The organism is Pseudomonas sp. NFPP02 (assembly GCF_900119355.1).
Lineage (GTDB): Bacteria > Pseudomonadota > Gammaproteobacteria > Pseudomonadales > Pseudomonadaceae > Aquipseudomonas > Aquipseudomonas paracarnis.
This window is the reverse complement of record NZ_FPJI01000019.1, coordinates 1-57,671: the sequence shown is the minus strand read 5'-3', so window position 1 is coordinate 57,671 and position 57,671 is coordinate 1. Positions and strand designations below refer to the sequence as shown.

General features: G+C 62.8%; 38 protein-coding genes (1 of these 38 running past the window's edge). 21 read left to right on the top strand and 17 right to left on the bottom strand.

The features are described 5' to 3' along the window. Window positions 1-1,557 carry the start of a DUF6543 domain-containing protein gene (locus tag BT204_RS25230; RefSeq protein WP_139271548.1) on the bottom strand. The gene continues 3,000 nt to the left of window position 1, outside the view, so the window shows 1,557 of its 4,557 coding nt (coding positions 1-1,557); it begins with the start codon at window positions 1,555-1,557; the stop codon falls past the left edge of the window. Between the two features lie 216 nt (window positions 1,558-1,773). On the opposite strand from BT204_RS25230, the gene BT204_RS25225 reads away from it, so the two are divergent. The 3 genes from BT204_RS25225 to BT204_RS25215 are packed head-to-tail and all read left to right on the top strand — an operon-like array spanning window position 1,774 to window position 3,856. Then, on the top strand, window positions 1,774-2,328 hold the full coding sequence (locus tag BT204_RS25225) for a histidine phosphatase family protein (RefSeq protein WP_034127306.1): 555 nt from the start codon (window positions 1,774-1,776) through the stop codon (window positions 2,326-2,328). A 45-nt stretch (window positions 2,329-2,373) separates the two neighbouring features. Then, window positions 2,374-3,129: a precorrin-6A synthase (deacetylating) gene (cobF, locus tag BT204_RS25220; protein ID WP_054898541.1), complete on the top strand. Its 756-nt coding sequence runs from the start codon at window positions 2,374-2,376 to the stop codon at window positions 3,127-3,129. A gap of 10 nt (window positions 3,130-3,139) precedes the next feature. Further along, entirely contained in the window at window positions 3,140-3,856 is a 717-nt protein-coding gene (locus BT204_RS25215; RefSeq protein ID WP_072448644.1) for an alpha/beta hydrolase, read from the top strand. 646 nt (window positions 3,857-4,502) lie between these two features. Here the strand turns inward: BT204_RS25215 and BT204_RS25205 are convergent. Together BT204_RS25205 and BT204_RS25200 are read right to left on the bottom strand one after the other, a co-directional pair. After that, on the bottom strand, window positions 4,503-5,057 hold the full coding sequence (locus BT204_RS25205; RefSeq protein WP_072448643.1) for a DcrB/PsbP domain-containing protein: 555 nt from the start codon (window positions 5,055-5,057) through the stop codon (window positions 4,503-4,505). A 72-nt stretch (window positions 5,058-5,129) separates the two neighbouring features. Beyond that, window positions 5,130-6,941, bottom strand: a complete 1,812-nt coding sequence (locus BT204_RS25200; RefSeq protein WP_054897037.1) for a monovalent cation:proton antiporter-2 (CPA2) family protein — start codon at window positions 6,939-6,941, stop codon at window positions 5,130-5,132. Window positions 6,942-7,368: 427 nt separating this feature from the next. On the opposite strand from BT204_RS25200, the gene BT204_RS25195 reads away from it, so the two are divergent. The 5 genes from BT204_RS25195 (at window position 7,369) to BT204_RS25175 (ending at window position 22,680) form a co-directional block, all read left to right on the top strand. Continuing rightward, on the top strand, window positions 7,369-18,756 hold the full coding sequence (locus BT204_RS25195) for an autotransporter-associated beta strand repeat-containing protein (protein WP_072448641.1): 11,388 nt from the start codon (window positions 7,369-7,371) through the stop codon (window positions 18,754-18,756). A gap of 212 nt (window positions 18,757-18,968) precedes the next feature. Beyond that, window positions 18,969-19,334 carry a type II toxin-antitoxin system RelE/ParE family toxin gene (locus BT204_RS25190; RefSeq protein WP_034127312.1) on the top strand — a complete coding sequence of 122 codons (366 nt, stop codon included), beginning with the start codon at window positions 18,969-18,971 and terminating at the stop codon, window positions 19,332-19,334. Further along, window positions 19,327-19,632: an XRE family transcriptional regulator gene (locus BT204_RS25185; RefSeq protein WP_057977105.1), complete on the top strand. Its 306-nt coding sequence runs from the start codon at window positions 19,327-19,329 to the stop codon at window positions 19,630-19,632. Before BT204_RS25190 ends, BT204_RS25185 begins: the two co-directional genes overlap by 8 nt. A 132-nt stretch (window positions 19,633-19,764) precedes the next feature. Further along, entirely contained in the window at window positions 19,765-21,318 is a 1,554-nt protein-coding gene (locus tag BT204_RS25180) for a DUF726 domain-containing protein (RefSeq protein WP_054897040.1), read from the top strand. 42 nt (window positions 21,319-21,360) lie between these two features. After that, window positions 21,361-22,680, top strand: a complete 1,320-nt coding sequence (locus tag BT204_RS25175; RefSeq protein WP_072448638.1) for an Nramp family divalent metal transporter — start codon at window positions 21,361-21,363, stop codon at window positions 22,678-22,680. A gap of 76 nt (window positions 22,681-22,756) precedes the next feature. Here the strand turns inward: BT204_RS25175 and BT204_RS25170 are convergent, their stop codons facing one another. Next, window positions 22,757-23,689 (bottom strand): LysR family transcriptional regulator, encoded by a 933-nt coding sequence (locus tag BT204_RS25170; RefSeq protein ID WP_054918678.1) that lies wholly within the window; start codon window positions 23,687-23,689, stop codon window positions 22,757-22,759. 119 nt (window positions 23,690-23,808) lie between these two features. Here BT204_RS25170 and BT204_RS25165 point away from each other — a divergent pair, with 119 nt between their 5' ends. The 6 genes from BT204_RS25165 to BT204_RS25140 all read left to right on the top strand — a co-directional run bounded on the left by BT204_RS25165 (window position 23,809) and on the right by BT204_RS25140 (window position 27,138). Continuing rightward, on the top strand, window positions 23,809-24,297 hold the full coding sequence (locus BT204_RS25165) for a DMT family transporter (RefSeq protein ID WP_014718846.1): 489 nt from the start codon (window positions 23,809-23,811) through the stop codon (window positions 24,295-24,297). 4 nt (window positions 24,298-24,301) lie between these two features. Further along, window positions 24,302-24,757, top strand: a complete 456-nt coding sequence (locus BT204_RS25160) for a DMT family transporter (protein ID WP_003191976.1) — start codon at window positions 24,302-24,304, stop codon at window positions 24,755-24,757. A gap of 88 nt (window positions 24,758-24,845) precedes the next feature. Next, window positions 24,846-25,016 carry a putative metallothionein gene (locus BT204_RS25155; RefSeq protein WP_019816816.1) on the top strand — a complete coding sequence of 57 codons (171 nt, stop codon included), beginning with the start codon at window positions 24,846-24,848 and terminating at the stop codon, window positions 25,014-25,016. Between the two features lie 114 nt (window positions 25,017-25,130). Further along, window positions 25,131-25,907 carry an AraC family transcriptional regulator gene (locus tag BT204_RS25150; RefSeq protein ID WP_072448636.1) on the top strand — a complete coding sequence of 259 codons (777 nt, stop codon included), beginning with the start codon at window positions 25,131-25,133 and terminating at the stop codon, window positions 25,905-25,907. A gap of 69 nt (window positions 25,908-25,976) precedes the next feature. After that, entirely contained in the window at window positions 25,977-26,150 is a 174-nt protein-coding gene (locus BT204_RS25145; protein WP_014718843.1) for a DUF1427 family protein, read from the top strand. A gap of 28 nt (window positions 26,151-26,178) precedes the next feature. Then, complete coding sequence (locus BT204_RS25140) at window positions 26,179-27,138, top strand: quinone oxidoreductase family protein (RefSeq protein WP_054918674.1); 960 nt, start codon at window positions 26,179-26,181, stop codon at window positions 27,136-27,138. Window positions 27,139-27,288: 150 nt separating this feature from the next. Here the strand turns inward: BT204_RS25140 and BT204_RS25135 are convergent, their stop codons facing one another. Next, complete coding sequence (locus BT204_RS25135; protein ID WP_034127319.1) at window positions 27,289-28,320, bottom strand: purine-nucleoside phosphorylase; 1,032 nt, start codon at window positions 28,318-28,320, stop codon at window positions 27,289-27,291. A 14-nt stretch (window positions 28,321-28,334) separates the two neighbouring features. After that, a complete protein-coding gene (locus BT204_RS25130; protein ID WP_032872109.1) occupies window positions 28,335-29,285 on the bottom strand; it encodes a nucleoside-specific channel-forming protein Tsx in 951 nt (316 codons plus the stop codon). Window positions 29,286-29,497: 212 nt separating this feature from the next. Between BT204_RS25130 and BT204_RS25125 the strand changes: the two genes are divergently transcribed. Next, entirely contained in the window at window positions 29,498-30,310 is an 813-nt protein-coding gene (locus tag BT204_RS25125; protein ID WP_034127320.1) for an aminoglycoside phosphotransferase family protein, read from the top strand. Here BT204_RS25125 and BT204_RS25120 read toward each other — a convergent pair. Beyond that, entirely contained in the window at window positions 30,292-31,239 is a 948-nt protein-coding gene (locus tag BT204_RS25120; RefSeq protein WP_054918667.1) for an AraC family transcriptional regulator, read from the bottom strand. The two genes, BT204_RS25125 and BT204_RS25120, sit on opposite strands and share 19 nt — an antisense overlap. A 254-nt stretch (window positions 31,240-31,493) precedes the next feature. Here BT204_RS25120 and BT204_RS25115 point away from each other — a divergent pair, with 254 nt between their 5' ends. Further along, the gene (locus BT204_RS25115) at window positions 31,494-32,267 is read left to right on the top strand and encodes an L-iditol 2-dehydrogenase (protein ID WP_054918665.1); all 774 of its coding nucleotides are present in this window, start codon (window positions 31,494-31,496) and stop codon (window positions 32,265-32,267) included. Between the two features lie 222 nt (window positions 32,268-32,489). Next, a complete protein-coding gene (locus tag BT204_RS25110; protein WP_072448634.1) occupies window positions 32,490-33,137 on the top strand; it encodes a nicotinamidase in 648 nt (215 codons plus the stop codon). 3 nt (window positions 33,138-33,140) lie between these two features. Here the strand turns inward: BT204_RS25110 and BT204_RS25105 are convergent, their stop codons facing one another. Genes BT204_RS25105 through BT204_RS25075 form a run of 7 tightly spaced genes read right to left on the bottom strand, consistent with a single transcriptional unit; the run spans window position 33,141 to window position 39,579 of the window. Continuing rightward, window positions 33,141-34,172, bottom strand: a complete 1,032-nt coding sequence (locus BT204_RS25105; protein ID WP_072448632.1) for an ABC transporter substrate-binding protein — start codon at window positions 34,170-34,172, stop codon at window positions 33,141-33,143. 13 nt (window positions 34,173-34,185) lie between these two features. Next, window positions 34,186-35,283, bottom strand: coding sequence for an NAD(P)/FAD-dependent oxidoreductase (locus tag BT204_RS25100; RefSeq protein ID WP_072448630.1), 1,098 nt, complete (start codon window positions 35,281-35,283; stop codon window positions 34,186-34,188). Continuing rightward, a complete protein-coding gene (locus BT204_RS25095; RefSeq protein WP_072448628.1) occupies window positions 35,280-36,623 on the bottom strand; it encodes an FAD-dependent oxidoreductase in 1,344 nt (447 codons plus the stop codon). Before BT204_RS25095 ends, BT204_RS25100 begins: the two co-directional genes overlap by 4 nt. After that, complete coding sequence (locus tag BT204_RS25090; RefSeq protein WP_014718832.1) at window positions 36,620-36,910, bottom strand: (2Fe-2S)-binding protein; 291 nt, start codon at window positions 36,908-36,910, stop codon at window positions 36,620-36,622. Before BT204_RS25090 ends, BT204_RS25095 begins: the two co-directional genes overlap by 4 nt. Then, a complete protein-coding gene (locus tag BT204_RS25085) occupies window positions 36,910-37,704 on the bottom strand; it encodes an ABC transporter permease (protein ID WP_003191953.1) in 795 nt (264 codons plus the stop codon). The genes BT204_RS25090 and BT204_RS25085 overlap by 1 nt, the downstream gene beginning before the upstream one ends. Window positions 37,705-37,708: 4 nt before the next feature. Beyond that, the gene (locus BT204_RS25080) at window positions 37,709-38,554 is read right to left on the bottom strand and encodes an ABC transporter permease (protein WP_034127328.1); all 846 of its coding nucleotides are present in this window, start codon (window positions 38,552-38,554) and stop codon (window positions 37,709-37,711) included. Continuing rightward, on the bottom strand, window positions 38,551-39,579 hold the full coding sequence (locus BT204_RS25075; RefSeq protein WP_034127329.1) for an ABC transporter ATP-binding protein: 1,029 nt from the start codon (window positions 39,577-39,579) through the stop codon (window positions 38,551-38,553). Before BT204_RS25075 ends, BT204_RS25080 begins: the two co-directional genes overlap by 4 nt. A 242-nt stretch (window positions 39,580-39,821) precedes the next feature. On the opposite strand from BT204_RS25075, the gene BT204_RS25070 reads away from it, so the two are divergent. Both BT204_RS25070 and BT204_RS25065 read left to right on the top strand, forming a co-directional pair. Beyond that, a complete protein-coding gene (locus BT204_RS25070) occupies window positions 39,822-40,652 on the top strand; it encodes an IclR family transcriptional regulator (protein ID WP_034127330.1) in 831 nt (276 codons plus the stop codon). Between the two features lie 80 nt (window positions 40,653-40,732). Then, window positions 40,733-42,088, top strand: a complete 1,356-nt coding sequence (locus tag BT204_RS25065; RefSeq protein ID WP_034127331.1) for an MATE family efflux transporter — start codon at window positions 40,733-40,735, stop codon at window positions 42,086-42,088. Here BT204_RS25065 and BT204_RS25060 read toward each other — a convergent pair. After that, complete coding sequence (locus tag BT204_RS25060) at window positions 42,072-42,659, bottom strand: TetR/AcrR family transcriptional regulator (RefSeq protein ID WP_054918657.1); 588 nt, start codon at window positions 42,657-42,659, stop codon at window positions 42,072-42,074. The genes BT204_RS25065 and BT204_RS25060 overlap by 17 nt on opposite strands. A 132-nt stretch (window positions 42,660-42,791) precedes the next feature. Here BT204_RS25060 and BT204_RS25055 point away from each other — a divergent pair, with 132 nt between their 5' ends. Next, entirely contained in the window at window positions 42,792-43,964 is a 1,173-nt protein-coding gene (locus BT204_RS25055) for an MFS transporter (RefSeq protein ID WP_072448625.1), read from the top strand. Here BT204_RS25055 and BT204_RS25050 read toward each other — a convergent pair whose 3' ends face one another. Both BT204_RS25050 and BT204_RS25045 read right to left on the bottom strand, forming a co-directional pair. After that, complete coding sequence (locus BT204_RS25050; protein WP_014718824.1) at window positions 43,965-44,330, bottom strand: type II toxin-antitoxin system HicB family antitoxin; 366 nt, start codon at window positions 44,328-44,330, stop codon at window positions 43,965-43,967. Next, on the bottom strand, window positions 44,327-44,578 hold the full coding sequence (locus tag BT204_RS25045) for a type II toxin-antitoxin system HicA family toxin (protein ID WP_014718823.1): 252 nt from the start codon (window positions 44,576-44,578) through the stop codon (window positions 44,327-44,329). Before BT204_RS25045 ends, BT204_RS25050 begins: the two co-directional genes overlap by 4 nt. Window positions 44,579-44,788: 210 nt before the next feature. Here BT204_RS25045 and BT204_RS25040 point away from each other — a divergent pair. Continuing rightward, a partial coding sequence (locus BT204_RS25040; protein ID WP_072448623.1) for a non-ribosomal peptide synthase/polyketide synthase occupies window positions 44,789-57,671 on the top strand: 12,883 nt, incomplete at its 3' end.

Below are 57,671 nucleotides of genomic sequence, written 5' to 3'. Positions count from 1 at the left end.
GTCGCTCACGGGGCTGGCGACGGGCGGCTTGGCGGTGGTTACCGGCGCAGGCGCTTGAACGACAGTAGGTGTTGGAGGGGGTTTGATGCCTGCAAGTGCTTGTAGGGTTGCCTGCTGCAGTTCGCGAATCCCACGCGAGGTGTCAGCAGAAGGGTTGTTTTTTTTCAAGGAGGGGAAGCCATCGCGGATGAGCCCTGCGACTTGTTCGAGCCACTTCTGCTCTGAGCCGGTTTCCCGAGTCACGCCGTAAAAGTCCAGCATCATAGAGAGATCCAGCGCTTGCTGGGTACGAACGGGCCCCTCGTAGACCGAGCCGCTTCTCCCATATTTGCGGGCCGCGCTTGAAATGTCGGGTTCGAGGGCCGCCCATTGGGGGCAAGTCGACGTGCGCAAAACAATCGATTTACGGCTGCCATCAGGGTTTCGTACGTAGCCTTCCAACTGGCCTGTCGGCAAGTGGATAAACAAGGATGACACCTCGAGATTATGTTCTTTCGCAAACGCCAGGAAAGCGGGGCTGGAGAAGCATTTGCCGAACGCCTCGCGTGTGTGTGCGTAGGTTGAGTCGTCAGGCACATTCAAGAAGGGGAGAAAGGTTAGCGACTGATCATCGATGCGCCTTTGATATCCGATCCTCGTGAGGATTCTGGCACACTCCCGTGCCACTTCCCGATCAGCCGCCTCGACGCGTTCGGCGGGCGTCGGTGTGCGACTGGAGTCGGCAAGTGTACCGCTGCGTTCAAAGGTGGCTTGGGTGATCGTCTCCTTCGCGCTGCGTTGTGCTTGCCTGGCGCGCAAGGTCTGTTGCGAGATGTCCAATGGCAGGGGGCCGTTGGGGATGACCAGAGAGGGGAATGTGTCGGCTTGCTGGAGTGCCGCGATCACGGCCCGCGGATCGCGCGTAAGCTCGGTTCTAGCGATAGCGTAGAAGTCTCCGACCAGGTAACTGGGAGGCGTGTGTTCGCCGGTGTAGCGGAACCAGGTCGTCGACGGGGCGCCTAGCTCTCTGGCCTCTGCGGCGACGTCCGCCGATGCCTGTGACCAGCCAGGGGTGAACTCCGTGAAGCTGTTGGGGGAGTCATTGATCATGCACGTCATGGTTCCCTCTTGAGGGTTCCAGCTGAAATTGGACAGGTCGATGTGATGGGCTTTGGCAAAGGTTGCAAACGGCTCTGCCCTGAGCGCCTGGTTAAAACGTGCCCACGCTTGGCCGAAGCTGGAAAAAGGCGGAACCTGGGTGAGGGTCGGGGCGGTGAGTGACTGTCTGTTGGTTGTGAGCTCCTCAGCGACCTGGCCCATCAATGCCGCGCTGAGCTGCTGTGCCAGCTCGGCATCACTCTTTTCCACCAACGTGCTGACGTGTCCTTGAGTGAGCAGAAATTGAGGCGAACTTGGTGCGCGTCTTGAAACGGGCTCGGATCGACCAGGATTTTCCGGCTGCTGAGCGATGTCATACTTCAGCCTTTCATCCGGGTTGACCGGCCACGCAAAGGTGCCTGTTGGCGTTTGTTGCGAAGATGAGGGTGGAACATGGTTCGTGGCTGCCGGGATCGTCATGGAAGTCTCCGTCTATCGTTATGAAAAGCGCGCCTTCTGTGGCGAATTTTCGTGGCTTTTCTGTACGAAGGTGTTCCGTATCCACTTAATACGAAGGGTTACAGCCGCTGATGCGGGGAGCCGTCATGTGTCACAGTCCTTTGCCTGTTCGTTGTGACAGGTTGAAATACGCCGCCGTTTTCTCCCCGCCGCGTCCCTGAGCAGAGTGAGGTGCCTATGCAAGCAACCCGATTGACTCTCGTATGTCATGCCGTGACCCCCATGCAAAAGCAGGGGCGGTTTCCCGATGACGAGTCGTTACTGATGGATTGGCAGAATGCGCGGCTGTCACTGACGGATCGGTTCCGCAAAAGTGTGCGCCTGATATGCGGGCCCGAAGCGCGGACTCGCCAGACGGCAACGCTGTTCGGTGACCACGCCGTGGTTGAGCCCGCGTTACGCGATGGCGATTTTGGCCATTGGAAGGGGCAGGACACTGCCCAGCTTGATCGCGATGAATTGATGACTTGGCTCACCGACAGCGCCAGTGCCCCCCATGGCGGCGAGTCGGTGGACCACATTTGCGCGCGCGTGGGCGAATGGATGAGGTCACTGGAGTGCCAACCCGGCCATGTGGTGGCCGTTACACATCCCTTGGTCATCCGCGCTGCAATGCTGTACGTCATGCAATTTCCAGTATCGATGTTCTACCTGATCGATGTCGAACCGCTGTCGCGCACCGAGCTGCGTTTCAACGCGGTCTGGCGCCTGCGCCTGGAAACTCACGCCTGATGCGTTGATCATGGCAAAATCCACGCCCCGCACTGAGAGCAACCCATGAAACGCATCCTGATCATCGGCATTGGCGCCGGCAACCCCGACTACATCACGATGCAGGCCGTGAAGGCGCTGAACCGTACCGACGTGTTCTTCCTGATGGACAAGGGCCAGAGCAAGGACAAGCTGATCGACCTGCGCCGGGAAATCTGCGACACCTATATCACCGAGCCCGGCTACCGTTTTGTCGAGGCCGACTGCCCGGAGCGTGTGCGCGGTGAAATCGACTACACCACCGCTGTGCAGGACCTCAACCGCGATAAGCAGCAGACCTTCGAACGCATGATCAACGAAGAAATGGCTGACGGTGAGGTGGGGGCGTTCCTGGCCTGGGGCGACCCGGCGCTGTACGACAGCACCATCCGCATCTTGCAGGCGATTCTTGCCAGTGGTCGCTGTGTCTTCGAGTTTGAAGTGATCCCCGGCATCACCAGCGTGCAAGCCCTGGCGGCGCAGCACAAGGTGGCGCTCAACCGTATTGGCAAGTCCATCGAAATCACCACTGGGCGCCGGTTGGCGGCGGGGCAGGCGAGTGATGCCGATACCCTGGTGGTCATGCTCGACGCCGAAGATTCCTACCGCAGTGTGGCGGATCAGGACCTGGATATTTACTGGGGCGCCTACCTGGGCACCCCGGACGAGATCCTGATCAGCGGTAAAGTGGCGCATGTGGCAGAAGAGATCGAACGGGTACGCAAGGCGGCGCGCCTGGAAAACGGCTGGATCATGGACACCTATTTGTTGCGCAAACCCTGAGGTAAACCCGATGCTCAAACAACTTGCCCTCGCCTTGGCCCTGGTGGCCGGCGCCGCTCATGCCGACTCCGGCTTGCACACCGACTTGCCTTTGTCCTACCTGGAACAGACCCAGGGTGATGCGCGCAACCAGCCGCTGGTGATCTTCCTGCATGGGTTTGGCAGCAACGAGGAAGATCTGTTTGGTATCAAGGACGCGTTGCCGTCCACCTGGACCTACCTGTCGGTGCGCGCGCCGCTGCCGGTGGAGCCGCAAGGTTATCGTTGGTTCACCAAGACCGATGAGCCTGAGTACAACGGCGAGACTGATGAACTGTTCAGCAGCGCCCGGCTGATCAAGGACTTTGTGCTCAAGGCTACCGCCAAGTACCACACCCAAAGTGATCGGGTGTTCCTGGTGGGGTTCAGCCAGGGCGCAATCATGTCTTACGAGGTGGCCTTGCGTGAACCCGAGTTGGTACGCGGTATCGCTGCGCTCAGTGGCAGCGTGCTACCGGTGCTCAGGTCTGCGCTCAAACCTGATGCGTCCATGGGCAAGCTGGCGATCTTTATCGGCCATGGCACCTTGGACCAGGCGCTGCCCTTTAGCTCGGCCACGCAGGCGAACAAGGTGCTGACGGGGTTGGGGCTCAAGCCGGAGTTTCATGAGTACCCGGGAATGAATCACACCATCAGCGCAGTGGAAGTGCAGGACTTGAAAGCCTGGCTAGAGAAAAGCCTGAAGTGAAATGCGCTTGAACATGTGGGAGCTGGCTTGCCTGCGATAGCCATAGGTATCTACACAACTTCGGCACGACGCTAAATTTGTGGCGAGGGAGCTTGCTCCCGTGACGGCCTGGCAGCCGACACAGATATAACTGATGCCCCGCGATCCAATGTGGGAGCTGGCTTGCCTGCGAAGACGGCCTGGCAGTCAACACAGTTGGACCGTGTACATATCCATTCCTGCGGTAACGGCCACTTAGGGTTCCGCCCTTACGGCGGCTCACTTTGCAAACGCGGCAAAGTAAGCAAAACGCTCTTGCCCCACCACTCGGCACCTCGCCTAGGCTCGGTGTGCCCGTAATCCGCCAGTGATTTGGGGGGCCGCCGCCACGCGCCATCCATGGCGCGGGGCGGCTAAACCGGCATCCCTGCCGGTTTAGCCCCCAAATCCCTGTCGGATTCCGGCCAGCGTGGTTTAACGGGGCGCCTAAGATCAAAAGCAGATCAAGAGCGGCTCGCTTCGCATCGTGGTTACCGCTGAGCTTACAGAGTTATGTAGATACCTATGCTGCGATAGCGGTGGCTCAGTAAAAGATTCAGTGACTGACACACCGCCATCGTAGGCAAGCCCGCTCCCACATGGGTTTTGTGTTGGCTGGAAGAGGGGGCTACTTGCCGCCCGTAATCTGCTTCACCAACGCCGCATGCCCCTTCACATCATCCGCCCGGGAAATCGCCTGGATCACCAGCAAATGGTTGCCCGAACCACCCAGGAACGTGGAGTTCAAGGTCTTGCCTCCGCCTTGGGTAGCGCTGCTGTCCACCTGGCGCAGGCCCAGGCCCTTGTAGGTGAGTTTCTTCTCCCCCAGTTTCTTGAAGTCGGGCATGGCGGCGCTCTGGTCTATGACGAAATCAGCCACCGCGCCGTCGAGGAACTTTGGGTCGTTATCCTGGATAGTTGCCCCATCGTTGCGCACGGTTTCGGCGACGATCACCACACTTTTCGTCGTTGAGTTAGCGTACAGGGTGCCTTGGGTGTCAGCGGTGCCGTCTTGCGCCGTGCCGGAGGGCAGGGTGTCGGCGCTGTAGGCTTTGGGCAGTTTGAAGGTGAACTTGCCACCCAAGGTGGAGATTGTCTGTGTGGCGGGCTTGGTGGCAGCGAACACGCTGCCGGCGGTAAGCGCTAGGGCGAGCAGCATTGCGGTTTTGGTGAACGTGGCCATGAAGCACTCCGGGGATGAACGAAATTGCGGCGTATTCTGTCAGAAAATTCGCAATTTCGTTCATCCAGCCCATCACAGCTTGTCGGAGGATTCCTCGTCAAGCCTGTCCATTTCAAACAAGCGCGCCAGTTCCGCACGGGCTTCCTGGGCAGTTTGCATGACCTTGGCCGCGTCGTCGTATACCGCGTGTTGGGCGGCGAGTACCTGCTGGTCGTGGGTCTTGAAGCGGTTGATGCGCGCATCGGCCTGGGCCTGGCTCAAACCGAGGCCGACCAGGGTACGGCGGCTCATTTCCAGGCTGGAGTAGAAGGTTTCGCGCACCGGTGAAGCGTCCAGGTCCACCAGGCGGTGTACGTGCTGGCGGTTACGCGCACGGGCGATGATCTTCATGTGCGGGTAGAGGTTGCGCACCAGCTCGGCGGTCTTGATGTTGATCTCCGGGTCGTCCATGGCGATCACGAAGAACTCCGCTTGATCGACTTTGGCGGCGTGGAGGATTTCCGGGCGTTGGGGGTCGCCGTAGAACACCGGCATGCCGCCGAAACTGCGGGTCAGCTCGATGGTTTCCACCGAGGTGTCGAGGGCGATGAACGAGATGTTCTGCGCGCGCAGGATTCGCGCCACGATCTGGCCCATCCGGCCCATGCCGGCGATGACCACGCGAGGCGCATCGCTTTCGATGGCGCGGTATTCCTCGGGCACTTCCACCGGCTTGGCCTTGGGTTTGAACAGCTTCGGGCACACCAGCAACAGCAGCGGAGTCACGGCCATGGACAGGGTGATGGTGAGCACCAGCACGTCGTACAGCTGCGGTTCGAACAGGCCCTGGTCGCGACCGATCTTGAACACCACGAAGGCGAACTCACCCCCCGCCGCCAGCACCACGCCCAGGCGCAGGGCACTTTCGCGATTGAGGTCGCCCACCATCCGCCCGACGGCGTACAGCAGCGGCAGCTTCAAGCCGATCAGCAGCAGGGTCAGGCCGATCACCACCAGTGGCGTGCTGAGCAGCAAACTGAGGTTGGCGCCCATGCCCACGCTAATGAAAAACAGCCCCAGCAGCAGGCCCTTGAATGGCTCGATCTGGGATTCCAGTTCGTGGCGGTATTCCGAATCCGCCAGCAGCAGGCCGGCGAGGAAGGCCCCCAGGGCCATGGACACGCCCACCAACTCCATCAGCCAGGCGGTGCCGATCACCACCAGCAGCGCGGTGGCGGTGGACACTTCGCGCAGGCCGGTCTTGGCCACAATGCGAAACACCGGGCGCAACAGGTAGCGCCCGCCGATGATCACCACCGCGATGCTGCCGAGGATCTGCAACACATGTTGCAGGCCCTGGGCTTCGGTGGTCGGATGATCGCTGCCGGCCAGCAACGGCACCATGGCGATCAGCGGGATGGCGGCGATGTCCTGGAACAACAGGATGGCAAAGGCCAGACGCCCGTGGGGTTGGTTGAGCTCCTTGCGTTCGGCCAGGCTTTGCAGGCCAAACGCCGTAGACGACAGCGCCAGGCCCAGGCCCAGCACGATGGCGCTGTTCCACGACTGGCCAAACAGCCATAGCGCGACCGCGCCCATCACCACACCGGTGAGCAGGACCTGGGCCAGACCGACGCCGAACACCGCCTTGCGCATCACCCACAAGCGTTTGGGCGACAGCTCCAGGCCGATGATGAACAGCAACAGCACCACGCCCAGTTCAGAGAACTGCGCCACGCTTTGCGGGTTGCCGATCAGGCCGAGAACCGACGGGCCGATGATCACACCGGCAAACAGATAGCCCAGCACCGCGCCCAATTCCAGGCGCTTGGCCAGGGGCACGGCCAGCACGGCGGCGAACAGGAACACCACGGCTGCTTGTAACAGGTTGCCTTCATGGGGCATCACGAACTCCATCGTTTACGTAGATCAACTCGGGGGGCCATTGTGGCGAGGGAGCTTGCTCCCGCTGGGCTGCGAAGCGGCCCCAAAAAACTGCGGGCGCTGCGCACCCGAGCGGGAGCAATCTCTGGCCACAAAATATTCCACAGCAGGGGAAATAGAGCGCTATTAGAGCGCTTTTTCACATTTTGAAACTTGTATTTTTGTCGCGACAGTCAATGGATGTTGGCCCTCATCCCATTCTTACGCCGGTTTTACGAAAGTATTAATACCATTTAATTCAATGGCTTTCGCGCGGGTCTACTAACGTTTCGAAAAACTGGATCAGTAGTCACCACGGTCAGGTGTTTCGAATTCGATGCGTGTGGATCGTTGAAACAAGGCGTGCACGCAGTCACGGATGAAAGGCTTGGACCACAAGGAGTAGAACGTGGATAGAAGACTTGCGACTGCCGCTTTACCTCGTGTTTCTGCACTTTCTCTCGCGATTCGCCTCGGAGTGGCCGGGCTGGTGATGGGCCTGGCAAGCCCGGATGTGTTTGCCGCCTGTAGCCCGGCAAGCCCTACGGTCGGCGCGACGGTGACCTGTACGGGCGTGCCGTCATTGCCATTGTTCCTCAACACTTTCAGCAGCGCGGTCAATAACCTGACGGTCAACGTCAATGCCGGGGCGCAACTCAACGCAACGCTGGGCGGCAAAGCACTGACCCTGACCGGCAACAACGCCACGTTGAACAACTCCGGCACCATTGACCCGGCACTCCTCGGATTGGTTTCAGTGTTGAGCGGTGGTGTGGTGATCGGCAACACGGCAGCCAGCGTGTTGAACATCACCAACAGTGCCACCGGCATCATGCGCGGTACTGGCGCGTTGCTGGGGCTGAACCTGGCCTCGTTGGATGGCATGGCCCTCAACGCCACCAACGGCGCAGGCGGCACCACCACGATCGTCAACAACGGCGTCATTGGTTCTTCCTCCTTGCTCGGCCTGTCGCTGTTCACGTCCGATACCCCGGTGGTAGCCGTGCAGGGTGGCGGGCAGGTCAATATGACCAACAACGGCGCCCTGACCGGGCGCGTGGCGTTCGAGAGCTCCACTACAGGGAACACGTTCCGCAACACCGGCACTATCTCTGGCGGCGTGTCGATGGGGACCGCCAGTACCAACACGTTTACAGCGGTCACGGGGTCGCAGGTGACCAGTGGCGGCGGCCTCGGCTTAAGCCTGGGCGGACTGATCGGCGTGAACCTGACGTTCGCGCCCACCGGCCAGGTGGACGGCGGCGCAGGCGGCAGCAACTCGCTGATCCTTGAAAACACGACGGGTGTCGGTGGTGGCAGTACGGGCACCGGCACGGCTTCAAGCGCCAACTATGTCAACTTCAACAACCTGGCCATCAACAGTGGCACCTGGACGTTGCAGGGGCCGTTGGTCAGCGGCAGCACTACGCTCAATGGGGGTGTGGCGCAATTCAATAACAACGCGACATTTGGCAGCGGTGTGCTCACGTCTAACGGCGGTGCTATCGAGGCCACTGGCAACGGCTTGACGCTGGCTAACCTGATGACCCTCGGAACCGGTGGACTGACGGTGCAGGGGGCTGCTACCGGGCTGACCTTGAGCGGCCTGATCTCGGGCAATACTGGCTTGAACAAAGCCGGGACCGGCGAATTGATCCTCAGCGGCGCCAACACCTTCCAGGGTGGTACTACCTTGAGCGCCGGCACGCTCACGCTGGGCAATGCCACCGCGCTAGGCACCGGTGCCTTGACCGTGGCGGGTGCAGGTACTTTGCAAAGCAATGCTGCGCTGACAACCAGCAATGCGATTACCTTGAACGCGAATCTGACCGTAGACGGCGTGAACCCGCTGACCCTTGGCGGGGTTGTCAGCGGTGGTTCCGGGTTGATCAAGGAGGGCGTATCGAGCCTGGCGCTTACGGGCAACAATACTTACACCGGCGCCACGGCCCTCAACGCCGGTTCGCTGGTGGTTGGCTCCAATACTGCGCTCGGCGCCAGTGTGTTGAACGCCTCGGCGGGTACCACGCTGGATGCCAGTGCAGCAGTGAGCCTGGGCAATAACCTCAACCTGGGCGGTAACCTGACCCTTGGCGGCAGCAACGCGCTGACCCTTGGCGGTGTGGTGGCGGGCCTTGGTGGGTTGATCAAGAACGGCCCGGCGGATCTGATCCTCAATCAAGCGAACACTTACCTGGGCAACACTGCGCTGAACAGCGGTAAGCTGGTAGTTGGCGCCAGTGGTGCCTTGGGCGCGGGTACGTTGAATGCAGCCGGGGGCACGACCCTGGACGCCAGTACCAGTACGACGCTGGCCAACGCGATCAACCTGGCCGGTAACCTTGGAATCGGTGGCAGCGCCAACCTGACCCTGGGCGGCACGGTCAACGGTGCAGGCAGCCTGACCAAAGACGGCGCGGCCGGCCTGACACTCAGCGGCAGCAATAATTTCCTGGGCGGCACTACTCTGAATGCGGGCAGCCTGACCGTCGGCAGCAATACGGCGCTTGGCCTGGGCAACTTGACCGTCGGCGGCGCCGCAACCCTGGACAGCAACTCGGCGGTGGCGCTGGGCAATGGCATTGTCCTCAACGCCGGGCTGACCGTCGGCGGCACCAATGGGCTGACCCTGGGCGGTGTGGTCAGCGGTGCGGGGGCGCTGATCAAGGATGGCCTGGCCAACCTGACCCTTGACGGCACCAACACGTTCACCGGTGGCACCAGCCTCAACGCCGGTACGTTGACTTTGGGCACGGCAGGCGCATTGGGCGCAGGCCCCTTGACGGTCGGCGGTGCGGCAACCCTGGATAACAGCGCGGCTTTGACTCTGGGCAGCGGGGTTGCGCTCAATGGTGACCTGACGCTCGCGGGCAACAATGATCTGAACCTCAGCGGCGTGATCAGCGGCGCCAGTGCGCTGATAAAAAATGGCTTGGCTGACCTGACCTTGAGCGGCAACAACACCTTTACCGGGCCATTGAATATTGTCTCCGGCAGCGTCACCACCGGCAGCACCGGTGCATTGGGCAACACCTCTGGCGTCAATGTCAGCACCGGCGCCGCACTGAACCTGGGCGTCGATTCCAGCCTGGCCGGCCTCAGCGGTGCGGGTGGCGTGGCAGTCGGCGGTGGTTTGGAACTCACCGTGGGTGGCGTGAACACCAGCAGTACTTTTGACGGAGACCTGAGCGGTGCGGGCAGCTTGATCAAGGTGGGTACCGGCACGCTCACGCTCAACGGAATCAATGGCATCACCGGTAACACGGCGATCAACGCGGGCACTCTGGATGTCGATGGTTCCCTGGGCAGCGCGTCGGTCAACGTGAATACCGGCGGCACCCTCACCGGCAGTGGCTCGCTATTGGGTACGGCGAATATCAACAACGGCGGGCACCTGGCGCTGGGCAGTGGCACGACCTTGTCGGCTGGCGGCCTGAACATGAGTGCCGGGGCCAGTCTGGATGTGGCGCTTGGCGCACCGTCGCTGACCTCGCTGATGAATGTCGGTGGCAACGTGAATCTGGCCGGCGACCTTAATGTGAGCGATGCCGGTGGCTTTGGCGCCGGCGTGTATCGCTTGATCAACTACACCGGCGGCTTGACCGGCGCATTGAACGTCAACACGGTGCCGCTGGGTTATGGCCTGGGTGATCTGCTGGTACAGACCTCAGTGGGCAGCCAGGTCAACCTGGTGGTAGCGGCGCCGAATATTCGTTTCTGGGACGGCAGCAACACCCTTGCCAACGGCACTGTCGACGGTGGCAACGGCACCTGGACAGCGGGGGGCACCAACTGGACCTCGGCCGACGGCCTTTCCAACCAGACCTGGGGCGGTGGCTTTGCGGTGTTCCAAGGTGCTGCGGGGACTGTCAGCGTGAATGGCGTACAAACCATCACCGGTCTGCAATTCGTCACCGATGGCTACAGCCTGGTCAATGGCACCGGTGGGCAGTTGAGCACCGGCAGCGGCAACTTCGCCGTGCGCGTCGACCCACTGGCGACTGCCACCCTCGGCGTCGATATCACCGGCGCGGGCGTTCTGAACAAACTCGATACCGGCACGCTGGTGCTCAATGGCGCCAACAGCTACACCGGTGGCACCTTGCTCAATGGCGGTACCTTGGTGGTCGGCAGCAACACCGCGCTGGGTACTGGCGCCCTGACTGCTGCGGCGGGCACCACACTGGACAGCAACGCCTCCGTAACCCTGGGCAATGATGCGGTACTCAGCGGCAGCCTGACGGTCGGCGGCAGCAACGCATTGGCGCTCAATGGCGCCATCAGTGGCATCGGTGGTCTGGTGAAGAACGGCACGGCAGACCTGACACTCGGCGGCACCAATACCTTCCTGGGCCCTGTGGCCTTGAACGCAGGCGGGCTGATCCTGGCCAGCAATACGGCGCTGGGCGCGGGCGTGTTGAACGCCGCCGGCGGCACAACATTGGACGCCAGCACGGCGGTTACCACCACTAACGCGATCAATCTGGCTGGCAACCTGGGCATCGGCGGCACCGCTGACCTGACGCTCGGCGGCGCAATCAACGGTGCGGGCAGCCTGACCAAGGAGGGCACGGCCAATCTGATCCTCAGCGGCGCCAACGCCTACCTGGGTGGCACCACCCTGAACGCCGGTACGCTGACCTTGGGCAGCGCCACCGCCCTTGGTCTGGGCAACCTCACCGTTGGCGGCGCGGCGACCCTGGATAACACGGCAGCGCTGAGTGTGGGCAATGGCGTCGTGCTTGACGCCAACCTCGCCGTCACCGGCAGCAATGACCTGACCCTGGGTGGCCTGGTCACCGGCACGGCTGGCCTGAGCAAAGACGGCGCGGCCAACCTGACCCTCAATGGCGTCAACACCTTCCAGGGCGGCACCACCCTCAACGCCGGCACGCTGACCCTGGGCACGGCAGCGGCCCTGGGTACCGGCGCCTTGAACGTAAACGGCGCGGCCACGCTGGCTAACAGCACGCCGCTGGTATTGGCCAATGCGGTCAACCTCAACGCTGGGCTGACCGTGGGTGCTCTCAACAATAACCTGACCCTGGCCGGCGTGCTGGCCGGCAGCGGTAGCCTGGTCAAAACCGGCACGGCGGATGTGAGCCTGACCGGCACTAACACCTTCAACGGCCTGTTCGATGTGCAATCGGGCAGCCTCACCACGCTGGGCAACGGAGCACTGGGTGTCGGCGCCGGGGTCAACCTGGCGAGCGGTACGTCCTTGAACCTGGGCGGCAGCGCCAGCCTGGGCGCCCTCACGGGTACCGGGCTTGCCACAGTAGGGGCCGGCAGCACCTTGAGCGTCGGCAACAATAACCTCGACAGCACTTTCGACGGCGTCGTGGCAGGCCTCGGCAACCTGACCAAAGACGGCACAGGCGCCTTGACCCTCGGTGGTCTCAGCGTGGTGACCGGGGATGCCCAGGTCAACGCCGGCAGCTTGCTCGTCAATGGCTCACTGGCCAGCGCCAACGTGGCGGTGGGCAGTGGTGCCACCCTCGGTGGTACCGGTACTTTGTTGGGCAACGTGAGCATCGCCGACGGCGGCCACCTGGCCGTCAATTCCGGCGCGACCCTCACCACCGGTTCGCTGCTGCTCAATGCCAACTCCAATCTGGATGCGGGCCTCGGCGCGCCCGCCACGGGCGGCACCGCGCTGGTGCAGGTCAACGGCAACCTGACTCTGGACGGCACCCTCAACGTCACGGATATCGGCGGCTTCGGTGCGGGTATCTACCGCCTGATCGACTACACCGGCGGCCTGACCAACAACGGCCTGCTGCTGGGCAGCCTGCCGGTGAACATCCCGGCCAGCGACCTGGACCTGCAAACCGCTATCGGTAACCAGGTCAACCTGCTGGTCAACGGCAGCACCAACGTGCAGTTCTGGGACGGCAGCCAAACCACGGGCAATGGCACCATCGAAGGCGGCAGCGGCACCTGGAGTGCAGGCGCCAGCCAATGGACCGGCGTCAACGGCGCATTCAATACAGCCTGGACCCCGAACAGCTTTGCCGTGTTCCAAGGCACGGCGGGCACTGTCACGGTTGACGGCGCGCAAGCAATCACTGGGTTGCAGTTCGTCACGGATGGCTACAACCTGGCGGGCGGCACGGCGGGGGCCTTGACCCTCTTCAATGGCACCGGTGGCAACACCGCTGTGCGTGTCGATCCTGGCGTCACCGCCACCCTGGGCGTCGCGCTCAACGGCGGTGGCACCCTGGCCAAGCTCGACACCGGCACCCTGGTGCTCAACGGCGCCAATAGCTACACCGGCGGCACCGCACTCAATGGCGGCACGCTGGTGGTCGGCAATGACAGTGCCCTGGGCAGCGGCGTATTGACCACCGCCAATGGCACCACTTTGGACAGCAACGCTGTGGTCAACCTGGCCAACAATGTGGACGTCAACGGTACGTTGACCGTCGGCGGCAGCAATGCCCTGACCCTGGCCGGCACCGTGGCGGGCACGGGCAGCCTGATCAAAAATGGCATCGCCAACCTGACCCTCAGTGGCAACAACACCTATGCCGGCCCAACCGCACTCAACGCAGGCGGCCTGATCCTGGCCTCCAACACGGCCCTGGGCAGTGGCGCCCTGAACGCGGCCGCCGGCACCACCCTCGACAGCAGCACGGCGGTCGCCCTGGCCAATACGGTCAATCTGGCCGGCAACCTGGGCATTCTAGGCACCGCCGACCTGAGCCTGAACGGCCTGGTCAGCGGTACCGGTGGGCTGACCAAAACCGGCGCGGGCGACCTCACGCTCAACGGCGCCAATGCCTACTTGGGCGGCACGCAGTTGAATGCCGGCTCCCTGACCCTGGGCAATGCGTCGGCCCTGGGCAGTGGTGCCTTGGCGGTCAATGGGGCAACCACCCTGGACAGCAACACGGCGTTGGCCCTGGCCAATAACACCAGCCTGAATGCCGCGCTCACCGTCGGCGGCAGCAACGACCTGAGCCTCAACGGCGTGGTGGACGGCAGTGGTTCGTTGACCAAGGCCGGTGGCGCCAACCTGACCCTGAACGGCGCCAATACCTACAGCGGCGGCACGGCACTCAATGCCGGTACGCTGACCCTCGGCAGCACCACGGCCCTGGGCTCGGGCGCGCTGACCGTCGGCGGTGCGGCGACCCTGGCCAATAGCACGCCGCTGGTGCTGGCCAATGCGGTCAACCTCAATGGCGACCTCAGCGTCGCTGGCAGCAACAACCTGACCCTGGCCGGCGTACTCGCTGGCAATGCAGCGCTGATCAAGAATGGCGCGGCGGACCTGCTGCTGACTGGCAACAACAGCTTCAGCGGCCCACTGACCGTGGCGGCCGGCAGCGTGACCACGGCGGGTAATGGTGCGCTGGGAACCACCTCCGGCGTCACTGTCGGCAGCGGCGCGAGCCTCAACCTGGGTGGCAATGCCAACCTCAACAGCCTGGCTGGCACCGGCACGGTGCAGGTGGCGGGCGGCGCTACGCTGGCGGTGGGAGGCAGCAACCTCGATAACAGCTTTGGCGGCGCGCTCAACGGTGCCGGAAACCTGGATAAAAACGGCAGCGGGGTGCTCAACCTGAGCGGCACCAATGCCCTCAGCGGCGCGGCCAACGTCAACGGCGGTACCTTGAATGTCACAGGTTCCCTGGCCAGCGGCACGGTGGCGGTGAACAGCGGCGCAACCCTGGCCGGCAGCGGTTCATTGGCCGGCGCGGTGTCCGTGGCCGACGGTGGGCACATCGGCCTGGCCTCCGGCAGCACACTGTCGGTGGGCTCGTTGGTGCTGGGTGGCAACTCGAACCTGGATGTTGGCCTCGGCACCCCGGTGCTGGGCGGCGGCACAGGCCTGCTGAATGTCGGCGGCGACCTGACTCTGGACGGTAACCTCAATGTCACCGATATCGGCGGCTTTGGCAGCGGCGTCTACAACCTCATCAACTACACCGGGGCCTTGACCGATAACGGCCTGGCGCTCGGCACACTGCCAGGCAGTGTGGTACCGGGTGATCTGCAAGTGCAGACCGCGATCACCAGCAAGGTCAACCTGCTGGTGACTGCACCCAACACCACCGTGCAGTTCTGGGATGGCAACAGCCTGATCGGCAACGGTGCGATTGACGGCGGCAACGGCACCTGGAACGCCGGCAATACCAACTGGACCAATGTCGACGGCACCCTCAACCAGGGCTGGGTCAACAGCTTCGCGGTGTTCCAAGGCGCGGCGGGCAACGTGACGGTGGACGGCACGCAGAACATCACCGGCATGCAGTTCGTCACTGATGGCTACACCCTGGGCTCCGGCACGGCGGGCGTGCTCAACCTGGTCAATGGCGGCACCGGCAACACCGCGGTGCGCGTCGACCCCAATGCCACCGCGACCCTGGGCGTGACCCTCAATGGCGCTGGCACCCTGGCCAAGCTCGACAGTGGCACCCTGGTACTCAACGGCAATAATGGCTACACCGGCGGTACCGCGCTGAATGGCGGCACCCTGGTGGTGGGCAACAACAGTGCCCTCGGCACAGGCGCTCTGACGGCGGCCGGCGGCACCACCCTGGACAGCAACGCGGCGGTCAGCCTGGCCAATGCGGCTGTACTCAACGGTGCCTTGGCGGTGGCAGGCAGCAACGCGCTGACCCTCAACGGTGGCATCAGCGGCAGCGGCAGCCTGGTGAAAAACGGTGCGGCAGCGCTGACGCTCAATGGCGTCAACAGCTACAGCGGCGGCACTGGCCTGAACGCCGGTCAATTGATCCTTGGCAATAATGCTGCCCTGGGCAGTGGTGCCTTGACGGTCGGCGGCGCGGCGCAACTGGATGGCAGCACCGACCTGCAACTGGCCAATACCCTCAACCTGGGTGGCCCGCTGACCCTGGCCGGCAGCCACGACCTGGCCCTCAATGGCGTGGTCAGCGGCACTGGCAGCCTGGTGAAAAACGGCAGCGGCGCCTTGTTGCTGACAGGTGCCAACACCTACAGCGGCGGTACCACGCTCAACGGCGGCAGCACCACGGGCAACACCACCAGCCTGCAAGGCGCCATCGCCAACAACGCGGCGTTGACCTTCGAGCAAGCCATTGACGGCACCTACACCGGCAACCTTACCGGCGCTGGTGTACTGAACAAAACCGGCACCGGAGCGTTGCTGCTGACTGGCAACAACACCTTTACCGGTACTACCAACGTCAACACCGGCAGCCTGCTGGTCAACGGCACCTTGAACAGCGCCGCAGTGCAAGTCGCCAGCGGCGCGACCCTCGGCGGCAGCGGGACTCTGGGCGGTGCGGTGAACATGGCAGACGGCTCGGTGCTCCAGGCCGGCGCCGCGACGCCGCTGTCGGTGGGTTCGCTGGCCTTGTCATCGGGCACCACCCTGGACTTCGCCCTCGGCGCACCGGGTGCTTCCAGTACGGCGGTGAACGTGGCGGGCAACCTGACCCTGGACGGCACTCTCAACGTCAGCGATACCGGCGGCTTCGGCGTCGGCGTGTACCAACTGTTCCGCTACGGCGGCAGCTTGACCGATAACGGCCTCACCTTTGGCACCTTGCCGGTGGCACTGGGCAACCTGAGCCTGCAAACGGCGCTGGCCAACCAGCTCAACCTGGTGGTGCAAACCGCGCCAGGGCAGATCCAGTTCTGGAACGGCGGCACCACCAACCCCGATGGCACCATTACCGGTGGCAGTGGCACCTGGGGCCCGGGCACCAACTGGACCGACCCGACCGGCACCCAGGGGCAGGCGTCCACCAACCAGTTCGCGGTATTTGGCGGGCAGGGCGGCACCGTGACCGTGGTCGGCAACCAAGGCTTCACCGGCCTGCAAGTGCTGGACGCCGGCTACGTGCTGACGGCCGGCGAAGGCGGCAGCTTGAGCCCGACCAACGCGGCGGATGGCAGCCTGGCGGCGGTGCGAGTCAATTCCGGCGTGACTACCCAGATTGATGCACCGCTGGTGGGAACCGGCGGCATCAACAAGCTGGATGCGGGCACCTTGCTGCTGACTGGCGCCAATACCTACACCGGCGGCACTACCGTCAGTGGCGGTACGCTGGCGGGCACCACCACCAGCCTGCGTGGCAGGATCCTCAACAACGCGCGGTTGTTGTTTACCCAGCGCACCAATGGCCAGTTCAGCGGCACCTTGAGCGGCACCGGTGCGCTGATCAAGCAAGGCGCAGGCGCGCTGTTGCTGACCGGCAACCAGCCGTTCAGCGGCACCGTGGCGGTGGAAGAGGGCGTGTTGCAAGTGGGCAACGCGGCCAACCCAGGCGCCGTGATTGGCGGCCAAGTCAATGTGGCCAACGGTGCGGGGCTGACCGGTAACGGCAGTGTCGGTTCGCTGGTCAACAACGGCTCGGTGACACCCGACAGCGGCAAACTGACCGTGGCCGGCAACTTTACCAACGCCAGCACCGGTGCGCTGAACCTGGTGATCACCCCATCCACCACCGGCTCCCTGGCCGTGGGCGGTACCGCCAACCTGGGCGGCACCTTGAATGTGGTCAACCTGGCACCCTATGCCGGCGCCACCACCTACACCCTGCTGACGGCGGGCGCAGTCAACGGTACCTTTGCCACCACCAATCTGGAGAACTTGGCGTTCCTCACTTCCGCGTTGAACTACAGCCCAACCCAAGTGGCCCTGGCGGTCAGCCGCAACGACGTCAGTTACGCCAGTGTGGCGGCCACTGGTAACCAGCGCGGCGTGGCGGCGGCGTTGGGCACAGGCACCGGAGTCGGTGGCGCAGCGGTGCAAAACGCCCTGCTTAATGGTGATGTGGCAGCGGCACGCGCGGCCTTCGACAGCTTGTCCGGCGAAATCCACGCCAGCACCGCCAGCGCCATGCTTGAAGACTCGCGTTACGTGCGTGATGCGGTCAACGAGCGCCTGCGCCAACCCGGTTGCTACCGCGAGGACGACCCGCGCAATGCCCTGGCACCCAGCGAAAACCACCTGAGCAGCGCCGGTTGTCACGGTGAGATGGTCGGCTGGATGCGCGTGCTCGGCACCTGGGGCCATATGGGCGGTGACAGCAACAGCGCCAAGCTGGACCGCAACCTCAGCGGCTTCCTGCTCGGCACCGACAAGCAAGTGGACGACGCCTGGCGCGTCGGTGTGGCCGCCGGCTACACCCGCAGCGACCTGGACGCCAAGCGCCGCAATTCCAGCGCCGATGTGGACAGCTACCACCTGATGGCCTACACCGCCTACCAGCAGGAAGCCTTCGTCGCACGCATGGGCGTGGCGTACAGCTGGCATGACGTCGAAAGCAAACGCAACGTGGCCGTCGGTGGCGAGGGCCAACGCCTCAAAGCCGATTACAAGGCACGCAGTGCGCAGGTGTTCGGTGAAGTCGGCTACACCATCCAAACCCCTAGCGTGGCCCTGGAACCGTTCGCCGGCCTGGCCTACGTCAACTACGACAGCGACACCATCAAGGAAAAAGGCGGTTCGGCAGCCCTGCGTGGCGATGCCGACCAGGACATCACCTACTCGACCCTGGGCGTGCGCATTGGCCAGACCATCACCCTGGGCAACGGCTCGAAAATCACCCCACGGGGCAGCATCGGCTGGCGCCATGCCTTCGGTGATACCAAGCCCGACGCCGACCTGAGCTTTATCAATGGCGGTGGCTCGTTCAGCACCCAAGGCGTGCCGATTGCCAAGGACAGTGCAGTGGTGGAAGCGGGGCTGGATTACCAGATCAGCCAGAACGGCAGACTGGGCCTGGGCTATTCGGGCCAACTCTCGCGTAACGACAAGGACCACGCAGTGACTGTGAGTTTCTCCCTCGGTTTTTGATCACGGCCGAGTTTTTTGAACCGCCCGAAAGGGCGGTTTTTTTTGGAAGATTTTTTGAAGAAGTACGTTGGTTCATGAAAGCAGGGCATTTATTGCTCACCGGGCAGCCTGAAGGATGTGAATACAATTTTTTCCGGAACACGGCTGGCGACCAACCGACGCCGGCCTAAAGTTATGCACTTGAGTTTATATTCCTTGGGTGGCATATTTGCATGGTCTGGGACATTGAATACACGGATGAATTCGAAGAGTGGTGGGATGGCTTGGATGCAAAGGAGCAATCGTCGGTGGCTGCCAGTGTTGATTTGCTGGGGCTGTTCGGGCCTGGGCTGCGCTTTCCCCATAGCAGCGATATCAAGGGTGCTCGGCACGGCAACCTGCGAGAGTTGCGGGTACAGCATGCAGGGCGACCTTACAGGGTGTTGTATGCCTTCGATTTTCGGCGCTGTGCAGTGTTGCTGATAGGTGGCGATAAAACCGCACAGCACCGTTGGTACCACGAGTACGTACCCTTGGCAGAGAAGCTGTACGACGTACATTTAGACTCATTGCGTAAAGAGGGCCGTGACCATGGCTAAGAAATTCGCGGAACTGAAAGCTCGCATGACACCTGAGGCGCACGCCGATGCCGAGCAGATATTTCAGCAACACTTGAAAGAAATGCCGCTGCATGAGTTGCGCAAAGCCCAGCAACTGAGCCAGGCAAGCCTGGCAAAGGCATTGAATATCAACCAGGCAGCGGTTTCGAAGATGGAGCGTCGTACTGATATGTACATCAGCACGTTGCGTGACTACATACGTGCGATGGGGGGCGAGCTGGAAATCATCGCCACTTTTCCGGATGGCCAGGTCAAAATTGACAACTTTGCCTGTTGAAGTAGCTGGGCTCTTCGCCAGATTCAGGCTATTCCAATTGTCCTGAGCGTGGCGAACGCTGGTCAGGATTCACCTTCCTTGTCGGCTCTGTTTGTTACTATCGCCATCCCTTCCGCCAGGAGTCACCGCCCCATGCAACACCAGTGGGATGAAATGCACCGCACCCGCAAACCCACGTTCGTCTTGTGTGGCGAGCCCCAGGGGGATGTGCTCAATCTCTATGTTCACGGTTATTCGGCATTCTTCAACCGTCAGCAACTGGGCAGTTTCAAGGAGCAACTGGCCGGTATCGAAGGGTCGACCAACCTGATGTTGTTCTGGCCGGCGGGGCATTTTCTGGAAAACCTGTTTGCACCGTTCAAGGACGTGCTCGCCTCGCTGCTCGGCGGTGGCGGCCTGGGCGCGGCGACGGTGGGCGTGGGCAAGGCCATTGCCTATTTTCTCGACCATTACAAAAGTGTCGAGGCACGGGTCGATGAAGTGGCCAAGACGTTATTGCCAGAGCTGGCCGGCTACCTGCACGACCAGTCGCTGCCGGTACGGCGCATCAACCTGATCGGCCACTCCCTGGGCGCGCGTATCCTGGTCAAGAGCTTGCTGGCCAGCCCCGAGATTGCTCGCGAACTGCCGCTCGATAACCTGTTGTTGATGGGCGGGGCGATTTGTACATCGAGCCCCTGGGACGATGTGTCGGCGCCGCTCAAGGGGCGGTTGATCAACTGCCACTCCAGCAAGGACTGGGCGCTGGCCATGAAACCCGACACCGAGCGTTGCATTGGCCGCTATGCGATTGACGTAACGCCCGCGCTCAAGTCCAAGGTCACCAATGTGCACCTGGCCAGCTTCGATCATGCCGCCTATTGGCCGCAGTTGAAGACGGTGGTGCAGTACACCGATTTGCTGCAGGAGCGGCGCGGCATGATCCGTGTGGACTCGCGCAGCAGTGAAGTGCGTTTTGCCGAAGCGGACGTGGACCTGTACCCGGCATTGGTGCAAGCGCGGCCGGAGGAGCTGAAGTTTCTTGCTGAACTGATGGCGCAAAAGCGCAGTGCCGCGATTGATGCCAGTGTGCGCGAGCCGTTGAAACTGGCCATCGAATTGCAGCGCATGGGCGGTGATAGCTTTATGAACCTGGCCCGTGGCCATGGCGTGGGCTATCGCCAGATTGCCGAAGATGTGGCGCAACGCCTGGGCATCAAGTTCGACCAACCACTTGAACACGTGGCGCTGGCAGAGATCGAAGGGCAGGTCGCAGAAACACTGATCGAGCAATATAAGGACAAACTCAGTCGCGCTGATCGCCAGGCGTTCGAGGCCGAGCTCAAGGCGGCTGCACAGAAAGAGCAGGGGCTGTTCAACCGTTTCGATCTGGGGCGTTCGGCCACCACCGCCTTGAGCGGCACGGCGTTGGCCGGGCTGACCGGGTTTATCCTACGGCGTGGTGCGGCCACGGCGATTCCGGTGGTGGGCCAGGCGCTGGCTGCGGCGATGTTGCTGGTCAGCGGGGTGCGAGCGTTTTCCGGCCCGGCATATTCGATCACCACCCTGGCGGTACTGGTGATCGGCGTGATTCGCCAGCGCATGGAGCGCGAGGCGCTTAACCAGGAACTGGAGCTGGTGGTGCAAGTGGTGGAAGCGTTTGACCTGCCGCGAGACACGGTGATGCGCACGGTCGCGTCCGACTGATAAGCTGCTGCCCAAGTCTTGTGTATTTGCCTGGAATACCGCGTGAAATTCAGCCTGCCGAAAATCGCTACCGCCCCGTTCTGCCCGCCGGAAGTGGCCGGCTCTGTCGCTGTTGATCCCAAGGCCTCGTTTTTTAAACGGGTGCTGATGTTCGCTGGCCCCGGCCTGTTGATCTCCATCGGCTACATGGACCCCGGCAACTGGGCAACGGCCATTGAAGCCGGTTCACGCTACGGCTACAGCCTGTTGTTTGTGGTGCTGCTGGCCAGCCTGGCGGGGATGGCGGTGCAGTGCCTGTGTTCACGGCTGGGTATCGCCACTGGCAAGGACCTGGCGCAACTGTGCCGTGAGCGCTACAGCCAGCGCTCTGCTCGTACCCAGTGGGTGTTGGCGGAAATCTCCATCATCGCCACAGACCTTGCCGAAGTGCTCGGCTGCGCCCTGGCGTTTCACCTGTTGCTGGGCGTGTCGCTGACCACTGGTATTGTCATCACTGCCTTCGATACGCTGTTGATCCTGGCCCTGCAAAATCGTGGTTTTCGCCGCCTGGAAGCGATCATGCTGGCGCTGGTCGCCACCATCGGCGTGTGTTTTTTCATCGAACTGGTGCTGATCAAACCCTACTGGCCCGACGTGCTCAGTGGCTTCACTCCGTCACTGTCGGCTATCAGCGATGCGGCGCCGTTGTACTTGGCCATCGGTATTCTCGGCGCGACGGTCATGCCTCATAACCTCTACCTGCACACCTCCATCGTGCAGACCCGCCTGATCGGCAAGGACCTGGCGAGCAAACAGGACGCGGTCAAGCTGGCGCGTATCGACACCATCGGCTCCCTGGCCTTGGCGCTGTTGGTCAACGGCGCCATCCTGGTGCTGGCGGCTGCAGCCTTCTACAAGACCGGCCATACCGATGTGGTGGAGATCCAGGACGCCTATCACCTGCTTGATCCCTTGGTCGGCGGTGCTTTCGCCAGCATTCTGTTCGGTATCGCCTTGCTGGCTTCGGGTCAGAGTTCGACCTTTACCGGCACCATTGCCGGCCAAGTGATCATGGAGGGTTACCTCAACCTGCGCATACCCTGCTGGCAGCGCCGCCTGATTACCCGTGGGCTGGCGCTGATCCCGGCGTTTCTGGGCGTATGGCTGATGGGTGATGATGCCATCGGCAAGCTGCTGATTCTCAGCCAGGTGGTCCTGAGCCTGCAGTTGCCCTTTGCGCTGTACCCGCTGATCCGCATGACTGGCGACAAGCAATTGATGGGGCCATTCGTCAACCGGCTGCCCACGCGGCTGCTGGCGTGGTTTTTGTTCGCGGTGATCAGTGGGGCGAATGCGTGGTTGATCGGGCAGTGGTTGTTCTGAGCCAGGGTTGAGTCATGTGCTCGTTTTCTCAACACCGCCTTCGAACAGTTTGCGCTCCGTCAGGGGGCGGTCACACTCACCGATCCCAATACGGCACCGTTCCAAAACACTCCACGAAATAGTCGATCACCGTGCGCACCTTCAATGAGAGCCTGCGGCTGCCCGGCCACAATGCGGCGATCTGTTGGGGCTCCAGGGTTGTCGCGACCTCATACTCACTCAGCACCGCCTGCAAGGTGCCGGCGCGCAGGCTTTCGCCAATCAGCCAGGACGGAAACACCACCAGGCCCAGGCCTTGTTCGGCGGCGTGGGTGAGTGTGTCGGCGTGGTTGCCAGTGATGGGGCCGCTGACGCTATAGGGGGTCCAATCGCCTTGGCCGCGGCGGAAGAACCAGCGCTGCTGACCGGTGATGCCTTTGTAGGCCAGGCAGTGGTGGTGGGCCAGTTCGTCGGGGTGGCGCGGCGTGCCATGCTGGGCCAGGTAGGCGGGGCTGGCTGCGATGCGAAAGCGTTGCGGCGCGAAGATGCGCGCCTGCATGCCCGAGTCATTGAGCACGCCGATACGAAACAGCAGGTCGGTGCCGTCTTGCAGCGGGTCGACGAAGGTGTCGGTCTGCTGGATATCCAGTTGCAGCTTCGGGTAGCGCCGGCACAGCCCTCCCAGCCAGGGTGAAAGGTGACGCTGGCCGAACGCCATGGGCGCGTTGATGCGCACCAGACCGCTGGGTTCGCTGTCTTGCTCCTGCAGGGCCTGGTTAGCCGTCTCCAACTGCTCGAGTAGCAAGCGTGCGTGACGGCCCAGCAGGCGGCCAGCTTCGGTGGGGCTGACGGCACGCGTATGGCGGTAGAGCAATTGCTGGCCGACGGCCTGTTCCATCAGTTGAATCTGCCGCGAAATGGAGGAGGGCGCCAGGCTTTCGCGGCGGGCCACTTCGGAAAAGCTGCCCTGGTCCAGCACGGCCACAAACAGGCGTAGCGCCTTGAAACTCAGTTCATTCAAGCCCTGCATCGTCTCTCCAGGCTGTGCGTTTTGCGCAAAGGTGTTGTCCGCATACTCCCATTTATCGCACAGTACGGCCACCGGATAATGCGCGCCATGTTTTTCCTTTCTTGATACACGGGTGATGTATGCAGGCACGTTCTACCGAAGGCCTGGCGCAGGCCAGGCCGAGCAATAACCTTTTACGGCTGCTGCTGTTGCCGTTGGTGATTCTGGCGGGCATGGGCCTGTCGGTGGAGGCCGGGTTGCTCGGGCCATTGGGCGCGCAGGTCGGGCATTTGTGGGCGACGTTGAGCATCTTTGGCGTTGGCACGGCGATTCTGTTTTTACTGCTGCTGTTCAGCGGCCCGCAAAAGGGTCCAGCATTCACGCAACTGCCACGCTGGCAGCTGATCGGCGGGTTTCTGGGGCCGATGTACGTGGTGGTGTTGACCCTGGCCACACCGCACATTGGCATCGCGATGACCATGATCGCGATCCTCTCGGGCCAGGTGGGCAAGAGTGTGTTGATCGACCACTTCGGCTGGTTCGGCACGGCGCGCAAACGGGTCAATGGCGAGCGCTGGATCGCGTTGGCGTTGATTGTGGCGGCTCTGGTTCTGATTGCACGAGGTTAAGACGATGAATCTGTTTATGTTGTTGGTGGTGGTGATTGCAGCGGGGGCGGTGCTGAGTGTGCAGGCCGCTATCAATGGGCGTCTGGGCCAGACGGTGGGGGTATTGCGCAGCAGTCTGTTGACCTTCGCGGTGGGCGCGCTGACCACGGCGCTGTTGATATTTTTCTTCGAACCGGCCCAGGCCGTCAGCCTGCTGGAGGTGCCAAAGTGGCAATTGACCGGTGCCCTGTTTGGCGTGGTGTACATGATGGTGATGGTCGGCGCGGTGCCTGTGGTCGGCACAGCCGTCGCCACGGTGGCGGTGATTGTCGGGCAACTGGGCATGGGCATGCTGATCGACAACTTTGGCTGGCTGGGCAACCCGGCGATCGAGCTGTCGGGCAGCCGTATCCTCGCCATGCTATTGCTTGCCCTGGCGTTGGTGTTCATGTACCGCAGTAATAGCCGCCGGGCCGACTGACGGCGCTGAACCATGCTTGCTTGCCCAGGGTCACTGCTTAAGGTGCGGCGCTCGCCGCATCGGACGACCATGAAAAAGGAGTCTGACCATGCCAGATCAAACCTGTGCTTGCCCTCACTGCAAATGTGTATTGGGCGCTGACGCAATAATGAAAGACGGCAAGGGCTATTGCTGCCAGGGCTGTGCCGAGCACCATGCTCATGGTGAACCCTGCGCGGCGGCGACGGGTTGCGAATGCGCCAAGTCAGCCCACGGTTGACAGGATTGACCTGCAGGCCCGGCCACCCGGTGCCTGCAGGATGAGTAAAAACAGTACGCTTGCCGGCGACCAGTCTTTACCATGGTCACCCGACCCGATTGATGTGTACCCGCAATGGCCCTGGCCGCGCCCCCCGACCTCAGTGATCACGCCGTTCCCGTGCAGCCGTTGGCGCGTACCTACCCGCGTGGGTTGTACGTAGAGCCGCACAGTCACGATTGGGGCCAGTTGCTCTACGCCATGAGCGGAGTGATGTGGGTCGAGACGCCCCGCGAAGCCCTGGTAGTGCCGCCCCAGCGTGCGGTGTGGTTGCCACCGGGGGTGGAGCACGGGATCCGCGTGGTCTCCGATTTGCAGATGCGCAATATCTACCTGCGCCCGGCGTTGGCGGCGACGCTGGACAGCCAGGTGCAGGTCATCGAAGTGGGCCGCTTGTTGCGTGAGTTGATCGTGACCTTGGTCGAGCAGGGTGATCACGGTGATGCGGCCTATTACGAGGCTGTCGTAGGCCTGGCCCTGTTGGAGTTGCAACGCGCACGGCGCTCGCCTATTCGCATCGCCATGCCGGTGGCGGCTGATCGTCGGCTGATCAATGCGTGCCAGGCCGTCATGACGTCGCCCTCCCTGGACATCCCGTTCGAGCAGCACGCCGAGGCCGCGGGCGCCAGCGTGCGCACCCTGGCGCGGTTGTTCCAGCAGCACCTGGGCATGGGGTTTGCCCAGTGGCGCCGTCAGGTGCAGTTGGCTACGGCGGCGGCGGAGTTGATCCAGGGCCATTCGGTGAGCGGCATAGCGCGCACCCTGGGCTATTCGCCCAGTAGCTTCAGTGACATGTTCCGACGTGAACTGGGAGTATCGCCGTCGCAGTACAGGGGTTGGCCGAAATCCTGAAGCACTTGGCCGATACCCACGGTAGACGCGCCCTAGACTGAGCCCATCAATCAACCGGGCGCAGCGTTCATGAGCTATTTGATTTCCTTGGCCATCGGCCTGTTTGTCGGCGTGATCTACGGCGCGCTGGACTTCCGCTCGCCTGCACCGCCCGCTATCGCACTGGTCGGCCTGATGGGCATGCTGCTCGGCGAAAAGCTCTGGCCCATGGCGCGGCAGTTGGTCAGTGGTTGGTTGTCCTGATCCCTTTTTCCTTCCACGGATGCCCTCTATGAACGCACTGCAATTTACCGACACCGGCGACCTCGCCCACCTGCGCCTAGTGGAGGTGCCCATGCCGGTACCGTCTGCCGGCGAAGTGCTGGTCAAGGTCAACGCGGCGGGCCTGAACCCCAGCGACGTCAAAAACGTGCTTGGCCGTTTCCCCTACACCACGCTGCCACGCATCCCTGGGCGTGACTTCGCAGGCGTGGTGGTGGAAGGCCCGCAGGCATTGCTCGGCCAGGAGGTCTGGGGCACCGGTCGTGACCTGGGTTTTTTCGCTGACGGTTCCCATGCCCAATACCTGCGCGTGTCAGCCAAGGGCGTGGCGTACAAACCTACGCACTTGAGCTTTGCCCAGGCGGCCAGCCTCGGTGTGCCCTATACCACCGCCTGGGATGCCCTGGAGCGCAGCGGCGTTGGCAAGGGCACGCGCTTGCTGGTGGTCGGCGCCAACGGCGCGGTCGGCAGTGCGGCGTTGGCGCTGGCGAAGATACGCGGTGCGCAGGTATTGGCGGCCGTGCGCAAGGCCGATCAGCTCGAGATGTTGCAGGCCCAAGGGCTGGAGGCGATTGCCTTGGGCAAGCCGGAGGAATTGGGCGCGCAAGTGCAGGCCGTGTTCAAGGGCGGCGCCGACGTGATCTTTGACACTACCGGTTTCTGGCTGCCTGCCGCGGTGGCGGGGCTGGCACCGTTCGGCCGCATCGCCATCATCGCCGCACCCGTTGACGGCCATGTGCAGTTACCGGCCCTGGCGCTGTACCGTAAGGGCGGGTCGGTGGTTGGGATCAACTCTTTGCTCTATAGCTGCGAACAATGCGCGGTGATGCTGGAGGCGTTTGGGCGCTTCTTTGATGAAGGCCTGTTGCCGCTGCCTACAGGGTTGCGTGAAGTGGCGTTGGCGGAGGGTGTTCAGTGCTATGCAGAAGTGAACAACGGCAGCCCAGACAAAATCATCTTCCTGCCCTGATGGATAGAAATGTGGGAGCGGGCTTGCTGTGGCGAGGGAGCTTGCTCCCGCTCGATAGCGCAGCTGGAGCCGGCTTTTTTGGGGGCGCTACGCACCCCAGCGCAAGCAAGCTTGCTCGCCACAGCAAGCCCGCTCCCACAGTGTTGATCTTTATTCGGCTTCGGGAACGCCTTTTTCCCACGCCGACCAGTTCTTCACAATCGCTTGGACCAACGGGTTGCCCGTGCGGTACAGGTTTTCCAGCGCCGGTACAAACCCACCCTGGTCCGCATACTTGAGCAGGTTGTCCACTTCGCTGTAGCCAGGGTAAGGCCGGTCAAAGTCGGAACCTGCGCGCACCACGGCCAGGCGCTGGATATCCACCAAGCCTTCGCGGCTGGCGCGCAGCAGCGCTTCGTAGGTGGAGTTGTCTTCCTGTTGGGTGGTGCAGTATTCGCCTTTGTTGTCGGTGAGCAACTTGGTCCAGACTTCGGCACGTTCGCTCAACCGGGTACCGGAAAACCAGGTGTTGCCCGCCAGGGTGTCGCAGCGGGTGACTTGCGGCGGCTGGTTGGCCGGGGCGGCGGGGTAGTGTTTGCGCCAGGCGGCGGACTCTGTGCTTTCTGTCAGCTCCACCTTGTGCGACAAGGCAAACGCCTTGGCTTGCAGCTTTTGGTTGAGCTCAAACACTTCGGTCTTGTAGTCCAACGGTGGTTTTTCGTTGGGCCCCTTGGTGTTGATCCCGATATAGCCCGTCGGCCAGTCCTTGGGTGCATCCCGTGAATCTAGCTCCCACTGCGTGCCGAACTCCACCAGGTAATGAGCCCAGGCGGCGGTGCCGATGGTGCCGTGCTTGGGGCTGATACCGGCGATTCCGGCGATCAGGAAGTAACTCTGGCGCAGGTCGAACTTGGGCGACAAGGCCAGGGCCAGGGTAGACGCGGCAGCGTTGGTCTGGCCCATGCCGGTTACCAGCAGGCACACGTCTTGGGTGTTGCAGCGAATCACGGGATATTCGGCGGACAAGCCCGGAACGCGTACCTCTTGTTTAAGTTCGAGGCGGTCGATCCAGGTTTGCGCCTCGGGGGCGAACATGGTGATCAGCATCACCTTGGGTTTGATCGGTGGCGGGTTATCCGCCAGCACCACGTGAGGCAATAGGGCCAGGCCGACGGCCAGCGAGACACGGGTCAATGCGTTCATCTAAAGCTCCTTGATCAGAATTGATAGCCCACGCCAGCGTAGTAACCCCAGCCGTCTGAGCGTGCGCGGAAGTTGCCTTCGCCGAAATTCAACTCGCTGCCATCCTCCCAGTTGCCGCCGTTGTGAAAGTAACGGCCGACCAGGGTAAAGCGCAGGTGGGTAAACGAGTACAGCAATACGTTGGTGGCCACCAGGGAGTTGGCGGTGCGCGCCGGGTTGTCCTTGTGCAGGTCCGAGCCGAAATCGTAGTTGGTGAAACCGATGTAGGTCAGCGAGGCGCCGTTGTCGAACTTGCCGATGGGCACGATGTACTTCATCTGCGCTCGGTAGCCGTCCCAGGAGTACTCATTGCTGGCACCGTAGTTTTCCCACTGGTAGCGCCCGTAGAAATTGGCCGACAGGTTGACTCGCGAGTGGGTGTCGATATCGGTGCCCAGGCCGCTGTACAGGGTGTTGGCGCGGTTTTCCTTGCGGCTGCCGTGGTCGTAGATCCAGTCAAAGGCCACATACCATTCCTTGAATGGGCCAATTGCCAGGCTGCGTCCTGCGAGGTAGTCGATGGAGATCCGCGGTTCATGCTCCATGAACACCGGCGAGCCATGGTCCCACACACCTTTGTCATTACTGTTACCGATGGTGAGGATCTTCGGCACATCGATATAGCCGTACAACTCAAAGGGGCCCTTGCGCCCGAAGTACTCGTATTCCAGGTAGACGTCATCTTGAGGCTTGGGGCCGAAACTGATGTCTTTGCTGCCAATCAGCGTGAGGTCCTGGTTAAACCACTCGGACAGATACACGCCTTTTTTCGCCGGGGGGTTGGCTTCAGGGCTGAGGGTTTCGCCCTGTGCTGAGTCATCCACGGGCTTTTCCTGCGCCAAAATGGGTGCACTGAGTACTCCCGTAACGGCAGCCAGTAGCAACGAAACGCCAAGACCAGCACGAGGCTTTGAGGTGGGGTGCATTGAAAGTCCTTATTCTTACGCGGTTTAAACCCGATTAGACGGGGAGGAGTGAACTTGGCGGTCAAGTTCGTTCCGCAAACGTTTGCACAGGTTGTACCAACTTGGGTCAATGGCTTGAACTATCTAGAAAAAAGAGCAATTAGCCGACGCTTTGGTCAGGAAAACAGTGGGATTTCTGTCATCCTGATGCGTCACCCCTGTGGAGGAATCTGATGTTCGAACACTACCTGCGTGCCTGGGAGCTGAGTGCCGATGGAGAGCCTATCGTCACACCCGGCAGCCACCTGTTGCCGGTCCGCTGGAAGGGCGTGCCGGCGATGTTGAAAATTGCTCATACCCCTGAGGAAAAACTCGGCGGCCGCCTGCTGAGTTGGTGGGCCGGTGACGGTGCGGCACGGGTGTTCGCCCATGACCACACTGCAGTGTTAATGGAACGCGCCACGGGCCCAGGTTCCTTGATGCGCATGGCCCTCAATGGTCAGGACGACGAAGCCAGCCAGATCGCCTGCGCAACCCTGGCCCGGCTGCATGCGCCTCGTGTGTCGCCGCCCGAAGGGTTGGTTGGGCTGGATGAGTGGTTCAGATCCTTGTGGCACGCCGCCGAACAGGAGGGCGGTGCCTTACGCGACTGCGCGGCGACGGCCCGGACATTGCTGGCTGCGCAACAGGAGGTTGTGGTACTGCACGGTGATTGCCATCACGACAATATCCTCGACTTTGGCCCTCGTGGCTGGCTGGCGATCGATCCAAAGCGGGTGATGGGCGAGCGCGGTTACGATTACGCTAATCTGATCTGCAATCCGGACTTGCCGACCAGTAGCGATCCACTGCGTTTCCGCCGCCAGGTTGGGGTTATCGCCCTGGCGGCCGGCCTCTCACGTCCGCGTTTGTTGCAATGGGTGGTGGCTCATGCCGGGTTGTCTGCCGCCTGGTTTCTGGAAGACCAGGAGCGCGAGCGTGCCATGATTGAGTTGCAGGTTGCCCGTCTGGCACAGCAGGCACTGGCTCAAGGGGCGGGCGAGTAAGGCGGCGGGTGATGGGTAACCGGCGTGAATAATTGAAGTGCGGCCTGCCGCCGGTACTCACTCGGCGTCTGGTGCATTTCGATACGAAAGTGGCGATTGAAATTCGACAGGTTGGCGTAGCCCACCTCAAAGCAGATGTCCGCCACTGACATTTGGCTGTGCAACAGCAAGCGGCAGGCACGCTGCACGCGGAACTTGCGCATCAGGTCGATAAAGCCGTGGCCGGTGTTGCGCTTGAAAAACCGCGAAAAGCCGGGTTCGCTCATGTCCAGTTGCCGGGCGATGTCCGACAGGCGTACATCGCCGGTCAGTTCCCGCATCAGGTAGTCAAGCGCCTTGTTGATACGTTCGGCGCTGCGCGCATCCAGCGTCGGTGCATAGCACGGGCTGGCCAGGGTATTGGCCTGTGCAGGCGGTGCGTTCTTCAGGGTGTCGAGCAATTGCAGGAACAGGGCCAGGCGTTGCAGCCCATGGGCGCAGCCGATGGCCTCCATCAGCCGTGCCGCGCTCGTTGCGGTCTCGCCGGTGAATTCGATGCCCCGTCGCGCCCGTGCAAACAGTGACTGTAAATCACCGAGCTCAGGCAGGGTGGTGCGCAGAGCGAGCAGGGCGGCGCCGTCGAATTGCAGCACCACATCACGCCCGTGCAGGTATTCGCCCGGGGCCAGGTCACCGATCCAGTCGTGGGGCAGGCCAGGGCCGATCAGCGCGACGTGCCCGGCGCTGAATGCACCGATATAGTCGCCCGCCACCAGCTTGCCGCTGCCTTGGCGGATCAGGTGGATTTCGAATTCAGGGTGGTGGTTCCAGCGTGCCAGTTCATAGGGATAGTCATGTTCGAACCAGCGAAAACCATGTTCCGGTTCGGTCAGGATCACCTCAAGCTCGGCAGGGCGATGCTCGAACAGGGTGGCGGGGCTGACGGGCATGGTGCTGCCTCTTGTGGCGGTGCAATTTTCCCAAAATACCCGCACTGGCAATCGCTGCGCTAGCCCTGGTTTCGCCTGAGGCTGATACTTTTTTGATCCTGTGCCTCAGGTTAAAAAAGTATCAGCCTCGCATTCGCCAGCCGTTTGTGAGGCGGCAGGTCAAGCTGCTGTAATCGAGGCTCCACAACAAAGGTCGGCAAGCTGTTCTCGGCGGTGTTCACCGGCTACCGGCAATAACCTTTACAGGACCCCCCATGAAACGACTCGAAGGCAAAAGCGCGCTGATCACTGGATCGGCGCGAGGCATTGGCCGTGCGTTCGCCCAGGCCTACATCGCTGAAGGCGCCACCGTGGCCATCGCCGACATCAACCTGCAGCAGGCCCAGGCCACCGCCGCCGAACTGGGGCCCAAGGCTTACGCGGTGTCGATGGATGTCACCGACCAAGCCTCCATCGACGCGGCGATCGCCACGGTGGTGAGCCACGCCGGCAAGCTCGATATCCTGATCAACAACGCCGCACTGTTCGACCTGGCGCCCATCGTCGACATCACCCGCGACAGCTTTGAACGACTGTTCTCGATCAACGTCGCCGGCACCCTGTTCACCCTGCAGGCCGCAGCCCGACAGATGATCAACCAAGGGCATGGCGGCAAGATCATCAACATGGCCAGCCAGGCCGGGCGGCGGGGCGAGCCGTTGGTGGCGGTCTATTGCGCGACCAAGGCGGCGGTGATCAGCCTGACGCAATCGGCGGGCTTGAACCTGATCAAGCAGGGCATCAACGTCAATGCCATCGCCCCCGGTGTGGTGGACGGCGAGCATTGGGATGGGGTGGATGCGCTGTTCGCCAGGCATGAAGGGCTGGCGCCTGGCGAGAAGAAAAAGCGCGTAGGGGATGAGGTGCCGTTTGGGCGGATGGGCACAGCTGAAGACCTGGCTGGCATGGCGATCTTCCTGGCGTCGACGGACGCCGACTATGTGGTGGCCCAGACCTATAACGTTGATGGCGGCAATTGGCTGAACTAGCAGTTAACGCTGACCCAACTGTGGGAGCTGGCTTGCCTGCGATAGCGTTGGTGGATTCACTCCCGTCATTGCAGGCGAGCCAGCTCCCACCTTTGAACTTCAGCGTGCTTGAGAATAGGGTAAGTCAGCAACGCATCGATCCCCGCAGTAAACTGTCCCATACTTCAAGATTTCTACGCTCGCCCGGAGGCGGTCGTACGTGCAGACCACCCGAGAACGACCATGAGCCTTTCGAAAGCCGCCATCGCTTCATTTGACGTCGACGCCCAGAAGAGCTTCACGCCCTTGTGTCCCAACGAGTTGCCAGTGGCCGGTGGCGACGGCATTGGTGCCGAACTCAATTACATGGCCAGTCTCGCCGGCCACCGCATCGGCAGCAAGGACGCCCACACCCCCCACGCACCCTGGGTGGTTGCGCAGCACAGCGAGATGCTGCAACCCACCGGCCTGGCCCATGCCGATGTGACCTGGGTCAGCCACTGTGTGCCGGGTACCGAAGGGTTCACCCTGCTCGATGAGTTGCCCACGCCCTATGACTACGACTACTTCATCTGGAAAGGTGTCGAGCCCGACCTGCACCCCTACGGCGCCTGTTACCACGACCTGCACGACAAACTGTCCACCGGCGTCATCGAGTACCTCAATGCCCACGGCGTGGCACGCGTGATCGTCGGCGGCCTGGCGCTGGACTATTGCGTCAAGACTACCGCGTTGCAATTGCTAAAGGCCGGCTTGCAAGTGATCCTGCATTTGCCGGCGTGCCGAGGCATCAGCGAGGAGGGCGGTGTACGGGCTGTCGACGAATTGCTCAAGGCCGGTGCACACGTCAGTCGCACCCGCGAAGAACTGGCCCTGATTGCGCAGGGCTGAGCCTCAACGCTCAATCGACCGACTCCACCGCGCATTCCACTGCGGCCGTGCCTGGTTGACCTGGTCCCAATCAATCGAAATGGCGGTTTGCAGATAACTCTGCATGGCCTCCACCCGCGCGCGGGTTTTGTCGGTGGTGGGTGTGGTCGGGTTCGACGGGATCTGGTCACCTTCTTCCAACGCCGGCGCCTGGGCCTCGGCGGTCAGCAAGAACGCTGCGAGCTTCTGCGCCAGTTCCGGCTGGTCATTGCGGGCGATCACGCATTCGGCCACGTTGAGCACCACGGCACCTTCTTTGGGCTGCGCGTACTCCATCGGTATGCCGAGCAGCTTTTGCGTGGCGACTTGGGTCGGGGTCAGGGGGAAGATCGCGGCCTCGTCGGTTTGCACCATCTCGGAGATCTTCGCGGAGCTGGCGATGTATTCCAGCACGTTGGGGCCCACGGTCGTAGGCCAGGCCTTGAAACCCGGTTCCACATTGGTTTCATCGCCACCCTGGATGCGGTTGAACATCAGGAAACCATGCAGGCCGAAGGTGGAGGAGGCCAGGGACTGGAACACCACTTTGTCCTTGAAGCGCGGGTCGGCCAGGTCCATCCATGAGGTGGGCGCGGCCCAGCCTTTGTCTTTGAACATCTTGGCGTTGTAGCCCAGACCGGTGACGCCCAGGGTCACGGCCACGGCTTCGTCCTTGATTCGGGCCTTGGCCGGGATCTGTTCCAGTGGCGGGCTCGGCGCGAGCTTGTCGCACAGGCCCATGGAGATGGCGCGGTACATGATGCCGTCGTCGAGGAACATCACATGCATCTGCGGGTTGGCCTGGTTGGCCTGGACCTTGGCAAGAATGTCCGATGAGGTGCCGGGTACGATCACGACCTTGGCGTTATTGGCCTTTTCGAAGGCGGGCAGCACCTTGTCGGCGTACACCCGTTCCATGGTACCGCCGTTCATCCCCAGGTACAGCGTGGTGGCGGCATGGGCCGTGCCGGTGAGCAAGGCGAGGGACAAGCAGGACAACGCGAGACGTGATTGCATGGGTTTTTTCCTCTCAGGCTTGGAAACGACGGATGGAAAACGCTTCGATGGGTTGGCGGCTGGCGCCTTCGCAGACGATCTCTGCCAGGGCTTCACCAACCGCGGGACCGAGCTGGAACCCGGCGCCGGCAAAGCCGAAGCCGTGGAGCAGGCCGGGTTGGGTACTGCTGGGGCCGATCACCGGTTCGTGGTCGGGCAGGTAACCTTCGGTGCCGCTCCAGGTGCGAATGGCCTGGGCTCCCTGGAGAAACGGGTAGAGTTCGCCGGCATTGCGCAGGATCTCCAGCACCGCCGCCTGGCCCGGCCGGGCTTGCTGTGGGCCGAGGGCAAAGCCGCGCCCGCCGCCGAGGATGCAGTTTCCACGGGCGACTTGCCGGGCATAGATGCCGCCGCCCTCGACGCCGGTGCTGACGGTCATCACTCCCCGCAGCGGCTCGGTGACCAGCATTGCCGGGTGCGCCGAGATAATCGGCACCGGCTCGCCCAATTGCGCGGCGACCTTGCCAGCCCAGGCGCCGGCGCAGTTGAGCAGCCAGGGCGCTTGCAAGTGCAGGCCGTTGGCGCAGTGCACCTGGAACAGTCGGCTGTCGTGCGCGATGCGGATCACCTCGGCTTGCTCGTACACCGCAGCGCCATGGCGTTGGGCGGCACGGGCAAAGGCTGGGGACACCAGTCGCGGGTTGGCATGCCCATCATCCGGGCACAACGAGGCGCCCACTGTCACGTCGCCCACCCAGGGAAAACGCTTGCGCAACTCGCTGCGGTCCAACAGCTGCAATCCCAGGCCAAAGCCACGGGTCTGATCGGCGTAGGCTTGCAGTGCGGCAAAATCCCCGGGGCTGCGCGCCAGCTTCAAATGCCCGCAGCGCACGTATTCACCCTCAATACCAATCAACCCAGGCAGGTCGGCCCACAGTTGGTGAGCGCGCTGGGACAACGGTAACTGATGCAAGGGCCGCCCCTGGCGCCGCACGCCGCCGTAATTGACGCCGCTTGAGTGCGAGCCACAAAAATCCCGTTCTACCAGTGCCACCCGCTGGCCTTTTTGCGCGAGCACCAAGGCCGCCGAAGCCCCGACGATGCCACCCCCCAAGACGATGACGTCGATCATGGCTGCACCTGCACGCCAAACGGCAGCGGCTTGATCGGCGCTTGGCCACGCAAGCGCCCGATCTGTGGGAGGTCGCGGCCGCTGCGCTCTGCCACGATTTCCGCCGCCGCCAACCCGCACATCCGCCCTTGGCAGCGGCCCATGCCGACGCGGCAATGGGCTTTGACCCGGTTGATTTCCCAGTGGCCTTCATCCACCACGGCGCGCACCTCGCCGACGCTCACCTCTTCGCAGCGGCACACGACCAGTTCGTCCGGCGCCTGCGCGGCCCAGTGCTCGGGGAAGGGGAACGCGGTTTCCAGGCCCTGGCGAAAGCGCTGGATACGCGCCAACTGCCGCTCCAGTGTAGCCCGGCGGTGCGGGTCGACCGCGACGCCGGTATCTTCCAGCAACGCCAGCGCGGCACATTCGCCGGCCATTTGCGCGGCATCGGCGCCCATGATCCCGGCGCCGTCGCCCGCCAGGTACACCGTGTCGACACTGCTGCGCCCGGCGCTGTCGCGTTGCGGCAACCAAGCGCGGTTGAGGCGGCTCCAGGCAAACTCACAGCCGAGCAGATCGGCCAATTGCGTTTCGCTGCGCAGGGCGTGGGCGAAGGCCACCGCATCGCAGGGCAAGATCTGTTCGCCCCAGCGAATACCACGTACCCGTTGGTCGCCGTCGATCTGCTTGAGCATTGCGCCCTGATACACGGGAATCCCGTGGGCGGTCAGCCAGGCGCGGTAATACATGCCCTTGGCCAGGGTCGCCGGTTGCCTGAGCAGCGCCGGCAAGGCCCGGCATTGGGCGCTCAGCGGCGCACTGTCGAGCACCGCCAGCACCTTGGCACCGGCCCTTGCGTATTGGTAAGCGACTAAATAGAGCAACGGCCCGGAGCCACAAAACACCACGCGTTCGCCAATCGCGCAACCTTGGTACTTCAAGGCGATTTGCGCCGCGCCCAGGCTGTAGACACCGGGCAATGTCCAGCCCGGCACAGGCAGGATGCGGTCGGTGGCGCCGGTGGCGACTATCACCTGCGCGTATTCGAGGCTGTCGGCGCGCCCGTTATTGAGCATGTCCAGGCGACCGTCCTCGGCATTCCATACCAAGGTATCGGGCCGATAGTCGATCAAGGCTGCCAATTCATCCATGGTGCGGTGCACGGCTTGGGCCTTGCGCGCTTCAAACCCGTAGATCTGCCTGGCAGTGCGTTGAAACCCTGGAGGTTGGCGCCGATAAATCTGCCCGCCACCGCGCGGGCTCTCATCCACCAGGCAAGGTGTAATGCCATGGTCGAGCAACGTGCGCGCCGCGCTGATCCCCGCCGGGCCTGCACCCACAATCACCACCGGCTTCATGGCTGGCGCCCCGGGTCACGGCTGATCGCCTGGCCGTCTTCAAGCAGGGTCGAACAGGCGCGCACCCGCCGCCCGTCGGCCAGCCGCACCCAACAATCCTGGCACGCGCCCATCAGGCAAAACCCGGCGCGGCGCTCGGCACTGAAATCGCTGCCGCGCAGGTGCTCGGCACAGGTCAGCATGGCGGTCAGCAGGGTGTCGCCGAGCAACCCCGTGGCGGGTTGGCCGTCGAGGGTGAAGGCCAGGGCAGGGCGTTGGGTTTCGCTCAGTCGCTTGAACAAGGCCATCAGTGTTTCCCCACCAGCACGCGGTCCAGGCCGTAGACCCGGTCGAGCACAATCATGGTCGCTGCCGTCAGTGCGATGACCAGCGCCGACACGGCCGCCATCATCGGGTCGATGGACTCGGTGGCGTACACATACATGCGCACCGGCAAGGTTTGCGTGGCCGGCGAGCTGACGAAAATCGACAGGGTCACTTCATCGAAACTGTTGATGAACGCCAGCAACCACCCACCGGCCACGCCAGGCAAAATCATTGGCAGGGTGATCTGCCGGAACAGCGTAAAGCGCCCGGCCCCGAGTGATTCGGCGGCCTGCTCGGCACTGCGATCAATGCCGATGGCCGCCGCCAATACCAGGCGCAACACGTAGGGGGTGATGATCACCACGTGCGCAAGCATCAGCCAGGTAAAGCTGCCGTTTACGCCCATCAGCGCAAACAGGCGCAGCATGGCCACCCCCAGCACCAAGTGCGGAATGATGATGGGCGACAGGAACAGCGCGCTGAAGAAATTGCGCCCCGGGAACGAATAGCGACTGATCGCCAGGGCCGCCGGCACCGCAATCAGGGTCGCCAGGGTGGCGGCGGTGAAGGCCAGGATCAGGCTGTTGTAGAACGCCTGGATAAAGTCAGCGCGTTCGAACACTGCGCGAAACCAGCGCAGGGAGAAGCCCGACGTGGGCAGGCTCAAAGTGTTCTCTGGCGTGAACGCCACCAGGCACACCACCACCAGCGGCGCCATCATGAACAGCACCACCACCGCATGAAAACCGAGGGCCAAAGGACCGTTTCTGGACATGTGCTTAAACCCCCAGGGACTTTTTGTAGCGGCCTTCGACCATGCGGTTCCAGCTCAGCATGATCAGCAGATTGACCAACAGCAGCGCCACCGCGAGGGTCGCGCCCATGGGCCAGTTGAGTTCCGAGAGGTACTGGTCGTACACCACGGTGGCGACCATCTTCAGGCGCCGCCCGCCCAGCAGGCCGGGGATCGCAAAGGAACTGGCGGCCAGGCCGAACACGATCAAGGTGCCGGACAGCACACCGGGCATCACTTGGGGCAGCACGATCTTGCGCATCACCGTGACTTGGCTGGCGCCCAGGGACAACGCCGCCTGTTCGGCCGACGGATCGAGCTTTTGCAGGGAGGTCCACACCGGGATGATCATGAACGGCAGCATCACGTGCACCAAGGCAATGATCACGGCGAACGGCGTATAGAGAAGCTTCATCGGGCGCCCGCCGAGGGCCTGGATCACCTGGTTGACCAGGCCGTCGGCGCCGAGCAGCAGGCTCCAGCCAAACGCACGTACCACCACTGAAATCAGCAGAGGTGTGAGGATCACTATCAGGAAAATCGAGCGCCACGGCGTGCCCATGCGGCTGAGGATGTAAGCCTCCGGCACGCCGATCACCACGCACAGTAGCGTCACCAGGGCACTGATCCAGAACGTGCGCCAGAAAATCTCGTAGAAGTAGGCGTCGCTCAACAGCGCCCAGTAATGGGCCAGGGTCCACTCATCGGCCTTTACGCCTACTTGGTAGTCGAACACATTGAACGACAGCACCAGGGTCAAGCCCAGCGGCACGATCAGCAGCCCGGCAAACAGCACCAGCGCTGGCAGCGAGAGCAGGTAACCGCGACTCATGGGTGCACCTCATCGGCGGCCAGTACCCGCAGCAAATCGGCCTGCCATTGCAGGCCCACTGCCGCGCCGCTAGCCAAAGGTGCGCTGCCGTCGTTACTGCGCACCACGGTGATTTCGCCCAGGGCGGTCTGGACGCGGTACAGCCATTGGCTGCCGAAAAAGTAGCGGTCCAGCACTTTGCCTTGCACGCGCCCGGTGCCAGGGTCCACCAGTTGGATTTTTTCCGGGCGCAGGCTCAGGGTCAGCTTGCCTGCGCTGCCGTCGTGGCGTACTTGGGGGGCGCCGAGCGCGTCGTAGTCGCCAGCCAGCAGGTTGGCCTTGCCGACGAAGTCTGAGATAAACCGCGTGCGCGGGTGCTCATAGAGCTTGTACGGCGCATCGATCTGAGTCACACGCCCGGCCTGCATTACCACCACGCGGTCGCTGATGGACAGGGCTTCGGCCTGGTCATGGGTGACCATCAGGGTGGTGATGCCCACCGCGCACTGGATACGACGGATTTCAAATTGCATCTCTTCGCGCAGGTTGGCGTCGAGGTTGGATAGCGGCTCATCGAGCAACAACACCGGCGGTTCGATCACTAGCGCACGGGCCAGGGCCACGCGCTGGCGCTGGCCGCCGGACAGCTCACGAGGGTAGCGTTGCGCATGTTGGGCCAGGCGCACCAGCTCCAGCACGGTATTGACGCGGGTGGCGATATCGGCCGCAGGCACCTTGCGCATCTTCAGGCCGAAGGCCACGTTGTCGCGCACACTCATATGCGGGAACAGCGCGTAGCTCTGGAACACCACGCCCAGGCCACGGCTGGCGGGCTTGGCGTGGGTAATGTCGCGACCGTCGAGCAGGATCTGGCCGCCGCTCACGTCGACGAAACCGGCGATCATTTGTAGGGTGGTGGTCTTGCCACAGCCTGAAGGGCCGAGCAGGGAAACGAACTCGCCTTGTTCCACCGCCAGATCAGTGGCGACCACCGCATCGACGGCGCCATAGCGTTTGCTCAAGGCTTTGAGTTGGAGAAATGCCATGTTTGCGTTCCACCTTTATTCAGTCGCGTCTAAACGCGCTTTCTTGTTTTGGGCAGATGCGAAAAGTGCGGTGCCGGTGCGTTGGCGCTCGATCTCAAGTCGGCTGCCGGTTGTTGTTCATTTCGCCCCTGTGGACGCAGATTAGGACGGAGACTAGGATGGGCGGAAGCTGAAATTTCACTCAACGGACTACTATTTTGCGATTTATTCATTGATCAGAATTATTAACGAGATTAGATGTTATGGATTCCACTGAGCGAAATGACGGCGGCAAAGAAGTTGGTGCGGGCAGCGTCTCCCGGTTGTTTGCTGTGCTGCGAACCCTTGGGCAGGTACCCGAGGGCGGCGAGCGGGTCACCCAGCTCGCCCAACAGGTGGGCTTGTCCCAGCCCACCACCCATCGTCTGCTGCGCAGCCTGATGGACGAAGGCATGGTTGAGCAGGATGCACGCAGCAAGCGCTATCGCCTGAGCCTGGAGTTTTTCGCGTTGGCGGCCAACGCGGGCAAGACCGGCAACCTGCGCGACCTGGTGCGCCCCAGCCTGTTGCGCCTGAGCGCTTCGCTGGGGGACTCGCTGTTCTTGCTGGCGCGCAGCGGCTTCGACGCCATTTGCCTGGACCGCAGCGAGGGGCCGTATCCGATCCGTACCTTCACCGGCGATATCGGTGGGCGCGTGGCCTTGGGTGTGGGGCAGGGCAGCCTGGCGATCCTGGCGTTTCTGCCGGAAGAAGAGCGCGAGACGGTAATCCGCTACAACCTGCCACGGCTCAAGGACTTCCACCTGTACGACGAAGTGCTGTTGCGCTCCGAAGTGGAGAACGTGCGCAAGCTGGGTTATGCGGCACGCAACACCGGTGTGCTGGAAGGCATGGCAGGGCTGGCGGTGCCCATCCTCAACCGCGACGGGTATGCGGTCGCGGCGTTGAGCGTGGCGACCATCAGCGACCGCCTGGGGCCGAGCCGCTTGCCGATGGTGGTGGAGTTGTTGAAGCGCGAGGCGGCGGCCATCGGGCCGCGGCTCAATCCGTTTGACCCGACGTTGCGCAGGCCGTCGCAGACCTTTGGGGGTTAACACGGGCCTTCACAACAGCATATTGGATCCAGTTACGGTATAACCCTGAGACGCTTTCGTGATTCGAGGCCCCGTTTTTCATGCAAAACCCTTTGCAACGTCCGCTGTGGCAAATCTACCTGTTGTTCCTGGCACCGATGGTGCTGTCCAATTTCCTGCAAAGCTTTTCCGGCACCCTCAACGGCATTTACGTTGGCCAGATGCTGGGCACCCAGGCATTGGCCGCGGTGTCGGGGATGTTTCCCATCGTGTTTTTCTTTATCGCCCTGGTGATCGGCCTGGGGGCGGGCGCCTCGGTGTTGATCGGCCAGGCATGGGGCGCCCAGGAGACCGGAATGGTCAAGGTGATTACCGGTGCCACCCTGACCCTGGGCGCGTTGGTGGGCCTGGTGGCCGCTGTGCTGGGCAGCCTGTTCGCGCGCCCGGCATTGCAGGCGTTGGGCACGCCGGTGGATGTGCTCGACGATGCCGTGGGCTACGCCCAGATGATGATGTTGATCATGCCGTTGCTGCTGGTGTTCATCCTCTATACCCAACTGTTGCGTGGGGTCAGCGACACGATTTCGCCGTTGCTGGCATTGATGGTCTCAACCCTGGTGGGCTTGCTGCTGACGCCTGCGCTGATTCGCGGCTGGATCGGCCTGCCGCCCATGGGCATCCAGAGTGCGGTGTATGCCGGGCTGGTGGGTAACGCTTTGGCGATGCTGTTTCTGGTCCTGCGCCTGCGCCACAAAAACCACGTGATGGCGCCAGACCGCGAGCTGCTTGCCGCCTTGCGCCTGGACCGCGTCGTCCTCGGCAAAGTCCTGCGCATCGGCCTGCCGACGGGCTTGCAGATGGTGGTGCTATCGCTGTCGGAGCTGGTCATCCTGGCCCTGGTCAACGGCCACGGTTCCCAGGCCACGGCGGCCTATGGCGCGGTGACGCAGATCGTCAACTATGTGCAGTTCCCGGCGCTGTCGATTGCCATCACCGCCTCGATCCTCGGCGCCCAGGCGATTGGCGCCGGGCGCCTGGAGCGTATCGGGCCGATCCTGCGCACGGGGCTTGTGATCAACCTGTGCCTCACCGGTGGCTTGATCGTGCTCGGCTATGGGCTGTCCCACTGGTTGCTGGGCCTGTTCATCACCGACGACAGCGCACGGGTACGGGCCGAACACCTGCTGCACATCATGCTCTGGAGCATTCTGGTATTCGGCTTCCAGGCGGTGATCGGCGGCATCATGCGCGCCAGCGGCGTGGTGCTGATGCCGGTGGCGATCTCGATCTTCTGCGTGCTTGGCGTGGAACTGCCAATGGCCTATCTGTTCAACGCCCACTTCGGATTGGAAGGAGTGTGGATGGCATTTCCGGTGACCTACCTGGCGATGCTGGTGTTGCAGATCGCCTATTACCGCCTGGTGTGGCGGCATAAGCAGATCAAACGGTTGGTGTGAGGCTCAGCCCCTGCAGGAGCAGCTCCAGGCCTTGCAAGCCTTCCTCCAGTCGTGTGCCCGGGTGTTCATCCCGGGCAATCCACAACGCGGTATTGACCAGGCTGCCGTTGATCAACTGCGCCAGTGCGTGGCTGGGTGCCGTAGGCATCAGGCCCGCTTGCATCAGGGCCTCCAGCAATTGACGCAAGGACTCCACGCAGTGTTGTTGGGAGCCGGTGTCGCCCAGTACCGCCGGTGCATCCTGCAATACAATGCGCTGGATTTCCGGGTCCTGGGCCATGCGCAGATAAGCCCGGCAGCGCTCGCAAAAACCACTCCAAGGCTCTACGGCCTGCTCCGAGATGCGTTGCAAGCGCGCGTCCATCTCGCTGTCGAGTTGAGCGACCACCGCCGCCAGCAGCCCTTTTTTGTCACCAAAGTGGTGATACAGCGCACCGCGCGTCAGGCCGGCGCGGGCAGTGAAGTCATCCATCGAGGTATTGGCATAGCCTTGGGTGGCGAAGGCCCGGCGCGCGCTCGCTATCAGGCGGGCGCGGGTGTCTTCGATCATTTCAGCTCGGGCTCGGCTCATGGGCGTCTCTTGGCTAAGTGATTGACATACGCTGCGTATGCGAAGCATGATTTGCCACATACGCGCCGTATGTATTCTGCCCTGATGGTTTCAGATAGCAAGCCCAGGGCGTCGAGCAAGAGGTCAAGCAGGATGGCAAACCCCTACGCTGAATTATTCCAAGCCCCCGGTGCCCGGGCCTTTGTGCTCGCTGGCATGCTGGCACGCATGCCGATATCCATGACCGGCATCGGCCTGATCACCATGCTGTCCCAGGTGCATGGCGGCTATGGCCTGGCCGGTTCGGTGGCGGCGGTGTTTGCCCTGGCCACGGCGATTTGCGCGCCACAAGTGTCACGTTGGGTGGACCGCTACGGCCAGGGCAGGGTGCTGCCGATTGCCGCGCTGATCGGCGGCGGGGCGCTATTGATGTTGCTGCTGTGTACGCGGTTGCAGGCGCCGAATTGGACGCTGTTTCTGTTCGCCGCGCTGGCGGGCTGCATGCCCAATATGTCGGCCATGGTGCGAGCGCGCTGGACCGAGTTGTACCGTGGCCAGCCCAGGCTGCAAACCGCGTTTGCCCTGGAGTCGGTACTTGATGAGGTGTGCTTCATCATCGGCCCGCCCATTTCGGTGGGGTTGAGCGTGGCGGTGTTCCCAGAAGCCGGGCCCCTGGTGGCGGCGTTGTTGCTGGCGGTGGGCGTCACCACCTTTGTGCTGCAACGGCAAACCGAGCCACCGGTACACGCGCATCAGGGAGCACACGGTCGCTGGCTGATTGCGTCGCCGTCGGTATTGATCCTGATGATTTTGCTGCTGGCCATGGGCGTGATCGTCGGCGTGGTGGATGTGGTCAGCGTGGCCTTCGCCCAGCATCAAGGCCAGCCGGCGGCGGCGAGTATCGTGCTGTCGGTGTATGCCATTGGTTCGTGCCTGGCGGGGTTGGCCTTCGGTGCCCTCAAACTCAAGGCACCGTTGCCACGCCAGTTCCTGTACTGCGGCGTAGCCACGGCGTTGACCACCTTGCCCTTGCTGTTGGTGAGCAATATTCCCGGCTTGGCCGCTGCAATCTTTATCTCCGGGCTGTTCTTCGCGCCCACCTTGATTGTGTCGATGGCCATGGTGGAGCAGATCGTCCCGGCCAGCCGCCTTACCGAAGGCATGACCTGGCTGATCACCGGCCTGAGCATCGGCGTGGCCATTGGCGCCGCCAGTTCGGGGTGGATGATCGACCACTTTGGCGCCACCAGCGGGTTTTGGGTGGCGCTGGCGGCGGGGGCGGTGGTAGCGGGCTCGGCGGTAGTGGGTTACCGGCGGTTGGGATAGTCAGCCAATCGTCGGGCATGGCTCTGGGTAGTGATGCTGCAGAAATTCGTTCAGCGCCTGACGCGTGAGATCATTCAATGTCACTTTCTTACGGTTTGCCGCCAGGGCAGCGGCCAAATGCAAGTCATGCCCGACGCGTACGTTGAATGAACCTTTGCACGGTTTCTCCGGCGTGTGCCCCAGGCTCTGGCAGGTAGCGAGATAATCATCCACCGCGCCACGGAAGGCTGCGTCCAGTTCAGCCACAGTTTTGCCTTCATAGCTCACCAATGCCTTGATGAACAGGATTTTACCAAACAGGCAGTTGTCCTCGAGGCTGGCTTCGATGGAGCCGATGTAGCCTTTGTGTTTCAGTTGGTTGTTCACTGAATCAGTTCTCCTGATTTCAATTGTTCGATGATCTGGCGCCGAATGTAGTGTTTCAGTTCGTTGCCGGGGTGAGGCTTGTGCAGGGTGATCATTGCACTGGGGTCGCCCATGTCGAACTTGACCCGGCTTCCGGCCCCTTCAATCTGTGTGTATCCCAATCGGCGTAATAACGTGACGAGCTCAGACCAGGTAAATGCCATGTGCTCATTGAGCAGTTTGGCGAGCAGCTTTTCATTCTTGGACACGGCGTTCCCTGCGTGTAACTAAATGTAGTTGCAAAAAGTGGTGTTCGTCAATGCTAGCTCAGCTTCGTGCGGCTTCGCGGGGATTGATGTAACCCCCGATGACAGCCTGTGCGGCGCCCCCCATTCCCCCGCTAATTTTTCCCCGCCCGGTTCGTTTTATAGGGACGACGTGCCTTTGTGCTTCCCGCCTATTGCCCCGGATTCCAAGAAATGAATGCTGAAGACTCCTTGAAACTTGCTCGCCGGTTTATCGGGCTGCCCCTGGAAAAGCGCCAACTGTTCCTGCAAGCCTTGCAGAAAGAAGGCGTGGATTTTTCAAGGTTTCCGATTCCGGCAGGGGTGGAGGTGGAGGACCGCCAGGCGCTGTCCTACGCGCAGCAGCGCATGTGGTTTCTATGGCAGTTGGACCCGGCCAGCGGCGCCTACAATTTGCCCGGCGCAGTGCGCTTGAGGGGGGCGCTGAGCCTGCCAGCGCTGGAGCAAGCGTTCGCCAGCCTGGTGGCGCGTCACGAAACCTTGCGCACAGTGTTCCAGCGTCAGGCTGATGAGCGGCTGGCGCAGGTGGCGGTGGAGCCGTCGGTGACCGTCGAGCACCTGGACTTCACGGCCCTGGCCTTTGATGCACGGGAGCAGGCCGTCAACGCCGCCGCCACCCGTCAATCGCTGTTGCCGTTCGACCTGGAACACGGGCCGCTGCTGCGCGTGCAACTGCTCAAGCTTGCCGAGCAGGAACACGTGCTGCTGCTGACCCTGCACCACATCGTCTCCGACGGTTGGTCGATGAATGTGCTGATCGACGAATTCATCCGTTGCTATGACGCCCATGAGCGCAACGAAGCGCCCCAACTGCCGGCGCTGCCCATCCAGTACAGCGACTACGCCCTGTGGCAGCGCCGCTGGCTGGAAGCGGGCGAGCAGGCCCGCCAGTTGGAGTACTGGCAGGCTCGCCTGGGTGATGAACATCCGGTTCTGGAGCTGCCCACCGACCACCCGCGCCAGGCCATGCCCAGCTACCAAGGCACACGGCACAACTTCGCGATTGAGCCGGCACTGGCCGCGCAACTGCGCAGCTGCGCGCAAAAACACAACGTCACCCTGTTCATGCTGCTGCTCGGTGCTTTCAATGTGCTGTTGCACCGCTATACCGGCCAGGGCGACATTCGCGTCGGTGTGCCGATTGCCAATCGCAATCGCACCGAAGTCGAGGGGCTGATCGGTTTCTTCGTCAACACCCAAGTGTTGCGCACCGAACTGACCGGGCAAACCCGGGTTGCCGAGTTGCTGCAAGGTATCAAGGAGCATGCCCTGGGCGCCCAGGCCCATCAGGAATTGCCCTTCGAACGGCTGGTGGAAGCGCTGAAAATCGAGCGCAGCCTGAGCCACACGCCGCTGTTCCAGGTGATGTATAACCATCAGCCGGTAGTCGCCGACATCGCCTCGGTCAGCACTGCATCGGGGCTGGAATTGGCCCTGGTGGAATGGCAAGGCCGCACCACCCAGTTCGACCTGACCCTGGACACCTATGAAAAGTCCGGCACCCTGCATGCCGCGCTGACCTACGCCAATGACTTGTTCGATACGCCCACCATCGAGCGCATGGCCCGGCATTGGGTCAGTCTGTTGCAAGCCATGGTGCTCGATGGCGAACAGCGCATTGGCGAATTGCCCATGCTTGACGCGGCTGAACAGCAACGGCTGGTCCACACCTGGAACCAGACCGCCGAGGCGTACCCGACCGAGCGCGGGATTCATCACCTGATCGAAGACCAGGCACGGCGCAGTCCCGATGCACCGGCACTGGTGTTCGGTACCACCACCTTGACCTACGCCCAACTGGATGCGCGCGCCAACCAGTTGGCCCATGCCCTGGGCGAGCAGGGCGTAGGGCCCGACGTGCTGGTAGGTATCTGCATCGAGCGCTCCATCGAAATGGTGGTTGGCCTGCTGGCGATTCTCAAGGCCGGTGGCGCCTACGTGCCCCTCGACCCTGAGTACCCCCGGGAACGCCTGGCCTACATGATCGAAGACAGTGGCATTCAGTTGCTGCTCAGCCAGCAAAGCCTGCTGGCGTCGCTGCCCGTCGCCGGTATCCAGGTAATTGCCCTGGACCAGCCGGCGCTATGGCTCGACGGCTACAGCAGCGATTCACCGAACGTGGCCTTGCATGCCCTCAACCTGGCCTACGTGATCTACACCTCGGGCTCCACCGGCAAGCCCAAAGGCGCCGGCAATAGCCATCGCGCCTTGGTCAACCGCTTGAGCTGGATGCAACAGGCGTATGGCCTGGGCGCCAATGACGCGGTGTTGCAGAAAACCCCGTTCAGCTTTGACGTGTCGGTGTGGGAGTTCTTCTGGTCGCTGATGACCGGCGCCCGCCTGGTGGTCGCAGCGCCTGGCGAACACCGTGAACCGACGCGCCTGATTGACACCATTGGCCGACACGCCATCACCACCTTGCACTTCGTGCCGTCGATGTTGCAGGCGTTTATCCATGAGCCGGGCGTACAGGCGTGCGCAAGCCTCACGCGCATTGTGTGCAGCGGCGAAGCCTTGCCCCTGGACGCGCAACAGCAAGTGTTCGCCAAGTTGCCCGCTGCGGCGCTGTACAACCTCTATGGCCCGACCGAGGCGGCCATCGACGTCACGCACTGGACCTGCATTGACGAAGGCGCCGATAGCGTGCCCATCGGCCGCCCCATCGCCAATCTCGGCACCTACGTGCTGGACGCGCAACTCAACCCGGTGCCGGCCGGCGTCAGTGGCGAACTCTACCTGGGCGGCGTCGGCCTGGCGCGCAGTTACCATCGGCGCCCGGCGCTCACCGCCGAACGTTTTGTACCCAGCCCCTTTGTGACAGGCGAACGCCTGTATCGCACCGGTGACCGCGTGCGCCAACGTGCCGATGGGGTAATCGAATACCTCGGCCGTCTCGATCATCAGGTCAAGTTGCGCGGCTTGCGTATCGAGCTGGGCGAAATCGAAGCACGCCTGATGCAGCATCCACACGTGCGCGAAGCCGTGGTACTGGTACAGGGCGGCAAGCAGTTGGTCGCCTATCTTGTACACGCAGGCGAGGCGCCAACGGGCCTCAAGGAATGGTTGCTCAGCAGCTTGCCGGAATACATGGTGCCGACGCATTTCATTGCGCTGCCCAAGCTGCCGGTGACCGCCAACGGCAAGCTCGACCGCAAGGCGTTGCCAGTGCCGGATGCGGCGCAGCAGCAGGCATTTGTCGCCCCCCAAGGCGACCTGCAAACAGCCCTGGCTGCCATCTGGAGCGACGTGCTGGGCGTTGAGCAGGTCGGCCAGGACGATAACTTCTTCGAGCTGGGCGGCGATTCGATCATCTCTATCCAGGTGGTCAGCCGCGCCCGTCAGGCCGGCATTCGCCTGAGCCCGCGTGACCTGTTCCAGTACCAGAACATCCGCAGCCTGGCTCTGGTGGCGCGCTTTGAGCAGGTCAGCCTGATCGACCAGGGCCCGGTCAGTGGCGAGGTGATGCTGACGCCCGTCCAACACAGTTTTTTCGACCAGCCGATCCCGGCGCGGCATCACTGGAATCAATCCTTGTTACTGGTGCCCGGTGAGGTGCTTGAGCCTGCACGGTTGGAGGCCGCGCTGGCGCGGTTGATCCAGCATCACGACGCTTTGCGCCTGCGCTTTGTGCAGCAGGCTGGCGGCTGGCAGCAGAGCCATGCTGCCTATGTCAGCGAACCGCTGTTGTGGCAATGCCAGGCCGGCACCGACGCTGAACTGGCGGCGCTGTGTGATGAAGCCCAGCGCAGCCTTGACCTTGCCCAAGGTCCACTGCTGCGCGCCGCGTTGGTGAGCATGGCCGATGGCAGCCAGCGTGTGCTGTTGGTGATCCATCACTTGGTGGTGGATGGTGTGTCCTGGCGCATCCTGCTCGAAGACCTGCAACAGGCCTACCGCGAACAGGTGCTGCCGGCAAAAACCAGTGCCTACCAGCGCTGGGCGCAACAGTTGCACCGCCACGCGCAGACCGTCGAGGAGCAACTGCCGTACTGGCAAGCCCAATCCATCGACGCCGAGCTGCCGTGTGATCACCCCGAAGGCGGCCTGCAAAACCGCCTGGGCGCCAAGCTGGAAACACGCCTTGACGCCGAGCACACCCGCCGACTGCTGCAAGACGCGCCAGCGGCCTATCGCACCCAGGTCAACGACCTGCTGTTGACCGCCCTGGCGCGGGTGATCAGCCGTTGGAGCGAGCAACCTGCTGCGCTTATCCAATTGGAAGGTCACGGCCGTGAAGATCTGTTTGACGACATCGACCTGAGCCGCACCGTCGGCTGGTTCACCAGCCTGTACCCGGTGCGCCTGCACGCCGAAGGCGAGTTGCCCGAGGCGATCAAGGCGGTCAAGGAACAACTGCGCGCCGTGCCCGACAAAGGCCTGGGCTTCGGCCTGCTGCGCTATCTGGGCGCGCAACACGCACAGGAAAGCCTTGCGAACCTTACCGCGCCGCGCATCACCTTCAACTACCTGGGCCAGTTCGACCGTCAGTTCAACGAGTCGGCACTGTTCGTGCCGGCCAGTCAGGGCAGTGGCCAGGCCCAGGATCCAGAGGCGCCGCTGGCCAACTGGCTGACGCTGGAAGGTCAGGTATATGGCGGCGAGCTGTCGTTGCAATGGGGGTTCAGCCGGGAGATGTTCGAGGCGGCAACTGTTCAAGGTCTGGCGGATGAGTACGCAGCCGAACTCAGGGCGCTGATCGAGCATTGTTGTGCCACGCCGGCAGGCCAGGTGAGCCCGTCGGATTTCCCGCTGGCACGCGTCACCCAGCAGCAACTGGATGCCTTGCCCGTAGCCGGGCCGGCGATTGCCGACCTTTATCCGCTGTCGCCGATGCAGCAAGGCATGCTGTTCCACACCCTGTTGGAACCCGAGTCCCAGGCCTACATCAACCAGTTGCGCCTCGACATCGAGGGCCTTGATTTGCTCGCCTTCGGGCGTGCCTGGCAGGCCGCACTGGACCGTCACGACATCCTGCGCAGCAGCTTCCATTGGCTGGGCCTGGACAGTGCTCATCAGCTGATCCAGCGCCAGGTCGACCTGCAACTGCAAGTGATCGAAGACCCCGACGCCGATTTCGACACCCTGGCCCAGGCCGAACGCGAACGCGGTTTTGCCCTGAATGCCGCGCCGCTGTTTCGCCTGACGCTGGCGCGCGGTGCCGGTGCGGCCTGGCACTTTATCTTCACCAGCCACCACATCCTCATGGACGGCTGGAGTAACGCGCAGTTGCTCGGTGAAGTCATCGCTCACTATGCGGGGCAGGCAGTGCCGGCGCCGCTCGGGCAGTTCCGCGATTACCTCGCCTGGCTGCAACAACAGTCCTCGGGCGAAGCGTTCTGGAAAACCGCCGTGGCGGCATTGCCGGCGCCGACCCTGCTGGCGCAAGCGTTGCGCAAGCCGATGGACGCGGTTGGCATGGCTGACCATCACGTGGCACTGGACAGCGACTTTACCCGCCGCCTCGCTGAGTTCGTACGCCAGCACAAAGTCACCCTCAATACCCTGTTGCAAGGGGCTTGGAGCCTATTGCTGCAACGCTACACCGGCCAGGACTGCGTCGCCTTCGGTGCCACCGTGGCCGGGCGTTCCGCACCGCTGCCGGGGATCGAGCAGCAACTGGGCCTGTTCATCAACACCTTGCCGATCATCAGCACAGCCTCGCCAGCCCAGTCGGCCGCGACGTGGCTCAGCGAACTGCAAGCGCTCAACCTCAGCCTGCGCGACCATGAACATGTGCCGCTCTACGACATCCAGGGCTGGGCTGGCCAGCAGGGCGCGCTGTTCGACACCTTGCTGGTGTTCGAGAACTTCCCGGTCGCCGAGGCGCTCAAGCAAGGCGCGCCGGCCGGCCTGACCTTCGGTCGCCTGCACAACCATGAGCGCACGCACTATCCATTAACCCTGGGCATCGAACTGGGCGCCAGCCTGCGCCTGGAATTCAGTTATGACCGTGCCCAATTCAGCGAGGCGCACGTGGCGCAGTTGAGCGCCAACCTGCAACACCTGCTGGCGCAATTGCTCGCAGACGCTCACATGCCGCTGGGCAACCTGCGCCTTCTCGACGCCCCTGCGCAACGGCAGATGCTCGCTCTGAGCCGCTCAGCCGCAGCGCCCCAGGCCAACGAACGCGTGCATCAGCGTATCGCAGCCCAGGCCGAAGCGACGCCAGACGCCCTGGCTGTACAGGCCGGTGACGCCAGCTTGAGCTACGCCCAGTTGAACCAGCGCGCCAACCGCCTGGCCCATCGCCTGTTGGCGCTGGGTGTCGGCCCCGGCCAACGGGTGGGCCTGGCTTCGCGGCGTGGCCCGCAATTGATCGTCAGCCTGCTGGCAGTGCTCAAAAGCGGGGCGGCCTACGTACCGCTGGACCCTGAATACCCGGCGGAACGTTTGGCCTACATGCTCGCCGACAGCCGCCTGGACGTGCTGCTCAGCGAAACCGGCTTGCTCGCCGACTTGCCTTTGCCCCGCGGCCTGACCCGCATGGATTTCAGCGCCAGTGGCGACGAACTGACCGGCTACCCGACGACCAATCCGCCTAATCACGCGGCGGCGGCTGACCTGGCCTATGTGATCTACACCTCTGGCTCCACCGGCCAGCCCAAAGGCGTGGCCATCGACCATGCCGCCCTCGGCCAGTTCTGTGACAGCGCCACGCTGTACAGCCGACTGAGCGCCGAGGACCGCGTGTTGCAGTTTGCGACCTTCAGTTTCGATGGTTTTGTCGAACAGTGCTTCCCGCCCCTGTGTGCGGGCGCGGCGTTGATCATGCGTGGCGATGAACTCTGGGATGCCGGGCAACTGGCGCAAGAGATTGTCGAGCAGGGCGTGACCCTGGCCGATCTGCCCGCCGCCTACTGGTACCTGTTGGCGCAAGAGTGCGCCGAGCACCGTCGCTCCCTGGGCAAGCTGCGCCAGGTACATGTGGGGGGTGAAGCCATGTCAGTGGAGGGCGTGCGTGCCTGGCACGCCGCGGGCTTGGGCAATGTGAGCCTGGTCAACACCTACGGGCCGACCGAAGCCACGGTGGTGTCCAGTGTGCATGAGTGCCAATTGGCCGATGCCAACGACGCCTACGGCGTGCCAATCGGGCAGGCGATTGCCGGGCGCGGCCTGTATGTACTCGACAGCGGTTTCGAACTGTTGGCCACCGATGGCGTGGGCGAGCTGTGCATTGGTGCCGTGGTTGGCTTGGCGCAACGCTACTTCGACCGCCCGGCGCTGACCGCCGAACGCTTCTTGCCGGACCCGTTTTCCGCCATGCCCGGTGCGCGGCTTTATCGCAGTGGCGACCTGGCCCGGTACAACCCGGCGGGTGCACTGGAGTACGTCGGGCGTATCGACCATCAAGTGAAGATTCGTGGCCTGCGTATCGAAATGGGCGAAATCGAAGCCAGCCTGCAAGCCTTGCCCAACGTGCGAGAAGCCGCCGTGCTTGCGCAGCCGAGCGCGACCGGCGTGCAATTGGTGGCGTACGTGGTGCCAGCCGAACGCCAAGCGCTGGAGGCCCAGGCACTGGCGGCGCGCTTGCGCCAGACGTTGCCGGACTACATGGTGCCGGGCCATTGGGTGGTCCTCGATGCCTTGCCGTTGAACCACAACGGCAAGCTCGACCGCCGTGCGCTGCCCACACCCGACCTGAACCAGGCCAGCGCCGCCTACGTGGCGCCGCAAAGTCCATTGCAAATCCAGTTGGCGGCGATCTGGCAAGCAGTGTTGCAGGTCGAGCAGGTTGGCCTGGAAGATCACTTCTTCGAACGCGGCGGCCACTCCTTGCTGGCCACCCAAGTGATCTCCCGGGTGCGCCACGATCTCAAGCTGGAAGTGCCGTTGCGGGCCCTGTTCGAACAGCCGACGCTGGCCGCTTTCGCAGCGGCGTGCGCAGGCGTGCAGGCCGATACCGCGCCTGTGATGCAGGCGGTTGGCCGTGAGCAGCCGCTGGCGTTGTCCTTTGCCCAGGAGCGGCAGTGGTTTCTCTGGCAATTGGATCCCACCAGCGCGGCCTATCATGTGCCCACCGCCTTGCACCTGCGCGGTGAACTCGACATCGCGGCGCTGGAGCGCGCCGTCGAGGCCCTGGTGCAGCGCCATGAACCACTGCGCACCACCTTCGTGGAGTCGGGCGAGCACATCGTGCAAGTCATCCACCCAAGCCTGGCAGTGCCGGTTGAACAACAAGAGGTCGACGCCGGCGCTATCGAGCAGGCTGTCACCGAAGAGATCCAGCGCCCGTTCGACCTGCGCAACGGCCCGCTGATGCGCGTCAAGTTGCTGATCGTCGCGCCTGATCACCATGTGCTGGTCATCACCCAGCACCACATCATCTCTGACGGCTGGTCGATGCAAGTGATGATCGACGAGTGGGTGGCGCTGTACCAAGGCGACGCAGGGTTGCCGGCCTTGCCGATCCAGTACGCCGACTACGCCCAGTGGCAGCGCGACTGGATGGCGGCTGGGGAACAACAACGCCAGCTCGATTACTGGTGCGCTCGTCTGGGGCGCGAGCATTCGTTGCTGGACCTGCCGCTGGACTATCCACGCCCCGCAGTGCAGAGCCATCGTGGCGCGCGCCGCCAGATTCATCTGGAGCGTGCGCTGCTGACTGAACTCAAGACCCTGGCCCAGCGTCAGGACGTGACGCTGTTCATGCTGTTGCTGGCCTCGTTCCAGACCTTGCTGCACCGCTACAGCGGCCAGGCACAGGTGCGTGTCGGCGTACCGGTCGCCAACCGTAATCGCTTCGAAACCGAGCGACTGCTGGGCTTTTTCGTCAACACCCAGGTGCTGCAAGCTGACGTGCACGGGCAGATGCCGTTCGACCAGTTGCTGGCCCAGGTCAAGCAGCGTGCCCTGGAGGCGCAGGCCCATCAGGACCTGCCGTTCGAGCAGCTCGTGCAAGTGTTGCAGCCCGAGCGCAGCCTGAGCCATAACCCGCTGTTCCAGGTGATGTTCAACCATCAGGACAGCCTGCGTTCAGCCCCGGTACAACTGCCCGGCCTGGCTTTGCAGCCAGTGGATTGGGCCGGTCACAGCACGCAATTCGACCTGAACCTGGAAACCGAGGAGTCGGCGGACGGTCTCTGGGCCTCGCTGACTTACGCCACGGATCTGTTTGACGCGGCGACCGTGGAACGCCTGGCCGAGCATTGGCAAAACCTGCTGCGCGCGGTCCTGCAGGATGCCTCGGTGGCCTTGGACGACCTGGCGATGCTCAGCCCGTCGCAATGGCAGCACATGGTGCACGACTGGAACCGCAGCGACACCGACTACCCACGCGAACGCTGTGTACACCAGTTGTTTGAGGCCCAGGCCGCGGCGCAACCCGACGCCATCGCGCTGCATTTCAATGATGAGCGCCTGAGCTACGGCGAACTCAACCGTCGCGCCAATCGGCTCGCCCATCGTCTGATCGACATGGGCGTCGGCCCGGACGTGCTGGTTGCAGTACACGTGGAGCGTTCCCTGGACATGGTGGTTGGCTTGCTCGCGACCCTCAAGGCCGGTGGCGCCTATGTGCCGCTCGACCCGCAATTCCCGGCAGAGCGCCTGGCCTACATGCTTGAAGACAGCCGCGCCCGGGTATTGCTGACCCAACCGCACCTGCTGGGGCACCTGGCTCAGCCGCACGGCGTGCAGGTGCTGATGGTGGAGGAGGCCGGCACAGCGCAGCACAATCCCCAGGTTGCCGTGACACCGGAGCATCTGGCCTACGTGATCTACACCTCTGGCTCCACTGGCAAGCCCAAAGGGGTGATGGTTCGTCACAAGGCGCTGTGCAGCTTCACCAGCGGCATGGCCGGCACGTTGAGTATCGGCCAGGATGCGCGGCTGTTGTCGCTGACCACCTTCTCGTTCGACATCTTCGCCCTGGAGCTGTATGTGCCGCTGAGTGTCGGCGGTACCGTGGTGCTGAGCACCCAGGCAACGGCCCTCGACCCCGAGGCGATCCTCGATCTGGCCCAGCGTCAGGCGGCGAATGTGCTGCAAGCCACGCCTTCGACCTGGCGCATGTTGCTCGACAGCCCACGGGCTCATTCACTGCGTGGCATCGCCTGCCTGTGCGGTGGCGAAGCGCTGCCCGTCGATTTGGCCCAGCGCATGCTCGACCTGCAAGGCCCGTTGTGGAACCTCTATGGCCCGACGGAAACCACCATCTGGTCGGCGGCTCATCGTTTGCATCAGGCATTGCCGTTCGTTGGACGGCCCATCGCCAATACCGGCTTGTTCATCCTCAATGCCGGTCTCACGCCATGCCCCCAAGGTGTGTCCGGTGAGCTGCTGATCGGCGGTGTCGGCCTGGCGCGGGGTTACCACGGGCAGCCGGCGCTGACCGCCGAACGCTTCGTGCCCAACCCGTTTGGGGCTCCGGGCGAACGCCTGTACCGTACCGGCGACCTGGCACGCTATCGGGCCGACGGCGTGGTGGAATACATCGGCCGCGTCGACCATCAGGTCAAGGTCCGGGGTTTCCGTATCGAGCTGGGTGAAATCGAAGCCTGCTTGCGTGAGTTCGACGGCGTACGCGAAGCCGTGGTGCTGGCCGATAACGACCGGCTGATCGCTTACCTGGTCAGCGCCGCGCCGCAGGCGGCGCAGGTCTATAAAACCGCGCTGCGCGAGCGCTTGCCGGACTACATGGTGCCCGCGCAGTGGCTGTTCCTCGACAGCCTGCCGCTGACCCCCAACGGCAAGCTCGACCGCAAGGCATTGCCCAAACCGGATGCCAGCCTGTCGCTCAAGGGCCATGTAGCGCCCGTCACCCCGCGTGAGCAGCAGGTAGCGGCGATCTGGGCCGAGGTACTGGAATTGCCCCGGGTGGGCCTCGACGATCATTTCTTCGAATTGGGCGGGCATTCATTGCTGGCCACGCGGGTGGTGTCACGGGTGCGTCAGGCCCTGGCGCTGGAAGTCCCACTCAAGGCCTTGTTCGAACAGCCGCTACTGGGTGATTTCGTGCGGGCCTTGGGCGAGGAGGGCGTCACCGCGCCGGCGTTGATCAAGGCCGACCGCACGCAGCCTCTGCCGCTGTCTTATGCCCAGGAGCGCCAGTGGTTCCTCTGGCAACTGGACCCGGCCGGCGCCGCGTATCACATCCCCAGCGCCTTGCGTTTGCAGGGGCCGTTGGACCTGACCGCGCTGCAAGAGAGCTTTGATAGCTTGCTGGCTCGCCATGAAAGCCTGCGCACGTATTTCCGTCAGGACGCCACCGGCGCGGTTCAAGTCATTGACGCCCAGGGCCGGGTCGATATCGAGCAGGTCGACAGCGACTATGCCGGCCTCAAGGCGCGGGTCGCGCAGGTGATCGCCCAGCCTTTCGACCTGCTGCGTGGGCCGCTGCTGCGGGTCACCTTGCTGCGCCTGGCCGAGGACGACCACGTGCTGGTGCTGGTGCAGCATCACATCGTCTCTGACGGCTGGTCGATGCAGTTGATGGTCGAAGAGTTGGTGCAGGCGTATGCCGCTAACAGCCAAGGCCAAGACGTGCAATTGCCGGCGCTGCCGATCCAGTACGCCGATTATGCCGTGTGGCAGCGCGGTTGGATGGAGGCGGGGGAGCAGGCGCGTCAACTGGCCTACTGGCGCGAGCAGTTGAGCGGCGAGCAACCGGTGCTGGAGTTGCCGTTCGACCATCCGCGCCCGGCACAGCCAAGCCATCGTGGCGCACGCTTGGGTATCGAGTTGCATCCGGAGTTGTTGGGCAGTTTGCGCGCACTGGCGCAGCACGCTGGCGTCACGCTGCCGATGCTGCTGCTGGCGTCTTACCAGGCGTTGCTGCATCGCTACAGCGGCCAGGAAGATGTGCGCGTGGGCGTGCCGATTGCCAACCGCAATCGCCTGGAAACCGAGGGGTTGATCGGCTTCTTCGTCAACACCCAAGTGCTCAAGGCCGATATCCACGGGCAAATGAGCACCGAGCAACTGCTGCACCAGGTGCGTCAGCGTTCCCTGGAGGCCCAGGCTCACCAGGACCTGCCGTTCGAACAGCTTGTGCAGGCATTGCAACCGGAGCGCAGCCTTAGCCTGAGCCCGTTGTTCCAAGTGTTGTTCAACCACCGTGTGAGCGCTGCCGACAGCCATCTGCATCGCCTGGCCGACCTGCACGTCGAAGTCCTGGACCTGGACGAAGGCGTGGCCCAGTTCGACCTGGCGCTGGATGTGGAAGAAAGCCAGACGGCCCTGCGTGCCTCTCTGAGTTATGCCACCGATCTGTTCGCCGTGGCGACCATCGAGCGCATGGCCGGGCATTGGCAGAACCTCTTGCGGGCAATGGTGATCGACCCACAGCAACCCATCAGCCAATTGAGCTTGCTGGGCGAGGATGAGCAACAGCAGATTCTTGAGCTGTGGAATCAGGCCGACACCGGTTTTTCAGCCGAGCGCCTGGTGCACGAATTGGTCGGCGATTGCGCCCGGCAAACCCCGGACGCAGTGGCGGTTAAATTCGATACTCAAACCCTGACTTACGGTGAACTGGATCGCCAGGCCAATCGCCTGGCCCGTGCCCTGATCGCCCGTGGTGTCGGCGCGGAAGTGCGGGTGGCCATCGCCATGCCGCGCAGTGCCGAGATCATGGTGGCGTTCCTGGCGGTGATGAAAGCCGGTGGTGTGTATGTGCCGCTGGATATCGAATACCCACGTGATCGCCTGCTGTACATGATGCAAGACAGCCGTGCGCAACTGCTGCTGACTCACAGCCGGGCGTTGCAGCAACTGCCAGTCCCCGAGGGTCTGGATACCCTGGCGATTGATCGCACCGAAGAATGGGCCGGTTACAGCGATACGGCACCGGATGTGGCTCTGGACGGCGACAACCTTGCCTACGTGATCTACACCTCCGGCTCCACCGGTTTGCCCAAGGGCGTGGCGGTGGCTCATGGGCCGTTGGTGGCGCATATCATCGCCACTGGCGAGCGTTATGAGACCTCACCGGCCGATTGCGAACTGCACTTCATGTCCTTCGCCTTCGACGGTTCCCACGAAGGCTGGATGCACCCGCTGATCAACGGCGCCAGCGTGTTGATCCGTGATGACAGCCTGTGGCTGCCGGAATACACCT

Excerpts from the sequence above, each read along its gene's own strand:
- BT204_RS25145 (WP_014718843.1), top strand. The coding sequence starts at position 25,977 with ATGAGCTATTTGATTTCCTTGGCCATCGGCCTGTTTGTCGGCGTGATC.
- BT204_RS25185 (WP_057977105.1), top strand. The coding sequence starts at position 19,327 with ATGGCTAAGAAATTCGCGGAACTGAAAGCTCGCATGACACCTGAGGCG.
- BT204_RS25130 (WP_032872109.1), bottom strand. The coding sequence starts at position 29,285 with ATGCACCCCACCTCAAAGCCTCGTGCTGGTCTTGGCGTTTCGTTGCTA.
- BT204_RS25105 (WP_072448632.1), bottom strand. The coding sequence starts at position 34,172 with ATGCAATCACGTCTCGCGTTGTCCTGCTTGTCCCTCGCCTTGCTCACC.
- BT204_RS25225 (WP_034127306.1), top strand. The coding sequence starts at position 1,774 with ATGCAAGCAACCCGATTGACTCTCGTATGTCATGCCGTGACCCCCATG.
- BT204_RS25200 (WP_054897037.1), bottom strand. The coding sequence starts at position 6,941 with ATGCCCCATGAAGGCAACCTGTTACAAGCAGCCGTGGTGTTCCTGTTC.
- BT204_RS25190 (WP_034127312.1), top strand. The coding sequence starts at position 18,969 with ATGGTCTGGGACATTGAATACACGGATGAATTCGAAGAGTGGTGGGAT.
- BT204_RS25125 (WP_034127320.1), top strand. The coding sequence starts at position 29,498 with ATGTTCGAACACTACCTGCGTGCCTGGGAGCTGAGTGCCGATGGAGAG.
- BT204_RS25150 (WP_072448636.1), top strand. The coding sequence starts at position 25,131 with ATGGCCCTGGCCGCGCCCCCCGACCTCAGTGATCACGCCGTTCCCGTG.
- BT204_RS25070 (WP_034127330.1), top strand. The coding sequence starts at position 39,822 with ATGGATTCCACTGAGCGAAATGACGGCGGCAAAGAAGTTGGTGCGGGC.
- BT204_RS25140 (WP_054918674.1), top strand. The coding sequence starts at position 26,179 with ATGAACGCACTGCAATTTACCGACACCGGCGACCTCGCCCACCTGCGC.
- BT204_RS25065 (WP_034127331.1), top strand. The coding sequence starts at position 40,733 with ATGCAAAACCCTTTGCAACGTCCGCTGTGGCAAATCTACCTGTTGTTC.
- BT204_RS25085 (WP_003191953.1), bottom strand. The coding sequence starts at position 37,704 with ATGTCCAGAAACGGTCCTTTGGCCCTCGGTTTTCATGCGGTGGTGGTG.
- BT204_RS25215 (WP_072448644.1), top strand. The coding sequence starts at position 3,140 with ATGCTCAAACAACTTGCCCTCGCCTTGGCCCTGGTGGCCGGCGCCGCT.
- BT204_RS25205 (WP_072448643.1), bottom strand. The coding sequence starts at position 5,057 with ATGGCCACGTTCACCAAAACCGCAATGCTGCTCGCCCTAGCGCTTACC.
- BT204_RS25095 (WP_072448628.1), bottom strand. The coding sequence starts at position 36,623 with ATGAAGCCGGTGGTGATTGTGGGTGCAGGCCCGGCGGGGATCAGCGCG.
- BT204_RS25075 (WP_034127329.1), bottom strand. The coding sequence starts at position 39,579 with ATGGCATTTCTCCAACTCAAAGCCTTGAGCAAACGCTATGGCGCCGTC.
- BT204_RS25080 (WP_034127328.1), bottom strand. The coding sequence starts at position 38,554 with ATGAGTCGCGGTTACCTGCTCTCGCTGCCAGCGCTGGTGCTGTTTGCC.
- BT204_RS25100 (WP_072448630.1), bottom strand. The coding sequence starts at position 35,283 with ATGATCGACGTCATCGTCTTGGGGGGTGGCATCGTCGGGGCTTCGGCG.
- BT204_RS25120 (WP_054918667.1), bottom strand. The coding sequence starts at position 31,239 with ATGCCCGTCAGCCCCGCCACCCTGTTCGAGCATCGCCCTGCCGAGCTT.
- cobF (WP_054898541.1), top strand. The coding sequence starts at position 2,374 with ATGAAACGCATCCTGATCATCGGCATTGGCGCCGGCAACCCCGACTAC.
- BT204_RS25160 (WP_003191976.1), top strand. The coding sequence starts at position 24,302 with ATGAATCTGTTTATGTTGTTGGTGGTGGTGATTGCAGCGGGGGCGGTG.
- BT204_RS25110 (WP_072448634.1), top strand. The coding sequence starts at position 32,490 with ATGAGCCTTTCGAAAGCCGCCATCGCTTCATTTGACGTCGACGCCCAG.
- BT204_RS25180 (WP_054897040.1), top strand. The coding sequence starts at position 19,765 with ATGCAACACCAGTGGGATGAAATGCACCGCACCCGCAAACCCACGTTC.
- BT204_RS25170 (WP_054918678.1), bottom strand. The coding sequence starts at position 23,689 with ATGCAGGGCTTGAATGAACTGAGTTTCAAGGCGCTACGCCTGTTTGTG.
- BT204_RS25115 (WP_054918665.1), top strand. The coding sequence starts at position 31,494 with ATGAAACGACTCGAAGGCAAAAGCGCGCTGATCACTGGATCGGCGCGA.
- BT204_RS25060 (WP_054918657.1), bottom strand. The coding sequence starts at position 42,659 with ATGAGCCGAGCCCGAGCTGAAATGATCGAAGACACCCGCGCCCGCCTG.
- BT204_RS25055 (WP_072448625.1), top strand. The coding sequence starts at position 42,792 with ATGGCAAACCCCTACGCTGAATTATTCCAAGCCCCCGGTGCCCGGGCC.
- BT204_RS25155 (WP_019816816.1), top strand. The coding sequence starts at position 24,846 with ATGCCAGATCAAACCTGTGCTTGCCCTCACTGCAAATGTGTATTGGGC.
- BT204_RS25135 (WP_034127319.1), bottom strand. The coding sequence starts at position 28,320 with ATGAACGCATTGACCCGTGTCTCGCTGGCCGTCGGCCTGGCCCTATTG.
- BT204_RS25165 (WP_014718846.1), top strand. The coding sequence starts at position 23,809 with ATGCAGGCACGTTCTACCGAAGGCCTGGCGCAGGCCAGGCCGAGCAAT.
- BT204_RS25090 (WP_014718832.1), bottom strand. The coding sequence starts at position 36,910 with ATGGCCTTGTTCAAGCGACTGAGCGAAACCCAACGCCCTGCCCTGGCC.